Origin of the sequence: Nocardioides sp. InS609-2 (assembly GCF_023208195.1) — a bacterium.
Taxonomy (GTDB): Bacteria; Actinomycetota; Actinomycetes; order Propionibacteriales; family Nocardioidaceae; genus Nocardioides.
In genome coordinates this window covers 2,180,367-2,237,551 of record NZ_CP060034.1, presented here as the reverse complement: position 1 = coordinate 2,237,551, position 57,185 = coordinate 2,180,367, and the positions used below count along the sequence as shown (strand labels likewise).

The window sequence follows — 57,185 nt, the reverse complement described above, 5'->3', positions numbered from 1 at the left end:
AGCGCCCATGAGAAACCGACGGACACGCTGCCCGACCGGGGCGTCGACGACTCACCGGTGGTGCGGCTCGCGCTGGCCGAGGCGCTGGCCGGTCTCGACGAGCTCGACCGGGTCGTGCTCGTGCGCCGCTACCTCGACGACGCGCCCGTGGCCGTCGTCGCCAACGAGCTCGGGATCAGCGAGGGCGCGGTGCGCAACCGCAGCCTGCGAGCCCTCGATCGACTGCGAGCGCGGTTCGGAGCCGACCTCTCCGACCTGCGTGCGCCATGACCACTTCCCCGAAGGACCTGCCAAGACACAACGCCAAGCGCTCGACCTGCTGGAGCGAGCAACGTCCGACCTGCCGCTCGACCTCCACAGCATTGTGGCCGGGAGCGTACGCCGCGGGCGCATCCGCCGCCGCCACCGCCGCATCCGTACGACGGTCGCCGCGGCCGCCGTCGTCGCCTCTTTGGGGGTCGGCGGGAACGTGCTCGCGGGTGGCATCGCGCCCATGGCCATGGACGCTCCCTCGAGTGGTGCGAGCGAGGGTGCCCCCGCGATCTTCGCGGTGTCCGAGGAAGTGTTCCCCCTCATCGTGGCGCGGGCTGCCGGCATCGACGACGTCACCGAACGGTTGCACGGCGAGCGCTACGACAGCTTCGACGGAACCGACGGCACCTGGGTGCGGCCTTCCGTCTGGACGGGACGCTGACGACGGTGATGGTGATGGTGACCGACCTCTATGCCAGCGGCGACTTCGAGGGACTCTGCGGCCTCTGGTACCAGAACTGTCGCAAGGTCGGCGATGCCTGGACCGGGTCGCTGACGTTCGAGGAAGGCGATGTCGTCTACAACTCAGCGGCGGCGTGGCGGGGTCGGTACTCGATCATGGTCCTGTCCTACAACGCCGCCGACGATGACAGCACCACCGTCGTCGCTGGCCAGCCGCTGCTCTCGCCCGCGCAGTTGGAGGAGATCGCGATGAGCGACGCCTGGTTCAGCCCAACACCCTGACCAGGTGCTGCTCCAGCCGTGACAGCTCGGTCGGATCGGTGAACAACCCTTCGACACCGGGCGGCGGCAGGAAGCCGACGACGTCCATCACGTCCCAGTAGGTGTCAGGTTCGCGGCCCGTCTTCGCGACGTACGACGCAGCGAAGCGGTCGGCGACCGCGCTGCCGTGCCGGATCGCCAGGTTGGTGCGGCAGTGCGCGACGTCGAGCCAGGCCGGGCCCCACGAGGTCTCGACCCAGTCGACGACGCCGCTGATCTCACCGTCGACCCACAGCACGTTGCGGAGGTGGAAGTCGCGGTGCAGGAAGGTCGGATCGAAGGCCGGCGGATCCCCGGCCAGGACCGCGAACGCCGCCTGCCACACGTCGGGTTCGGTGGCCCAGGAGGGCACGACCCGCTTCGCCGGCCAGGCCCATGACTGGTAGTCGCGAGGCGACTCGGGCGGCCGGGTCGCGTGGATGTCGACGAGCAGGGCGGCGAGCCGGTTGAGGCCCCCGTCGTCGATGCGGTCCTCCTCGACAGCACCGGGCAGGAGGCTCATCAGGTGGGCCGGGTGTCCGGCCAGATCTCCTGTCGCATCAAGCGCGAGCGACGTCGGCACCGGCACCGGCGAGTCCGTCAGCAGGGTCTGCACCTCGCTCTCGCGGGTGGTGAGTGCGGCGCCGTGCGTGAGCCAGGGCTCGTTGGTCATCAGCCGCAGCACGCTGCTGGCGCCGGACTCGTCGTCGAGTCGCAGCATGGTCGAGGTCCAGCCGCCGGTCAGCGGAATCGCCTGGATCACCCGGCACCCGAGCCGCGACTCGGCCCAGGCAACGCCCCGCCCGGTCACCGCTCCGAGCGTCCGGCCAGCCATTCGACCAGCGGCCGCAGTGCCCGCCAGTCGGCCCGCACCCGGTCGACGAGCCCGGGTCCGATTGCGTCGTCGCCGAAGCCGTAGGGGCGCCCGACGAACAGTTGCTTGCGCCGCAGCAGGTCGATGCGGGGGTGCGTGACGTCGTACCCGCGCGGGGCGGTCTTGAGCTGGTCGCCGCCGATCTCCCACCCGTCCGTGTCGTAGGACTTCAGCAGGCGGGCGAGCTTGCGGCCCTCCTTCTCGTCGGCCATCGCATCGCGGATCGCCGCCAGCCGCGGACCACTCGCTTCGTAGAAGCCACCACCCACCCGCACCCCGCGTGGCGACAGCTCGAGGTAGTAGCCGGTCGACGGGGCGACACCGACGAACGCGCCCTGGTGGGTCTTGTACGGCGTCTTGTCCTTGGCGAAGCGGACGTCGCGGAAGGGCCGGAAGATCTTCGGCGCGCCGAACTCGGCGGTCAGCTCGGCGCACAGTGCCTTCATCGGCGCGGCCACCGCCTCGGCGTACACGGCCTTGTGTGCCTCCCAGAACGACTTGGTGTTGTCGACCTCGAGGTCGTCGTAGAAGTCGAGGGCAGCAGTCGGGAAGCCGGTGAACGTCACGCGTTCGAGCCTACGGCGCGACCGCCGAGACCTGCTCGTCCCCGCCGGCGCCGAACGCGCTGACGGTGAGGACGTTGCCAGCGCAGGCAGGCTTGCCGAGGAAGCCCGGCCCGTTGCCGGGAGCGGCATAGGCGATCTCGAGCGTGGCATCGGGAGTCCAGTGCAACAGCTGGGCGGGCTCGTCGCCGGCCCCGTTGCGTGCGAAGTAGACCGAGTCGCCGCAGGGAGTCAGCGTGCCTGTCGCGCCCATGCCGAGGTGGTACGTCGCCCCGTCGGCGCTCGCGGAGAAGTCGCCGGCCTCGACCTGCTTCTCGTCGGGCAGCACCGACCAGACGGCGCCGGTGTCGGTGGCGGCGATGTCCCAGCCGGTGCACTCGGGCACGTCCGCGACGGGCTCGGCGACGCCGTCGGTGAGGGTGGCGAGGGTGCGGCACGAGACCGGGCGGGTGTCGTCGAAGGTCATCAGCGCGGTCGTCGTACTGCTCGCGACGACATTGGAGAAGCCGTGCTTCGGTGGGGCGCAGTAATCGACTTCGCCCTCGCCCGATGCGAGGTCGAAAGCCGCAAGACAGTAGGTGTTCTGGGGTCCGGTCGTCGGGTAGTGCAGGGTGCCGCCGTACATCGCCCACTGCCCACCGGGCGCGGGCTCGGGTGTCACGTCGCGCGAGTCGCCGGTCGCCAGCTCGAGCACGGTGGCCTGTGCGGGACGGGTCTCCTGCTTGTCCTGGGCGACGACGACCAGCCACTCGTCGTCGAGGAGTACGTCGTCGATGCGGCGTCCCTTGCCGGCCTCGATCGTGCGGCTCTCGCCGGGACCGGTGAGCTCGGCGCCAGCACCGTTGCCGGTCACCTCTGCGCTCCACTCGGCCCCCTGGACCACCTCGTCCTCGGGGTTGCTGCCAGTGCTCGTCCAGTCGAGCAGCGCGGTGGTGGGGATGACGTCGCCGGCCGGTGACACGATCGTCGACGGGCTCTCGGTCGGGCTGGCGTTCGAGCTGAGGGAGGGCTCGACCGGCGGCACTGCGTCCGGCTCGTCGTCAGCGCAGCCGGCGAGCAGCCCCGCCAGCAGGGCCACCGCCGCGCCGTACGCCGCGAGGGCCCGCATCAGACGCCGATGTTGTGCTGGAAGTGGGCCTGGTTGGCGCGGAACTGCTGGTAGGCCGACTGCCACTGGACCCGCTCGATGTACGGCTCGCTCGGGTCGAACGCCTGCTGGTTCCATGGCTCGAAGTAGCTCAGGAGCGGCTCGCCGGTGGGGTTCTGGTCGTAGCCGCGACCGACCTGGAAGTGCCCGGAGGCGTTGTCGTCGAGGTAGGGGTAGTACTTCTTCTCCAGCACCGGGTGCAGCAGCACGGGGGCGGTGTAGTCGGTGACGTGGCGCATCATCACCAGGTACCACTCGTCGAAGGTGAAGTCGCCGATGTCGAGCGTGACGAAGGTGCCGGCGTGCTCGGCGCGGTCCCAGCCGGTGTTGTTGTTGATGACGCGGACGACGTCGGTGATCGACGAGCCGGCGGTCGAGGTGCCGATCTTGCGCGCCCACTTCTTCTGTGGCTGCCGCTTCTGGCGCCAGCCCCACGCCACCATCTGCATCGCGGTCGGGCCGCACCAGTAGCTGCGGCTCTGCTGCGCAACCTGGGTCTCGTCGAGCACGGTCGCGAGCTGTGGGTACTCGGCGGCGGTCTTGCTCGCCGTCGTGGCCTCGTTGACGGCGACGGTCGGGGGAGCCGAGGGGGTCGTGGTCGTGGTTGCGGTCGAGTCGCCCCGGCGGGCAGCGATGGCTTCAGGGTGTGCAGTGGCGAAGCCCTCTGGCAGCGGAGCGCCCTGGATCTCGTGACGCAGCAACCACACCTTCGCGACGGAGCGGGCGGCGTCGGTGAGCTCGGCCCGCTCGCGACGGGTGCGGCCGGTGGGGCTCAGCTTCGCGGTGCGCGTGAGAGCGGCCGCGGCGTCGAGGTCTCCGGTGGTCTCGACCGCGGTGGGACGGCGCGCGGCGATCGCCTGGGCGGCGTACGACACCCGGGCCTGCACCTGGGCCTGCGACTGCGTCGTCCAGCCAACGCCGAGGCAGTAGCGCTGGCCGTCGAAGGTCGCGCAGCGCGCGGATCCGGCTGGGGTCGGTCGCGCGCCCGGGCGTACGGCGCCGGCAGCGACCACGCGATCGATCTCGGCCTGCATGGCCGGCGTGACCTGGCCGCGTCCGGCTGTGGTGCTCGTGCGGAAGGCGGCGTCGCGGCCGGACGGGGCGATGCCCGGCCCGGAGTCGGCGTCGGGGAGGAACGGCGCGACCGCGACGACGAGCGCAAGGGCTCCGAGCGCGATGGCCGCGGGCCTCGACAGGGTGGGCCGGGACAGGGTGCGGCGGAGCATCTGGGGAAGACCTCGATCGGGATGGCGGCGGTGGCTGACGCCTCACTGTCCCCGACAGTCCCAAAAGGCGCAAGTGTCCCATCAGTCACATCTGTACCAGGGCAGCGACACGCCGCTGAATGACAGTGTTGTAATTCGAGGAGGTTTCGAGCCGGGGACTTGTGGCGCGGGTGACGAGATTCGAACTCGCGACATCGACGGGTGGGCAGAGTGTCGCGCTCGGCGCGACATCGGGTCTTGGAGCGGGTGACGAGATTCGAACTCGCGACATCGACGGGTGGGCAGAGTGTCGCGCTCGGCGCGACATCGGGTCTTGGAGCGGATGACGAGATTCGAACTCGCGACATCGACGGGTGGGCAGAGTGTCGCGCTCGGCGCGACATCGGGTCTTGGAGCGGATGACGAGATTCGAACTCGCGACATCGACCTTGGGAAGGTCGCGCTCTACCAACTGAGCTACATCCGCAGGATGCGCGCCGATCGTATCAACGAGCCGGCGCGATGGGCTCCAGGGTCGGTCGCTTGGGCAGGACGCCGTCTCCCGACGAGCGGCCAGTCACCCGGCGGTGCACCCACGGTCCGAGGAACTCGCGGGTCCACTTCACGTTTGCGGCGACCTGCGCGCGGCGCGCCAGGGTCGGGATCAGCCGGGTCGGATGCGGCTCCAGCGGGTGCTCGACGCCGAGGGCGTCGAGGACCGCCATCGCCATGTGCTGGTGGCCTGCGGCGTTGAGGTGCATGCGGTCGGTGTCCATGATCTGCGCCAGGTCGGCGCTGCGCATCCGCCACATGTCGACCAGGGTGGCGCCGTGGGTGTCGGCGATCTCGCGGACCCACTCGTTGAAGATCGCCATCCGTCCGCGCACTGGTGCGTAGATGCCCGAGCCGCCCGGGTCGAAGATGGTGAAGATGACCACGCGCGCCCCTGACGCGGTCAGCCGACTCACGGCATCGTCGTACGCCGCGGAGAGTGCGTCGAGGTCGACCTTCGGGCGGAGCACGTCGTTGCCGCCGGCGTGGATCGTGACGAGATCGGGGCCGAGTGCGAGCGCTGGCTCGAGCTGCTCGGCGACGATCGGGCGCAACTTGCGGCCGCGGATCGCGAGGTTGGCGTAACCGAAGTCGTCGGTCTCGGTCGCGAGCACCTCGGCGACGCGGTCGGCCCAGCCGCGTAGGCCGTTGGGGCGGTCGGGATCGGGGTCGCCGACGCCTTCGGTGAAGGAGTCCCCGATGGCGACGTAGCGATGGATTGCCATGGCCCCATTCTGTCCGTCGCCGCGCGACGAGCACCGAGTAGGGTGCCGTCGTGCTCCTCAGTGACCGCGACATCCTCGCCCAGATCGACGCCGGCCGAGTCGCCATGGAGCCGTGGGATCCGGAGATGCTGCAGCCGTCGAGCATCGACGTACGGCTCGACCGCTTCTTCCGCGTCTTCGAGAACCACAAGTACCCGCACATCGACCCGGCCGCCGACCAGGAGGACCTCACGCGTGAGGTCGAGCCGGAGGGCGACGACCCGTTCATCCTGCACCCGGGGGAGTTCGTGCTGGGCTCGACGTACGAGGTGGTGTCGCTGCCCGACGACATCGCAGCCCGCGTCGAGGGCAAGTCGTCGCTGGGCCGGTTGGGCCTGCTGACCCACGCCACCGCCGGCTTCGTCGACCCTGGCTTCTCGGGCCACGTGACGCTCGAGCTGGCCAACGTCGCGACCCTACCGATCAAGCTCTACCCGGGCATGAAGATCGGCCAGTTCTGCTTCTTCCGGCTGACCTCGCCGAGCGAGCACCCGTACGGCTCGGAGAAGTACGGCTCGCGTTACCAGGGCCAGCGCGGCCCGACGCCGTCACGTTCGTTCAAGAACTTCCACCGGACCAGCATCTGATCCCAGCTCAATCCGGCCTGCGACGCGAAGTTAGGGTACCCTAAGTAACGACAGCCTACTTCGAAGGATCCGCCATGTCGAGTACGACGACCCAGCTGCCCATGATCCTCGACGCCGTCGAGGTGACCGCTGTCGAACGGCTCTCGCCGAGCTTCGTCCGCGTCGAGCTCGGTGGCGCCTGCCTGGCGGACTTCGGTGTCGACGGGCCGCTGCTGGACCAGCGCTTCAAGCTGGTGTTCCCGGGGTCGAGCGGCAAGCTGCCGGACTACACCGGCGCGGACGAGTCGTGGTTCGACACCTGGCTCGACCGGCCCGAGGGCGAGCGCGGCCACATGCGCACCTACACGATTCGTGACGTGAACGGCACCGGCGCGGAGACCCGGATCCTGGTCGACATCGTGCTGCACGTCGAGCCCGGCCCGACCGGTCCCGGCGCCGCCTGGGCCGACGCTGTGCAGGTCGGCGACCGTCTGGTGACGTTGGCGCCGCGAGCGGGCGCGGCCTACGGCGGCATCGAGTTCGACTCGAGCTCCGCGGGGCACGACCCGCGGCTGCTGATCGTGGGCGACGAGACCGCGGTGCCGGCGATCAGCGGGATCCTGCGCGACCTGCCGGCTGACGCTCGTGGGGCCGCGTTTCTCGAGGTGCCGGTCGCCGGCGACGTACTGGATCTCGGGTCCCCCGAGGGCGTGCAGGTCGTCTGGGTGCCCCGCGACGGGGCTCCGCTCGGCGAGAAGCTGCACGCCGCCGTACTCGCTCATCTCGGTGCCGGGGACGCCGTCATCTCGACGAACCCGGACGAGGTGGACGTCGACCTGTGGGAGACGCCGACCTACTCCAGCTCGGGTGAGGAGCTGCCGGAGTCGGGGGCGAGCCCCGACGCCGATCTCTATGCCTGGATCGCCGGCGAGTCCGGCGTGGTCACCGGGCTGCGCCGCCACCTGGTGCGGGACCGTGGCATCGATCGCCGCCAGGTGGCCTTCATGGGCTACTGGCGACGTGGTGTCGCCATGCGTTCGTGATGAGGCGTTCCTGACCCTGTTCAGTTGTCGAGCAGGTCGGCCGCGCGGCGCAGGCTGCGCGCGATCGACGTACGACGCTTGGGCCGGGCGGTCCGGGTGCGGACCGGGGCGCCGGCGATCCGCTCGTTGATCTGGCTGCGGGCGATGAGCTCGACTTCGGATGCGCTCTCGTGCATGAGGTTTTCCCTGTCTGTGAATGGGTCTGTGAATTGTGTGGGGGTCAGACCTGGCGCAGCACGATGTTGCCGCTGGCGGTCTTGGCGCGGACCTCGACGTGGTCCTGGCCGTCGGCGGGTTCGCCGGTGCCCTCGAGGTTGGAGTCGATCCGGCCGCTGAGGGTGTTGATGTCGGTCCAGACGGGCGTGCCGGCGGGGATGCCGAGGCGTACGTCGCCGGACGCGCCCTTGATCGTGAACTTGCCGCGCCGGGCGGTGCTGACGACCAGGTCGCCGCTGCCCGTCGAAAGGGCGACGTCGGCGTCGGCCTCTGTGACGGTCACGTCGCCCGAGCCGCTCTTGACGGCGACCGGGGCGCCGGTCGTGCCGATCGAGACGTCGCCCGAGCCGGTAGAGATGGCTGCGGTGGCTTCAGCGTGGTCGACCTGGATGTCGCCCGAGCCGCTCTTGATGCGGAGCTCGGCCGACGCGGTGGCGATGCGTACGTCGCCCGAGCCGGTCTCGATGACGCCCGGTCCGGCGAGGTCCTCGACCTGGATGTCGCCGGATCCGGTCCGGAACTGGCAGGCGGCCAGCTCGCCGTGGCAGGTGATGTCAGCGCTACCGGTCTTGACGTTCGCGCGGCTCTGGTGGGGGACGGTGATCTCGACGTCCAGCGAGTGGTCGGTGCCGCCCAGGAAGCCCGTCCGGGACTTCGGGCCGATCACGCGGACGGCCCTGCCCTCGTGGGAGACGACGACGTCGTCGGCGTACTGGCCGTCGATGATGACGGTGGTCTCGGTGGTGTCGGCGGTGCGGATCGCGACGTTGCCCTTGCTGATCTCGACGTACAGGTCGACGGGGGTCTCGGTGGTGAACGTGTGGTCGGTCATCGGGTCTCCTTCGGGCGTGCTCGGCAGACGTGACCAGCCTGGGTGCTGGCCCGCGGTGGGGGCTTGACGTGGGTTGCGCTGGTGTCGTTACACCCAGCCGGACATCCGACGGCTGTTCTTGCCGCGGGTGCTGAAGGGGTCGTTGCCCCCGAAGAACGGGATGCTCGAGAGGTCGACGTCGACCCGGATCGCCGAGTCGCTGGTGGCTGCCCGCACCACGCCGACCAGCCAGGTGTTGAGGCTGTGGCCCGACTGTGCGGCCTTCTCCTCGGCCCGGGTCTTGACCGACTCGGGAATGCGGAGCGTGACCCGGGCCAGCCCGCCCTCGTCGGACTCCTCGGGAGCCGGTGGCGCGGGGGGCGGCGGCGGGACCGGGGCCGACGACGACGGTGCGGTCTGGACGACGAAGTCGAGCTCGCGGCCGTTGAGCCGGACGTCGACGCTGCCCGAGGGCAGCTCGGTGGTGATCTCGGCGGCGGCCTGGCTGATGGCTTCCATCAGGGCGAGCCGGGTGGCCGGGTCCAGCGCGAACGCCAGACGCTCGGCGGCGTTGCGGAGCTCCTCGCCCCCCGAGTCGGCCGCGGCCATGAGGTCCCGGCGGAGGCTGTCGACGTACGGCGTGATGTCCATGTGCATCACTCTGACATCAACATGACGTCAATGTCAAGCAGTTGTGACGCCAAGTGATGTCAACGTGGCGTCAGAGCCGTCCACTGCGACGTGCGGACAGGGCGGCCTCGACCTTGTTGCGTGTCCCGGTCTTGCCGATCGCGGCCGAGAGGTAGTTGCGCACGGTCGACTCCGAGAGGTGCAGGCGAGCGGCGATGTCACCAATCGTGACGCCGTCCTCCGCTGCCGCGAGTACGTCGCGCTCGCGAGCGGTCAGCGGGGAGTGCGCGGCGCGCAGGGCCGCCCCGGCGAGCTCCGGGTCGATCACGGTCTCGCCGGCAACCACTCGCCGGATCGCGTCGGCGAGGCCGTCGGCCGGACCGTCCTTGACGAGGAATCCTCGTGCTCCAGCGGCCATCGCCCGCTGCAGGTAGCCGGTGCGGCTGAACGTCGTCACGATCACCACCTTGCACTCGGGCAGCCGGGTCGCCAGCTCGGCTGCGGCGTCGAGCCCGCTGACGTGCGGCATCTCGATGTCGAGCAGCGCGACGTCGGGGTGAGTGGCCAGCGCGCGCGGCACGACGTCGGCCCCGTCGGACACCTCGGCCACGATCTCGAGGTCCTCCTCCAGACCGAGGAGTACGGCGAGCGCGCCGCGCATCATGGCCTGGTCCTCGGCCAGCAGTACCCGGATCATCGGGCCGCCTTCGGGATCCGGGCGGTGAGCCGGAAGCCATCTGTCGTCGGCTCGACGTCGAGGCGACCGCCGGCAGCGACGAGGCGCCGGCTCAGCCCGTCGAGACCGCCCTCGCGTCCCGAGCCGGAAGCCGGACCCCCGACGCCGTCATCGGCGACGGTCAGCACCAGCTGGCCATCCGTGCCGCTGAGCTCGAAGCGGCAGTGGCCGGCGCCCGAGTGCCGCAACACGTTGGTCGCCCCTTCGCGCACCACCCAGGCGAACGCGTCCTCCGCCTGCGCGGGCAGCGGTCCGTCGTACGTCGAGACCTCGGTGCGGATGCCGGCGGCATCGAGCGCCATCCGGGCGCCGTCGAGCTCGTCGCCCAGGCTCAGTGCGCGTGTCGCATCGACGGCCTCGCGCACCTGGACGAGCGCCTCGCGGCCGACCCGTTCGATGTCTGCGGCGTGCAGGGCTGCGGCTTCCGGGTCCGCGATCGGCCAGGCGGCGTACTGCTTCTGCCTTCACGACCATCACCGACAGCGTGTGACCGAGGAGGTCGTGCAGGTCGCGCGAGAAGCGCTCCCGCTCCTCGGCGACGGCGCGCCGGGTCAGCTCCTGGCGGGTACGACGCAGCTCCTCGATCGTGTCGATGAGCCGCAGCACCGCGGTGTTGGCCAGCCCTGCGAGCAGGACGACGAAGCCCTCGCTCCACATCCGATCGGTGGAGTGTGGCTCGACCAGCCAGGCGGCCCACATCGAGGCCGCGGCCACCACGGGGAGAGCGCCGGCCAGCCACCGGCCGCGCAGCACCGACGGCACGGTGAGCGCGAGCAGGATCCAGGTGGGCAGCCACTCGCTGCCGTGCTGGGCGCCGGCGAAGGTCGCCGCTGCCAGGGTCGAGAGTGCGACGTACGGAGTCGGGTCGCGGCGGCTTCTTCCGCTCGTGAGTACGGCGGTCACCGCACTGGCGGCCATCACCGCAACGAGGCCGAGCTGGAACGCCACCATCGTGGCGCCACCGCCCGCGTCGAGGACGGGACCGAGCAGAAGCACGGGCGTCCAGAGCAGCACGGACGCGTTGCGCTGCCAGCCACAACCGAACGAGATCCGCACGGCCGTCACGCTACGCGCTGGCGTTCGGCGCCGTGGGCCCATCGCAGGCCGAACAGCACGATCGCGCCGACCACCAGGTGCAGCGACGTGAGGGCCAGCCACGCCGATGTGTCGCGGGCGCCGAGTGGCCCGAGCAGGGAAAGCAGCCAGACGGCGGCTGCGACCACGGTCCACCAGGTGCGCCCGCGCTTGCTCATGGCCTCGAATGCTCGCAGTGCAAGGGCGCCCGCGACGGCCACGACCAGGGCGGTCGTGACGGCTGCTCCCACGCCGACGTGGCGCACGTCAGCGCCGCTCCCGGCGGTCAGCTCCACGTCACCGACCGACGACCACAGGGACCATGCGACGAGCGCCGCCAGCATCGCCTCGAGCACTATGGCCCCTTCCTTGAGCCAGGTCTGCGTTCTCATCGTTCCTCCTCTTGGCCGCCCTCCCTGGGCGACGTACCCACGTTAGGAAGCGCGCGTCGCGTCGGGCAGGGGACCATGTCGTGGATCCGGGAGGACAAATGTCCTGCCGCGAAACCCGGTTGCTGACGGCTGCCGGGTGAGGGAACGTGCCCGTATGGATGGATTCGATCCGGCCACCAGCTTCGTGGGCGAGACGGCCGAGCGGTACGACGACGAGCTACGCGGTGACGAGGACGAGACGGTCGACTTCCTGGCCGGCCTCGCCGGGTCACGTCCGGCACTCGAGCTCGCCATCGGCACCGGCCGGGTCGCCGTACCCCTGTCGGAGCGGGGCGTCGAGGTGCACGGCATCGAGCTCTCGGTCGAAATGTTGGCGCAGCTGCGCGCGAAGCCTTCGGGCGCTGGCCTTCCGGTGACGGTCGGTGACATGTCCGCGGCTGATGCGCCGGGCAGCGACTACGGGCTCGTCTACCTGGTCTTCAACACGATCCACAACCTGCTGACGCAGGACGACCAGGTGCGGTGCTACGAGAACGCCGCGCGCCACCTCGCCCCGGACGGTGTCTTCGTCGTCGAGACCGGCGTGCCGGAGGCGTGGCTGAAAGGGCGACGGCAGTTCGTCGACGCGGAGTACGTCGCGGCAGGCGAGGTCGTCCTCGACGTCGTCAGCTACGACCCGGTGAGCCAGGTGGCAGACGAGAACCACGTGCACCTCAGCGCCTCGGGTGTGCGGATGGGCCCGATCTCGCAGCGGCTGTCGTACCCGAGTGAGCACGACCTGATGGCCCGGATCGCGGGCCTTCGACTCGTCGACCGGTGGGGTGGGTGGAAGGGTGAGGACTTCGCGGCCGACAGTCCGCGCCACATCAGCGTCTACTCGCGCTGCCCGTCGGCCTAACTCAGTCGTTGATTGCCTCGATGCCAAGGCTTGGCCTCCTCGAGGTGGTCTCGCATGTGCTGGAGCACCTCGGGAGGGTGTGGCTCCCGGTCCAGGACTTCGCCGACCGTATCCGCGCCACCGAAGTCGACGGTCCCGTTCGTCTCATGTCGGAGTTCGCGGAGCCGATCGTAGACATGTTCGTTCATCTACTCGCACAGCCGGGCCGGACGGTTCAGGCAAGAGAAGAGGCACAATGTTGTCGACTGTGAACCGTATGCGGATCGGAGTCCGTCTCGGTGCGGCCTTCGGTCTCATCGTGCTGCTGATTTTCGGTCTGGCCGCTGCGGCGACCACGTCGATGGGGCGGCTGGAGAACGCGTCCGCGCGAATGGCGGCCAGCCAACGGTTTACCGAGGCGGTGATGCAGGTGAAGTACCGTGCCGCAGACTTCAACGGTTGGCAGACCGCCTACGCCTTGGACGTCTCGTTGGGGACCAGTGACGCGACCGAGGACGACGGCGCCTCGCGCAAGGCCTTCCTCGCCTCCGCCGACAGCTTCCGGGCCGAGCTCGCGACCGCGCGCAACCGAAGCACCGTCGAAGCTGCGACGACGGCACTGAACGAAGCCGGCGACCAGTTCGAGGAATTCATGGCGCTCGACGCGACGATCATCGCCGACTACCGCGACGGTGGCGCGAACGCCAAAGCGGAGGCCGACTCGCTGATCCTCAACGAGGAGATCGAGCTGTTCAATGCGGTCGCGGCCGGCGCCGACCGCGCGGTGGCCGTGGCGAAGGCCGACTTCGCCGACGCCCGCGCCGGCGCCGTATCGGCCAAGCACACCGCTACCCTGCTGATGTGGGCCGGTGGCGCGCTGGCCGCAGTCCTGGCGGCCGTGCTCGGGACCGTCGTCACCCTGTCGCTGACCCGTCCGACCAGGGCGCTGCGCGACCGGCTGCAACTGCTCGCCGACGGTGACCTGGCCTCACCCGTGCCCAGCACCGGTCGCGACGAGGTCGCACAGATGGCCGAGGCCCTCGAGACCGCCGTCGCGGCGATGCGCGAGTCGATGAAGTCCATGGGCGCGAACGCCCAGACGCTGGCCTCGGCTGCCGAAGAGCTCTCTGCGTCCTCCCAGCAGATCGCCGCCGGTGCCGAGGAGACCTCCGTGCAGTCAGGCGTGGTCGCCTCCTCCGCCGACGAGGTGTCGCGCAACGTGCAGACGGTCGCAGCCGGTGCCGAACAGATGGGGGCCTCGATCCGCGAGATCGCCCACTCTGCCAACGAGGCGGCCCGGGTGGCCTCGCAGGCCGTCTCCATGGTCGACAGCACCAACGAGACGGTGGCCAAGCTCGGAGTCTCCAGCCAGGAGATCGGCAACGTCGTCAAGGTGATCACCTCGATCGCCGAGCAGACCAACCTGCTCGCGCTGAACGCCACCATCGAGGCCGCCCGCGCCGGCGAGTCCGGCAAGGGCTTCGCAGTGGTCGCCAACGAGGTCAAGGAACTCGCCCGCGAGACCGCCAACGCCACTGATGACATCGCACGCCGCGTCGAGGCGATTCAGGGTGACACCAGCGGCGCGGTCGACGCTATCGGGCAGATCGCCACGATCATCACCTCGATCAACGACTACCAACTCACCATCGCCTCGGCCGTCGAGGAGCAGACCGCGACCACCAATGAGATGAGCCGCAACGTCACCCACGCCTCGAGCGGCTCTGGCCAGATCGCCACCAACATCAACGGCGTCGCCACCGCCGCGGCCACCACCACACAAGCTGTCAACCAAACCCTCGCGGCCGTCCACGAGCTCGCGAGGATGGCCGCGGACATGGAACGTCGCGTGGCAGCCTTCCGCTACTGAATCGGCGGGCACCTGATCGGGGTGTCAGTCGTCGGGCGCGACATGAATCGCTCTTTGGCCACGCCGATAGCCTCTCACCGGCACACATGCCGGCACACATGCCGGTCAGTCTGGAGAGAGCTGTCACCGACAACGCAAATATCAGTGGCCGTTCTACTTATCGGTGATCACGGTGCGACTCGTGATGGCGCACATGGTTGCCGCGGCTATCGGAAAGGATCAAGAGAGTGAAAAAGTACATACTCTTCGATCATGATGGTGTTCTGGTGGATACCGAATTCTGGTATTACAAAGCTGGAGAGCGCGCCCTGGCGGACATTGGTTTGACTTTGCACAAGGATCAATACCTCCGGGACATGAACCAGGGATTGGGCACTTGGGCCCAAGCCAGGGCGGCAGGTATTGATGAACAGATCATCAGCAGGCAGCGTGAGGTTCGTAATGATTATTATCAGGAATCTCTTAGAACGGAAGCCATTGAGATTGAAGGCGTCGTTGAAACTCTTGCTGAACTGTCAAAATACGTCCGCATGGCCATCGTGACGACTGCAAAACGTGTGGATTTTGAAATTATCCATGAAATGCGCCAAGTTGAACAATTCATGGATTTCGTCCTTGTTCGCGAAGACTACAAGTTCACCAAGCCGCACCCGGAACCATACCTGACCGGCTTAAGGCGCCTCGGAGTCACCAAAGAAGAGACACTGGTTGTAGAGGATTCATCCAGAGGGTTGAACTCAGCCGTGGCGGCCGGTATTGACTGTGTCGTTGTCTATAACGACTTTACAAAAGCACAAGACTTTTCACAGGCTAGCTATCGAATCGAAGCTCTGATTGAATTGAAGGACATCATCCTTGATGTAACCTGAAAGAGCATTTACCAGTGTGTTCCATTTTCCTTTGAAGAGCGAAAGAGCATGGCTATGTCGGCCGCGAAGCGTTCGTATAGGTAGATCCATATGCATTGTGGCGGTAGATTGTCATAGTATTGCGGTACCCTGGTCGCGAATGGCATCAATAGATACCTGATCTGATTCCAGATGCGCGGTTCTTCAGCACGAATTCCAGGGATCAACAGCCCGACCGTGATCTGGGGCTCCAGCCTGCGTTCTTTGGGGAACCCCGGCTCCGGAACCCGTCACCCTCGTGGGTCTCGATGTACAGGGTCGTGACGTCGTAGAGGACCAGGCTGGCTGGCCCCAGCGAGCGCGTGCCGCGCACGCCGCGGCCAGCCCCTGGCGCCATGACTGCTCACCGTAGGAAGCTAGTGGTGCGCGTCGTTAATTGCTAGATGGTTTGGGATCTGAAATCATCTGGGTGTGGCGAATCGACCTGCACCGGCGTTGACCCTTCGTGCTGGTGACCGTGACGAACTTGAGCGATGGACGCGATCCGACAGGTTCGGTGCCTCGGCGGCGAAGCGAGCACGGATCGTGTTGCTGGCCGCGGACGGTGTGGCGAACACGCGGATCGCTGAGCTGACTGACGCGACGGTGACGACGGTGCTGAACTGGCGTGGCCGGTATCAGGACCGCGGCATCGCGGGACTGCGTGATGCTCCTCGTCCGGGTCGTCCGCGGTCGTTGGATCACCGCCAGATCGTGGCCGAGACGTTGAAGTCGCCGCCGAAGAAGTTGGGGGTGACACACTGGTCGTCTCGGCTGTTGGCGGCCCGACTCAGGGTGAGCCCATCGGCGATCCAGCGGGCTTGGCGGGCCTACGGGATCAAGCCCTGGAAGGCCGAGTCGTTCCGGTTCTCCACCGACCCCGAGCTGGTCGGCAAGGTCACCGACATCTGCGGCCTGTATCTCGCGCCGCCGGAGAACGCGATCGTGCTGTGTGTGGATGAGAAGTCCCAGATCCAGGCGCTGGACCGGACGGTGCCGATCTTGCCGATGCAGGAAGGAAGGATCGAACGCCGCTCGCACGACTACTACCGACACGGCACCACGACCCTGTTCGCTGCTCTCGATATCGCGACCGGGCAGGTCACCGCGGCACTCAAGCCGCGGCACCGACACCAAGAGTTCTTGGCATTCCTCAAGCAGATCGAACGGGCCTACCGCGAAGTCGTCGACGAGGCCGGCGACCTGGTCGAGCTGCACCTGGTGATGGACAACTACGCCGCCCACAAGCACAAGAACGTCCGCGAGTGGCTGGCAGCCAACCCGAGGTTCGTCGTGCACTTCACCCCGACCCACGCCTCCTGGATGAACCTCGTGGAGGTCTGGTTCGGCATCGTCGAGCGCCAGGCCATCCGCCGAGGCGTGTTCAAGTCCGTCAAGGACCTCAACACCAAGATCCGCACCTTCATCGATGGCTGGAACGAACGCTCCCACCCCTTCGTCTGGACCAAGACCGCCGAGGAGATCCTCAAGAAGGCCAACCGTCCAACAACTTCAAATCCGCGCCACTAGCCGGCGCTTGATCGTGGGGTAAGACACCGCCGCCAGGCCGGTCTCTTGCACGACCCGGACGCTGTCTTATTTACTGGTGGGCTCCGTAATCCTGGCCAGCACGAGCTGGCGGAACACCTCATCACCGCCAGTGGCCTCGTCGAACCCGAGCGCGTCGTAGGCACCACAGAGCGCATCGATCAGATGGGCCATCCCCAACGAGACGATCTCCAACGGCCCGCCCGAGCCAGTCGCCGCAGCGATCTCCAGACCCAGGTCGAGCTCTGCCTGGCCCTGGGCCAACCGTTGCGCAGCAACGATCGAGGGCCTCTACTTCCTCGGGGGTGGCCGAGCCGAGGTGCTCGATCTTGCGTGAGCCTTTCCGCGAGGCGTGCACGATCTGCACCGCGGTGCCCCCGAGGAGGTCCTCACGGTCCGCACATAGGCCACGGCAGCACCCTATGGACCCCCAACTAGTGCGCAAATCGGTCATCGCCCAGAGACAAGCCCACAGGTTAGCCGAGCGTGTGCCCACTCAACCCGAAATATTGAGCCGAGTCAGGTCGGTGCCGGTGGCTCCGACCTCACGGCCTATGAGACGCACAAATTCCGCTCGCTGGCGGGGTGCGTCGCGGGATTGATCTCTTGACGGACGCATCCATCTGCGCCTACAATCGAACACAAGTTCGAGCCAACATGTCGACGCTGATGGGCTCGGCCCGGACCACCGGTGGGTGGTTCGCCCCTCACAGGCGCGCTGTGTCGAGACACGTGAAATGCCGGTGGCAGTCGCTGCCGGTCACGTTCTCTGACGCGCGATGGGGGTGGCTTCGATGACGCTGTGGCAGACGCCGACGCGACCACTGGTGTCCGGGCTGGCGGGTGTGCACGCGGCCCTCGATGAGCTAGCCGCGGTGCCGTTGTCGACGTTGGGTGATGTCGAGGTCGCGGCGGCACTTGCTGACCTGTCCCGGCTGAATTCCCGGGTCCGGGAGCTCGAGCTCCGGGTGGCGGCCGAGGCCGACCGCCGGCGGCTGGGCGACGCCACCGGTGCCGCATCGACCGCGGTGTGATTTCGAGACGGTCGCTGCGCGACCTCCTCAATCCGGCGGGTGGGCGGTGACGACCCGGCAGACCAGCGCAGGTGCCCGCCGCGCCATGGTCTTGGCCCACGCCCTGGAGACCGACCGGCACGCCCCGGTCCGCAAGGCCCTGGCCGCCGGTGACGTGTTGGCCGACCAGGCGCAGGTGCTCGTCGACGCTATCGAGGCGCTGCCCGACACCGCCGACCCTGTGGTAGTCGACCGGGCTCAGACCCGGTTGCTGGCCCTGGCCGCCGATCACGACGCGGCCGCGTTGCGGGTCCTGGGCCGGCGCATCCTCGACGTCGTCGCGCCCGAGGTCGCCGATGCCGAGGAGGCCCGCCAGCTTGAGGCCGAAGAGGCCCACGCCGACGCGACCACCCGGTTCACGATGACCGATGACGGCCAAGGGCGTTGCCACGGCCGGTTCACCCTGCCGTCGGCTGTGGGGCAGATGCTCCGCAAACAACTCCTCGCCCTGGCCGCACCCAAACACCGCGCCAACCGCCCCGCCGAGCCGATCCCGGTCCCGACGGCCCTGCGGCTGGGGCATGCGTTCGGCGAATGGGTCGAGACCTACCCCGCGCAGCACCTACCGACCAGCGGCGGGGTCTCGGCCACCGTGGTCGTCACGATGACCCTCGAGACCCTGCTCGGTGGGCTGACCGCGGCGACCCTGGACACCGGCGGCCGGCTCTCCGCCGGCGAAGCCCGACGCCTCGCCTGCGAGGCCGGAATAGTCCCGGCGGTGCTGGATGGCGAGTCCCGGGTACTCGACCTCGGCCGCACCCGCCGCCTGCACGACCGACCCCAGAGATTGGCGATGGCCTTGCGCGATGGTGGTTGCACCGCCGACGGCTGCGACATGCCACCGGGCCTCTGCCACGCCCACCACGACGTCCCGTGGTCACACGGTGGTCCCACCACCCTCGACAACGGCCGCCTGCTCTGCTACCGACATCACCGGCTGGCCCACGACCAGCGCTACACCACCACCCACACCCCCACCGGCAAGATCACCTTCCACCGACGAGAGTGAGCTGGGCGGTCAGAGGTCGAACAGTGACCCGGACTCGTTGATGTCCACGTCCGTACGTGGTGCGTGGGCGTTGCCCGACGACTTCGGCTGCTCGGCCGCTGCGGGCTCTGCTTCCTCGGCGTCGTCCTCCGGAACCGATGTCGACTCGGCTTCTTCTTCCGTGTCGTCGGGCTCCTGCTCCGCGTCGGACTCGGGCTCGACCTTGTCCTCAGCCTGGGGCTCGCTCGTGTCGGCAAAACCGAACGTCGCGGCTTGGCTCAACGCCGCGCCCGCTGACAGCGAGTCATCAGACGCGGTCGTCGCTGGCTCAGCTTCGGGCTCGTCGTCATTGGCCGCGGGCTCAGGTTCGGGCTCAACGGCCGGCGCAGCAGAAGGTGGCGTCGGCTCCGGGGCGGTGATGTCGAACAGGGAACCACCTTCGGGGATGCTCGTCTGCGGTGCTGCCGCCGGCGCGGAAGCAGGCTTCTGGAGGGCCTCGACGCGCGGCTCTGGCTCGGGCTTCTCGTCCTTTGCCTCGGGCGTGGGCTCCGGTTCCGGTTCGGGGTCCGCGCTCGCGACCGGCTCGTTCTCAGGCTCGTCCGTGGCCTCGGCCTCGGGGGCGGCGTCCTTGGTCTCGGCCCCGTGTTCCGGCTCGGCCTTGGCTGCTGGTGCGGCCGGCTCGGGGGCGGTGATGTCGAAGAGTGAGCCCCCCTCCGGGATGGAGGTCTGGGGCTCGGCGGCGGGGGTCGCCTCGGCCTTCGGCTCCTCCTTCGCAGGCTCGGGCCCGGGCTCAACTTCCGCCTTCGCCTGTTCCTCGGGCTCGTCCTTGATCTCAGCCGCGGACTCCTTGGCTGCAGCTGCAGCGGCACCGACCGGCTCGGGCGCCGCGATGTCGAACAGCGAGCCAGAGGCCGCTGCGGGCGTGGGCTCGGGCTCCGGAGCGGTCGTGGCTTCGGGCTCGGACTTGGCCTCAGGCTCCGTGGCCTTCGGTGCAGCCGGGGCATCGGTCGCGGCGGCGTCGAACAGCGAGCCACCAGCAGCGGGCGCTGCGGGCTCGGGCTCCTTAGCGGGCTCGGCTTCGGCCTTGGCCGTCGGCTGCGCGGCCTTCTCCTCAGCGGCAGGAGACTCGTCGCCGACATCGAAGAGGGAGCCACCAGCAGCGGGCGCTGCGGGCTCGGGCTCCTTCGCGGGCTCGGCTTCGGCCTTGGCCGTCGGCTGCGCGGCCTTCGACGCCGTCTTCTCCCCAGCAGCCGGAGACTCATCTCCGACGTCGAAGAGCGACGAACCACCACTCGCCTTGGCAGCGGGGCCGACATCGGCAGGCTCGGTGACGGTCTCCTCCGTCTGGGTGACGTCGCCGGCCTCGGGCTCGGCCTGCGTGGCCTCGTCCGGTTTCGAGACAGGCGCTTGCGCGCCTTCCTCGACCTGCGGCTCAGTGGCGCCGGCGGCAGCTGGTGCCTTGGCGGGACGGTCGGACTTCTTCGTACGCGTCGCCGACTCGCCCTTGACCGACGCCAGCAGCATCTGCGCGACGTCGAGGACCTCGACCTCTTCGCGGGCGTTGCCGCTGGCCTGCTCGGAGGTGAGCCCGTCGGAGAGCATCACCCGGCAGAAGGGGCAACCGACGGCGATCTGGTCGGCACCGGTGCCGACTGCCTCCTTGGTGCGGTTGAGGTTGATCCGCTCGCCGATCTTCTCCTCCATCCACATGCGGGCGCCGCCGGCGCCGCAGCAGAAGGACTTCTCGGAGTTTCGCTCCATCTCGGCGTACTCCGCACCGGGCAGCACCTGCAGGAGGTCGCGCGGCGGGCTGTAGACCTGGTTGTGCCGGCCCAGGAAGCACGGGTCGTGGTAGGTGATCTTGCGAGGCGATGCGCCCGCGCCGTCCTTGACGGGAGTGAGCTTGCCCTCGCGGACGAGCCGGTTCAGCAGCTGCGTGTGGTGCACGACCTCGAGCTCGACGCCAAAGTCCTTGTACTCGTTCTTCAACGTGTTGAAGCAGTGGGCGCAGGTCGAGACGACCTTCTTGACCTTGTACTCCTTGAAGGTCTCGGCGTTCTGCGCAGCGAGACCCTGGAACACGAACTCGTTGCCGGCCCGGCGTGCGGGGTCACCGGTGCAGGTCTCGCCGTTGCCGAGTACGCCGAAGCTCACGCCCGCCATGTCGAGGAGCTCCGCGACGGCGCGGGTCGTCTTCTTGGCGCGGTCCTCATAGGCGCCGGCGCAGCCGACCCAGAACAGCCAGTCGACCTCGTCGAGCGACTCTGGGTCACCGGGAGCGTCACCGCCGACGACCTTCACCTCGAACGGCAGGTCCTTGGCCCAGTCCATCCGGGCGGTGGTCGACATGTTCCAGGGGTTGCCCTTGTTCTCCAGGCCCTTGAAGAGCTGGTTGAGCTCGGCCGGGAAGTTCGACTCGACCAGCACCTGGTGCCGGCGCATGTCCATGATGTGGTCTACGTGCTCGATGTCGACCGGGCACTGCTGCACGCACGCGCCGCAGGACGTGCAGTTCCACAGCACCTCGGAGTCGATGACGGCCGAGCCGTCGTCGGGGTTGTAGAACCAGCCGTCGCCGGTGTCGCCGACCAGCGGGCGCTGTGCCTCGCGAGCGAGCACCTCGTCGTTCTCGAGCAGTGCGGTGGCGGCCGCGCTGCCCTCACCGCCGGCCTGCACGTACGGCGCCTTGGCGTACGCGTGATCGCGCAGCGCGGTGATCAGGAGCTTGGGCGAGAGCGGCTTCTCGGTGTTCCAGGCGGGGCACTGCGACTGGCAGCGCCCGCACTCGGTGCAGGTCGTGAAGTCGAGGATGCCCTTCCACGAGAACTCCTCGACCTGGCCGACGCCGAGCGTGGAGTCCTCGTCCAGCTCCTCGATGTCATCGAGGGTGATCGGCACGCCCGCGGAGGTGAGCGGCTTCATGGCGCCCAACGCCGTACTTCCGTCAGACTCGCGCTTGTAGAAGATGTTGAACCACGCGGTGAACCGGTGCCAGGCGATACCCATCGTGAGGTTGCGGGCGATCACCATCAGCCAGACCATCGCCAGCGCGATCTTGAACATCGCGATGAAGTAGATGAGGTTCTCGAGCGAGCCGGGCGAGACGGGGTAGACCGCGTCGCCGAGCCACGACGCGATCGGGTAGTGCGACCGGCCGCCCTCCTCGTCGAGCTTCCACTCCGCGGCGCGTACGAACAGGATCGCCGACCCTTCCAGAAGCGCCAGCGCCTCGACGAAGTACGCCTGCCACATCGTCGAGCCGAAGAACCGGCTCTTGCGCCCCTCGGTCCGCGGGTGGTGACGCTGCCGGTAGACGATGAGGAAGACGATGCCGACCGTGCTGAGGAGGCCGATGAGCTCGCTGAACCACTCGAACGGGTACCAGTGGCCGACGATCGGCCAGGCGAAGTCGGGCTTGAAGAGCTGGAAGTACGCCGCGAGCACCGCGGTGCTGAGGAAGATGAACGCCGCGAAGACGAACCAGTGCATGACGCCGACGACGGTCCACTGCAGCATCCGCGTGTGGAGCACCGTCTCCTTGAGCATCGTGACGGTGCGGCCCACCGGGTTGCCGCTGCGACCCGGCGCCGGCTGGCCGGTGCGGATGACACCGAGCATCGTGCGCACGGCCGGCACCAGCAACGCGAGCGCGGCAACCGTGAGCGCCAGCGAGACGACGATGGCAAAGATCTGCATGAAGGCAGTGCTCCTCGTTCAGGCGGTCTGACGCCCGGTCGCCGGACGTCAGGCGGAGCCTATTGCGACGTACGTCGCCATGGCAGGCCCCGCGCAGGTGAGAAGAATCCTACGCGTGGGTAACTTCAGCCTCGCGACGCCACAGCTCGTCCCGCCGGCAGTGCCGCCTGTCGAGGCGGGCGTCGATCAGGTCGCGTGCCTCGTCGTACCGCCCCGCACGCAGGAGTGCGGCGATCCGGGCCTCCTCGATCACCTCGCGCTGCGCGTCGGAGCCGCCCAGCCGCCACGTCTGGGGCCCGAGATCGCGCAGACCATCGGCCGCCTGGTCGCAGGCGCCGTCCAGCATCAGCCGCAGCGATCGGGCCAGCGGCGCGATCACGCCTGCCTGGGTCGGGTGCTCGTGCGCGGCCGCCCAGCGTTCGAGCGACACGAGCCCGCCCCGGTCCTCGGTCGCGAGCAGTGCGATGGCGGCGTGCATCGCGAGGAACGGGCTGGCCGGCCGGTGCAGCTTCTGCTGCTCGAGCTGCGCGATCACCTCTGTCATGGCGGGTACGTCGTCGGCGCCGGGCGTCAGTGCCCAGCGAAAGAGCAGCGAGGCGCTGTCGACCAGCGAACGACAGCCGATCGTCGTGTCGGGTCGCAGCTGGGTCTCGTAGCGGCGGCGTACGGCGTCGAGGTCGCCCATCGAGAGCTCGTGCAGGGCGGCGTGCCACGAGAAGTGGCTGAGGCTGTCGGTGCTGGCGCCGTCACCCGTCACCCAATCGGACATCCACGCCAGCCCTGCCTCGTGGTCGCCGGTCTCGTAGTGCGCGTGCGCCCGCGCGTGGGCCGAGTGCCCGGCCCGCGGCTCCTCCGCCAATGAGGTGCGGGAGAGATCCATGGCTTCGTCGAAGCGGCCCTGCTCCTGCCGCACGAACGCCAGCAGGCCGGCGTACCACCAGTCGTTGCCGTACCCCGGGGCTGCGCGCTCGACGATCCACCATGCCTGCTCGGGCACCTCGGTGACGCCAGCGAACGCGATTGTCGGCATCGCCGTCGACAGGAGCAGCGCGTCGACCGGCCACGTCTCGAGGTGCCGCACGAGGGGACCGGGGTCGCCGTGGAGGTGGCTGTCGATGGCGTGCACGTGGCTGCGCTCGCGCTCGGTCGCCGTTTCGGCCAGGTGCCGGGCATCTCGCAGCCGGGCTGCGATGTCGACCGGCGCGCACATCTCGTGACCCATCAGCGCCAGCGCCGCGTGGCCCAGCGCGAAGCCGGGTTCGAGCACTACCGAGCGCGCGAACGCCGCGGTCGCGCCCTGCCCCAGCCGGAGCACGACATGCAGCCCTTCGTCGTACGCCGCAGCCGCGTCCTGACCGCAGGACATGGCAAGGCCGTAGGTGTCACGCTGAGACATGTAATCAGAGTAACTAACTCCAGTTAAACGACAAGAATGCCCGGCGCCCGGGAGTGTCCGAGCTGAGTCAGAACTCGTCGCGCTTACGCAGCGGCCCCGGCCTGCCGTCCGGATCGTGCAGCACCAGGTACGCCGGAAGCGCGAGCGTGCGGGCTACTGGCCCGAGGTCCGGCGGATCGACCTTCCGCAGCCGCCCGGCCGGCTTCGGTCCGACCTGGCCACCGGCGTGCCACGCATCGAGGCGGGCGGCGGTGTCGCGGAACGCGGCGTACATGCCTTCGGGGTCGATGCAGTCATCCATGGCGTCGGCATCGCGGTCGAGGTGCTCGGCGGCGAGCGTGAGGCGCAGCCTTCGGGCGTACTCGCCCTCGGAGTCGACCACCACGGCCGAGAGCTCGGAGTCGTGGGTCCAGGAGCGCCGGTTGAAGTTGTCGGAGCCGATCGAGGCCCAGGTGTCGTCGATGAGACAGGCCTTCGCGTGCACGTAGATCGGCGTCCCGGCGGCGTTCTCGATGCCGTAGACCGCGACCCGGTCGGGTGCCGCCTCCATCATCTCCAGCATGGCTCGGCGGCGCCCGAGCTGCTCGGGAACCCGGCCCAGCTTGCCCGGAAGATCGGGGTAGATCGGGACCACGGCGATCACGTGCAGGTCTGGGTTGTCCTTCAGTGCCTGGGTGAACACGTCCCCCACATGGTGGCCCCAGAGGTACTGGTCCTCCACGTAGATCAGTCGTCGTGCCTTCGTCACCGCCTTCGTGTAGCCGCGGGCCACGCTGCGCTCGCCGCCGCGAGCGAAGGGGTAGTCCCGGCCGTGACGCAGGTTGGGGTAGGTCCGCAGCAGCTGCACGGCGTGCGTGCCGCCCTCGACCGGCGGGGGAGGTGGAGCCTGTGCAGGCAGCGGGTCGGGGCTCACGTCCATGCCGAACAACCGGTCCTTGGTGAACAGGATCGGGTTTCGGCTCAGCCGGGTGGGATCCTCCCAGCGCTCGCGGAAGACGGTCTCGACGTCGTGCACGGCCGGTCCGCTGATCGCGGCCATCACGTCGTGCCACGGAGGTGTGTCGCCGTACTCGTCGGCCATCGACGTCAGCGCCTGCGAGTCGCCGTCGTGGTCGATGTCGTCGCGGCGCGAGTGGCAGAGGTCGATGCCGCCGACGTACGCGACGTCACGAGACGGGTCGTCGCGATAGCGGATGACCACCAGCTTCTGGTGGTGCGAGCCGCCCAGCCGGATCCGCATGTCCAGCAGCGCCTCGGCGCCACGCTTCTGCAGCGACTTGCCCAGCAGGCGGTTCTCACCAGCGGTGAAGCCCAGGTGCGACCGCCAGACCAGGCCGCGTACGTCGACTCCCCTTTCGTCGGCCCGCCCGAGCACCTCGACGACCTCACTGCCCGGATCGCCGGTCAGCCTCTCGTCGGCGTCACCCTGCCAGTCGGTGAAGAGGAGCAGGTCTCCGTCGCGTGTCTCCTCGATGCGTTCGAAGAGCTCGGCGAAGTACGTCGTCCCGTGGATGAGCGGTCGCACGTGGTTGCCGTCCGACCAGGCCCGGTCGCCCGGGTGCTGGTCGTCGAGCGTCGTCTGGGCGTTTCCGCGCTCGTGTTTGCCGAGCAACCAGTCGTGCGGGTCGGGCGTCTCGTCGGTCACGACGCCCACCTTGCCTCAATGCGGCCGGGCGTGGGGAGCCGGACCTCAGCCGACGATGGCGACGTTCTCGATCTCGATCTCCTGCGCGTCCTCCCGATAGGTGGCGACGGCCGCCTTGATGCTGTCGAGCGCATCCGTGAGCCGGGTGATGCCGTCACGCAGTCTCTGCTCCTGCTCCTGCTGGGCGATCCTCGACGGAGTCTCATACGTCCAGGTGGGTGTCTGCGCGTTGACCGTGTCGAGGAGGCTGATGAGGTGGTTGGTGACCGCCTGCGTCGCTGTCGCCATGGCAGTCTCGATGTCGCTCAGCGACCCCTGGTGCACGACGAGCCCGCGCTCGCTCATCACTCGCCCCCGAGCCGGGCGGCCAGGTGGGAGTGCCGGTCGACCTGGTTGCCGTCGTTGGTGATGTGCTCGTTGGCGACGCCGACCAGGGCGCCGGCGTAGCCCTCGAGGATGGGCCCGAGCGTGCCGGCCACCTGGAACCACGACATGACCGCCTCGCCCATGCCGGCGGCGGCCTGGCCCTTGAACCCGGCCGACGCGGTCTCGATCGAGTCGCTGAGGTCGGTCAACAGGTCCCGGAGGGGGGCGACTCCCTCGGCCACGGTCTTGGCGGCGTCGCTGATCTCGCCGTACTCGAGCGAAATGGTCAACGGTCTCTCCTTGCGTCCCGCACATCGTCCCCCATGTTTGAAGCGCCAAAACATCCGAGTTTGGAATGCCTGTAGATGGGAAGCCTCCGGCCATGCCGTCGTACGACTTCGAGGTCGACCTCCAGAGCATGGGCAAGGCCGCCCAGGGCCTCAACGACACCCTCAAGCTTTTCAAGGACAAGGACGTCGAGGATCTGGTGCCGTCCGAGGACGACCTCGGCAGTGACGTCGTCTGGGACGCCGTCGACGAGTTCAAGAACCGGTGGGAGGAGGGCGTCAACAACCTCTGCCAGGACATCGAGGAGATGGCCGGCCGGCTCGGCAAGATCGCGATGAACTACTTCGAGACCGACAAGGCCGGGTACGACGCCCTCAAGGGCGTCGCGAGCACGGTCGCCGCGGTGAAGGTGCTCGACTGAGATGCCCGACTTCACCATCCGGGGCAACCCGGGCGCGATCCGGTCCCGGGCGCAGACCACCTCTGACAAGGGTCAGGTCTTCTACGACACCGGCGACGCGCTCTCGAAGATCGACACCGCGGGCTGGACCGGGCGGGCGGCCGACCACTTCCGCGACGCGCATGACCTGGAGCCGGAACGCTGGGTCAAGGCCGGCAACGGGTTCAAGAAGGCCGGTGCTGCCCTGCTGACCTATGCGGACGCCGTGCAGGACGCCCAGGTCACGGCCGACTGGGCCGAGGGTGAGTACGACCGCGGCGACCAGGTCACCGACAGTGCCAAGGCGGCGTACGACGCGGACGTGGCCGATGCCCAGCAGAAGCTGGCGGCGGGGGTCTATTCGTCGCTCACGATCATCCCGTTCGACGATCCGGGCCAGGCGATCCGTGACAACGCGGTCGCGGAGTTCAACGACGCGAAGTCGACGCTCGACAACGCAGCCCACACGTGTGCGGGTCAGGTCCGGGCCGGCTGCGCGGACGCACCCGAGGAGCCCAACTGGCTGGAGTCGGGCCTGAAGTTCGTCGGCGGCATCATCGAGGGTGCCGGCGAGGCGGTTTGGGACCTGCTGACGATGTTCCCGTTCAGCCCGGTCAACATGATCAGCGATGCCTGGAAGGTCGGCACCGGCGACCTCACGCCCCAGGAGCTGATGAAGAAGTACGAGCTGTCCTTCGAGACGGTGGAGGGCATGTGGAACGCCCTGCAGGAGGACCCGGTCGGGTTCGGCAAGAACGTCGGCAAGGCCCTGCTCGACTGGGACACCTGGGCCGACGACCCCGCCCGTGCCCTGGGCCACCTGGTGCCCGACGCGGTCGTCGCCGTGCTGACGGCAGGCACCGGCGCTGTCGCCACGCGGGGCACCAAGGGCACCCTCGATGCCTTCGACGCGCTGGCCGACATGAACAAGCTCGACAACCTGGGGGACCTGAGCAAGCTCGACAACCTCGGCGACCTGAACAAGCTCGACAACCTCGCTGACGTGGGCAAGTTTGACGACATCCCCCACGCGCCGGGCGACGGCCTGTCGCACGGCCATCCCGACATCGAGTCGTGGGTCGACGAGGTGCACGCCCAGCACCCCGAGCTCTCCACCGAGGGCATCCGCGGCCTGCACGACTACACCACCAACGACGGCTACACGCGGATGAACTCCGAGCTGCGCTTCCCCACGGGAGACCCGGCCGTGGAGGCCCGGATTAACGCCACCAACCAGGGCATCTCCGAGCTGCCGGCCCAGCCCGGCACGACCTACCGTGGCACCAACCTGCCCGACTCCGTCGTCGACGACATCGGCCGCACCGGTCAGTACAACGACCCGGCCTTCTCGAGCAGCTCGCACAGCCCGAGCGTCGCCGAAGGCTTCATCGACCCCTCGAAGGACAACCCGACCCGCATCACCGTGGAGGGGCAGAGCGGCGTGGACGTCAGCCCGTTCTCGGCCTACCGCGGCGAGGGTGAGATCCTGTTCCCGAGCAACACCGCGTTCGATGTGGTCGAGAACACCGTGGGAGCTGATGGCGTGCGACACCTCGTACTGAGGGAGCGTCCGTGACCCGTCGCTGGGACGGTCTCACTCCGGCAGAGATCGGCGCCCGCGAGAGCGAGGCGTGGCAGCAGGACGTCGCGGGCACCGGCGTCCAGCAGGGCCGGGTCCGAGGGCCGGTCAACCCGGCCCGACTGGTCGACGTCCCGCACACGCGCTTCGAGGGGCCGGTCTTCCAGGTGCGCCGCCGGACGCCCGCGCAGATGACTGCACCCGACGGCGCGCGTCACGACGTGATGGTCGAGGGGCTGCGGCCGGTCGCCGGCGGCGGCCGGGTGCTGGTGCTCAGCGGCCCGGGCGACCAGACCTGGGCTTGCGTGCGCGCCGACGGGCGGCCGTGGCCAGCCGAGGGCGACCACGCCGTCGAGGTGCGCGAGCCCGATCTCCGGCTCGCGGGCTGGCCGGTGCCGACCGACCTCGTCGACCGCGTCGACAACGACGTCCCCTTCGGCACCCCGACCGACGAGTGGGCGGTGCGCACCTCGGCCATCGGCGTGGACGACGCGGAAGAGGCCCGGCTGCGCGAGCAGGGGTACGCCGACCGGGCGCGCGAGCGGGAGGCCAGCCTCCGGCACAACGGCGACATCGCCGAGTACCACGGTAGGCTCTTCCCGGTCCTCTCTTCCGACGAGCGTGACGTGAGGGTGCCCCGGGGGCATGCCGACCACGAGGAGTTCCCCGACGCCGTCGAGTTCGGTCGCGGACCTCAGGGCCCGTGGGTGGACCTGCCTCGGCAGGCCCTCGGTCGGCTGTTCCACCGGACCGTCGCCGCGCGGTGGCGCGGAGAGCCGGTTTCGGTGCGTGGGCCGGTCCGGGACGGACACGTCTTCGTCGACTTCCACGGAACGCCCGAGCGGGCTCGGGAGCGGGAAGCCCAGGGCGACGCCGAACGCGGGTGGTACCTCCGCGTGCCGGCCTCCGAGCTCAGCGACCTGCATGACGAGGACACCCCGTGAGCGACGAACAGGCCCCTGCGCCGTCCCAGGCGGAGCAGTTCATCCGGACGCTCGAGCAGCTGCCGCCGTACGACGGCGTCGCATTCCGCGGCTGGGTGACCACCGACGTGTGGGAGAGCGGCGCTGCGTCGCTCGTCACGCACCAGTTCACCCCGGCTTCGCGGGACCCCCGGGTGGCCACCGAGAACTTCACCACCAGCGGTGTCTACGCCATCTTGAGCAGGAGCGGTCGCTCCATCGAGATGTTCTCCGCGCGACGCGAGGAGCGCGAGGTGGTCTTCATGCCTGCGACGCCTCTGGTCTGGGGTACGCGGATCGAGGTGGAGGGCGTCGCGGTGACCGTGATCGAGGAGATCGACGTCGCGGGCCACGACCCGTCGGCCGTCCGTGGACGCGAGGAGTGGGATGCGCTCATCGGCCAGGCCATCCGGGCGGCCCTCAGCCAACCGGAGCTCGTCCCGGCCAGCCCCGGCAAGTTCGTCGGTGCCATCGAATGACCACCCGATGACGTCCGCGGACCAGGAACCCGACGCTGAGCGGTGGTCGGTCGTCGACGTCTCGCGCCGGGCGGCGGAACTGGGTGCCGACCTCGGGCAGGTGGTCGTCGGTGTGCAGGTGGACCAGGTGCCTGCCGCCCCCAGCCACGTGTGGCTGCTTTTCCCGACGTCGTCGGGGGGTTTCGTCGTCGGTGGCATGGACCGTGGCGAGTTCGCACCCTTCGCTGCCTTCTCCGAGCCCGAAGACGCCGCTCGGGTGCTGGGACTCTGGGCGCGGCAGCGCGATGTCGCTGACATCCGCCGCACCCGCGCCGAGCTGACCGCGGCTGCCCTAGGTGCTCGCAACGCTGTCGCCGAAGCATCGGCGAACGGGCCGGTCACCGGCGCAGAGGTGCCGGTCGGTGCGCCGTTCGACCACATCGGCACCAGCAGCGGTCACTGCCTGTACCTCTACGACACCCCGATGTCCCAGCGGTCGTTGCCGCCCACCGATCTCAACGAGGTGCGCAGCGGCTACGTCGTCTCGCGGGCGCTGCCGGCAACATGCCGGGTGGGCGTCGTGCCCGAAGGCTTCGGACAGCCCGGGGGAGGACTGCTCGTGAAGCTCGACCGGGTGCTGGCCTATTACGTCGACATCGGGATGCTCACGCCGTTCGCTGTGCCCCGTGACTGACGGGCTGCAGTACGTAGTACGACCTCGGGCACAACCTCCAATTGCGTGGACAAATTGCGTGGACAACGGGTACGTCTCGGAAAGGCGGATGAGGAGTGAACGCTCACACCGAAGGGGCGGCTCAGCTGGCGCGTGCGCTCAGTGAGGCAGGCGCCGACCCCGCGACCGTGGTGTGGGGGTCGGCGCCTGAGCCGGGCGCACCGCCTCCTCCGGAGGGCCCTTGGGTCCTGTTGCCGTACGGCGCGCAGCTCATGGTGGGTGCGCTCGGTCGCGGGAAGCTCGTCCAGTACGAGTCGATGTGGACGGCGAAGGACGCGATCGACCTGGCAGTGCGGCTCGCGGTGACCCCGATCCCGCTTCGCACCGCGCCCCTGACGGAGTCCGAGCGGGAAGAAGGACCGGTGAGGCGATCGTGCGACGCACGAGGAGCCGTGGCGGTGCGCCCGGAACCAATGGGCTGGAGCCGGGGGACCTGCTGGACTCGATCGGATCGGAGACCGGTCATCACCTGTACGCACTGGGCACGTCGTTCCCGATGAGGTCTCAGCCTCCGAGCGATGTGGGGGCGCCGTACCTCACGCTTCGCGTCGCGTCGAACCTGCCGGAAAGCGTGCGCGAAGGCGTCGCTGCCCCCTGGTTCGAGCAGCCGGGTGGTGGCGCGATGATCGTTCTTGACCGTCCGACGCGTTGGTACGTCGATCGGGGCTTCCTCGAGCCCGTGGACATCAATTCGCCGGGCACGTTCGCGGGCGACTCTGCATGAGGTGGACCGGAAGGTGACGGTGCTGAGGAAGCCCTGCAGGCGATCGCCTGGAACTTCACCGCGTGGCGCTGACCTTGCCATTGTCGGTGAGCCGCACGGTCAGCTTCACGTCCTTGGCCCCGGTGCCGGCACAGTAGACGAAACGTGAGCCCAGCCGCTGCCACGGCTGGCCGACCCGGTGCATGAGCGTGCGGATCGTCGTACCGGGGCGGGCGGCCCTCTTGAACTTCTTCACGCCGACCTGGAGGTCGGGGTTGCGGCACGAGTCGGGGGCGATGCCCTGGGCGCGTTCCCACGTCTGCAGGTAGGCCTCGGCGCCGCGCATCATGTCGTCCTCCAGCGCCGGGCCGTCGGCGCCGGCGACGTGCGTGATGTCCTCGATCCAGTCGGCGTACTGGCCGTACTGCGCGACACCGTCGACGTTGATGTCGTAGACCCGCTGGCCCGCGCGCTGCTTGTCGACCGTGACGCCGTTGAAACCCTTGAAGGGGTAGGTCACCGGGTTGGCGGCCGCAGGGCCCCGCGGGTTGCCCTGGGCACCGAGGCCGTTCATGTCGGCGCCGTAGCCGAAGCCGAAGTAGTAGCGCGGGTCGGCCCAGCCCAGGTGCCGGCGCCACTTCTCGACGAAGCCGGTCGAGTCACCGGCGTACGGCGCGACGTAGCCGCCGAGCTCATAGATCCGGGGGTAGGCGTCGGGTGTCGACCACGAGTGGCTCGACAGCACGCCGGCGTAGCTGTTGGCCTCGAGTTGGGAGAGCAGGGAGTCGCGGGCCTTGACGCTCATGTGGTCGGGGTCGATCAGCATGTTCTTGGCCATCAGCCGGTCGACCAGGTGGGCGCCGAGGTTGGTGAGCCCGCGGGAGTTGCAGTGCGCCGGCGGGCCGTAGAGCGGCAGCGTCCCTAGGTTGGCCAACCCGAACAGCTGGCCGACCGCGCCGAACAGCGCATCCTGTTGGCCGGCACTGATGTCGGGTGCGGCGAACTGCGCATGGTCCGAGCTTTCGCCGTCAGCCGGCGCGCAGTGCTGCATGTCCCAGTAGGACCCGGTCTCGAGGAAGTTGGCCGCGTTGACCACGGCACCCGTCGTGCCGTTGTCGCCGGCGATGCCCGAGAGCGCGTTGTCGAACTTGTTGACCAGCTCCATCTGGCGCACGCCGAGCGCGCGCATCTCGTCGAGGCCGGCGTCGATCTGGGCCGTCGTGCATGCGGGCTGGTCGCCGAGCAGCGGCACCTTCTTGTACGTGCACCCGAACGGCAGGCTTGTCTCGATGCCCATCACCACCGCGAGCTTGCCGGCGTTGATGACCTTCCGCGCCTGCCAGGGCGACGTGACGATGCGGTACCAGCCCTTGCCGGGGCCGCCGTACTGCGCGTCGATGTAGTCCTGGAACTCGTACATGTCGTGCGCCTGCAACCGCAGGGAGTCCATGTCGTCGCAGGAGTTGCGCTTGAGCGGGTAGATCTCGCAGAGCTTGTTGTTCTCGACGAGCAGGTTGACGAAGACGCGCTGGCCGGCCCGCCAGGACCGCTCCATCCACTTGTAGTAGGTGCCCTCGTGGGTGAGCGAGTTGGGTGCCGGCCAGTCCTTGAACGTCGGCCAGCCGACGGGGTCGTGGGTCGGCTCGCCGGACAGGAGCGCCTCGAGGGCCGCCCCGTTGCCACCCGTGACGCTGTGGTCGACGCAGTCCTTGAGTGCGTACGCCGGGCCGTACTCGTCCCACGGCTTGCCACAGTGCACCTGGCCGCCGAGGAACTCCCAGGCCTGGCCGTGCGTGTGCGCGTCGACGTAGCCGCGGACCTCCTGGTACGACGTCACGCCGGCGTGCGGACGACCGCTCACGTCGACCTGGCTCTCGGGGTAGGCGGTGCAGCCGGTCGTGCGGGCGAGCCGGAACGGCACGGCCTTCGGCGAGACGGTGACGGTGTGGCCGGTGAGGGAGAGGTGCCTGCCCTCGCCGACGGAGAAGAGGAACCCGCGACGGGTCTTGCGAGCGGTCCACTCGGTCGCGGGGCTCGGCGCGGCGGCCATGGCGGCGGCGCCGGTGGTGGCGGGGGAGCCGACGAAGTCGGACGCCGTGCCGAAGAGCAGGTAGACGCCGAGGTCGGTGGCGCGGAACGTGAACGGCTCGGCGTCGCTCCGACGGGTGGTCGTGGTGGTGAGACCAGCGCCACCGTCACGGCTGATGTAGGTGCCGTTCGGCGCCTGCACGGTGTAGCAGCCGCCGGCCATCGCGTAGCGGTCCTGCGGCACGGCGCGGCGCTTCTGCATCACCGGGACCGTGGTCAGCCGCGGGTCGGGCAGCGCGCGCTCGCGGGCGACGTACGCCGCGTTCGAAGCGGCGTCCTGGCGGGACGTGGGGTCGACCGTCTCGGCCGAGACCTCGCCGCCGCGGCCCAGCGCGTTCTTGGTGGCCGGGTCGTTGTGGCTGTGCGCGACCCCGGCCAGGTCGGGCCCGATCGCGACGACCCTCGACGCGTCGTACGCCGTGAGGAGGCTGCCGTCGCGGGCGCCGGTGTGCGCAGGCAGCAAGGTGGCTCCGACGACCAGCGCCACGGCTGCGAGAACTGCGGCTGCGACGCGGCGCAGCTGCTGGGCTCTGGTCACGGTGCCTCCCTTGTCGAGGGATGAACGAGCCACGTCAGAAGAGGGTACGGGGATCTGTGGCCGTGGCTCGCAGGACTGTTACCGGTTTGTGGAACAGGCGTGGACGGTCGGTGGGGGACCGAGTGTGACGATCAGTCCGTCGGCCATCAGCCAGCCGATGTCGTGTGCTCGGACCGGGGGGTCCGCGGCCTCGCCAAGACGGCGAAGTCGACTGGGAGCATCGTCCGAGTGGGGGGAAACCCATGTCATCGTCATTGTCCGTTCGTGCGCGCAAGCTTCTGCTGCGCCTCGTCGCCGTTTTAGTGGTCGCGGTCGGGGTCCCGGTGCTTATCGCCGGGCCGGCGAGTGCCCACCACCCCGAGATCACCGCCACCGTCGACTGCAACGGCATCGTGAGCTACACGGCCAAGTCGTGGGCCGGCTCCACTCCTGAGCAGATGACGAACCCGAACATCGGCGTCTACCTGAAGAAGGGCAACTCCTTCGACAAGGTCGCCCAGGGTGCCTTCGCTGCGCCCGGCTACTCCTTCTCCGGCACACTCGACATCGGCCAGGCCAAGACCGCCACCATCCGCGTCAAGGCTGACGCGCAGTGGGGGAGCGGTGTCGCTGCTGGCGACTTCCGCGACGTCACGGTGACCGTGGACGCCACCTGCGGCCAGACGAAGGTCGGCATCTGCCACCGCACTGCCTCCGAGACGAACCCGTACGTCTACATCGAGGTGCCGAAGGACGAGGCCGACGGCCACATCACCGGCATCGCCAAGAATCACGACCAGGTGACGTGGCGCGAGGACGGCATCTGGCGCGGCGTCTCCCACAAGGCTGGTGACCCGAAGCTCGACTACTACGCGTCCGGACCCGAGGTGTGCGACGACACGACCCCGCCGTCCCCGGTCGAGCTGCCTACCGCCCAGATCGCCAACACCTGCACCGGGTACTCGATCTACCTCAACAACACCGCCTCCACCGGCGACGTCACGTTCGTCGTCACCGTGAACGGCACCTCCACCGGCTACCTGGTCGAGAAGGGGAAGACCCGCGAGATCACCGAGACCCATGCGGCCGAGGGCGACGTCTTCAACATCACGGTCAAGCAGGGCACCAAGGAACTGGCCGCGAAGTCCTTCACGATCGACTGCGAGAAGGTGGCGCCGGTCGCCACGATCACGCCGACCTGCACCGGTTACACCGGCGTGCTCGACAACAGTGGTTCCAACGTCAAGGTCACCTTCACGGTGGTCGTCAACGGTGTCTCCACCGACATCGAGGTCGCCGCCGGTGAGAAGCAGCCGATCTCGAAGACCGACGCGGTCGAGGGTGACACGCTGACCGTCACGGTCAAGCACGGTACCGAGGAGCTGGCGACCAAGTCGTTCACGATCGACTGCGAGAAGGTGGCGCCGGTCGCCACGATCACGCCGACCTGCACCGGTTACACCGGCGTGCTCGACAACAGTGGTTCCAACGTCAAGGTCACCTTCACGGTGGTCCTCAACGGTGTCTCCACCGACATCGAGGTCGCCGCCGGTGAGAAGCAGCCGATCTCGAAGACCGACGCGGTCGAGGGTGACACGCTGACCGTCACGGTCAAGCACGGCACCGAGGAGCTGGCGACCAAGTCGTTCACGATCGACTGCGAGAAGCCGGTCGCCACGATCGAGCCGACCTGCACCGGTTACACCGGCGTGCTCGACAACAGCGCTTCCGACGTCAAGGTCACCTTCACGGTGGTCCTCAACGGTGTCTCCACCGACATCGAGGTCGCCGCCGGTGAGAAGCAGCCGATCTCGAAGACCGACGCGGTCGAGGGTGACACGCTGACCGTCACGGTCAAGCACGGCACCGAGGAGCTGGCGACCAAGTCGTTCACGATCGACTGCGAGAAGCCCGTCGCCACGGTGGCCAACAGCTGCACCGGCTACACGGTGACGCTGAACAACACGGCGTCGACCGTCCCGGTCGACTTCACCGTGACGATCGACGGCACCGTCTCGACGGAGACCGTGCCGGCTGGCCAGACCAAGACGCTGACCGGTCCGGTGGCGGAGAACTCCTCACACATCATCACGGTCGCCAACGGCAACGAGACGCTCGCCCAGTCGGCGTTCACGGTCGACTGCGTCAAGCCGACCGCCATGGTCGCCCAGTCGTGTGCCGGCTACGACGTCACGCTCGACAACTCGGGCTCGACCCTCCCGGTCGAGTTCACGGTGAACGTCAACGGTGTCGACCAGCTGGTCACGGTGCCGGCCGGCCAGGTCCGCCACGTGACGGGCACCCTCGTCGAGGACTCCACCAACACGATCACGGTGCGCGGTGGCGGCGCGGAGCTGGTGAGCAGCATGTTCACCCAGAACTGTGAGACCGCCGCCCCTGCAGCCGCCGTGACGCATGACTGCACGTCGTACACCGCGACCCTGACCAACACCGGCTCCAACATCCCGGTCGAGTTCACCGTCAACGTCAACGGGGTCAGCCAGGTCGTTACGGTCGCCGCGGGCCAGTCGCAGCAGGTCACCGGCCCGGTGGTCGAGGACGGCACCTACACCGTCACGGTCTCCGCGGGTGGCGCCCAGCTCGTCACCGGCAGCTTCGTGGTCGACTGTGTCACCGGTGGCGGCGACAACGCTGGTGGCGGCGACAACGCTGGTGGCGGCGACAACAACGGCGGCGACAACAACGCCGGCGACAACAACGCCGGCGGTGGCGGCGCGGGTGGCACCGGCTCCGACACCCCGTCCAACGACGGCTTCCTGCCCGCCACCGGTAGCCCGGCGCTCCTCGGCCTGGCCCTGCTCCTCGGTCTCGGCCTGGTGGCCGGCGGTGGCCTCGTGGTCACCGGCGACCGTCGCCGCATCCGCGCTAACTGACAAATCCCCTGATCCGCCGGCCCGACTCGAATCCACGAGTCGGGCCGGCGGCTTTTCAGCGTCAGCGGCCGGACAGCCGGCGGCTCAGGAGCCGTGCCGTTTGCCGAACCGCCCCGGCGGTGACGTCGGGTCTCCGGTCATCAGCCGCGGGCCAGGTGACCGCGACGGAGGCGACCGGATGCGCATTGTGATCGAGTACGGCGGCCGCCACGCTGGCGAAGCCGGGCGTGACCTCGCCGTCCTCGACGGCGTACCCACGTTGCCGGGTGTCGCTCAGCATTGTCCGCAGCGCGGTGAGTGAGCGCGGCCCGTGGCCGTGTCGCTCGACGAACGACTCCTTGTCGGGATACAGCGCGCGGACCTGCGCGGCCGGCAGCGCAGCCAGGATCGCGCGGCCACTGGCGGTGAGGTGGGCGGGCAGCCGCACTCCGACGTCGGTCACCAGTGGTGGCCGGCCCGGGACCCGCTCCTCGAGCACGTAGAGCACGTCCCGGCCGTGTGGCACCGCGAGGTGGGCGGCACAGCCGGTGGTGTCGACCAGGGCCATCAGATGCCGGCGGGCGAGGCGCTGCAGGGGAGCCTGTCGGGCATAGCCGCTGCCGACCTCGAACGCGGCGACGCCCAGCCCGTAGCGGTGCTCGTCGGGCAGGTGCACGACGAAGCCCTCGTCGATCATCGCGTTGAGCAGGTGGTACGCCGTGGAGCGAGGCAGGTCGCAGGCGCGCACGATCCGGTCCAGGGGCACCGGGTCGGGCTGGCTGGCCAGGAACCGCAGCACGCGCAACGTCTTCGTTGCGGCCGGCACCTGGCTCATGGCCGCATCCTGCCCCAGCCCCGCCTCACCGCGCGGTCATCACGCGCGGTGGCTGCCGCCCTCGCCCGACTCGATCGGGCGGCCGTCACTGTCGAACCGGGGACCGACGTGGTGCGGGTCGACGATCGGCCGGCCGTCGGCGTCGTACTCGGTGCCGCCGGCCTGGGCGGTTGCCGGCGCCGCCGTGGTGGAGTCGTCCCGAATCGTCTGGGGCGAGTAGTCCTCGGCCCGGGTGTCGACGTCGGGGTCGAGGCGGTCGGCGGCCCGGATCTGGTCCTCGTGGGCCGCCTGCTGCTGCGTGGCGGCCTGGCTGGCCTCCGTCGCCCGCTCCTCGGCGCGCTGTGACTCCAGCCGGGCCTTCTCGGCCTGGGCCTGGGCCACCTTGGCCTCTGCCTGCGTCTCGGGGATCGCGGCAGCCCGGGTGTCCGCCTCTTCGCGGAGCTGGCCGGCACGGGCAGCGTTGTCCTGACGGTTCTTCTTGCGCATGGACGCGGCGACGAGCCCGATCAGGGCAATGACGACGACGACGATGACGACGATCACGATGACTGTGGTGGTGTTCATCTCGGGTTCCTCCTCCTGCACGGCATCCGGAGCGGCGCGCCGTGCCAGTCCGCCACCGTGTCACACTCGGGTCGGCGCTCACTACCTCCCGCGGGGTGAAGTCTGGCATCCGAGACAGCGCGGGCAGCACGGGTCTGGCACGTGGCCAGCCCGGGGGGCTTGTATGGAGCCATGGCTACAACGACTCTCACCCCGGTGCCGGTGAGCACAGGCCCCGTCTCCTTCGCCGAGCTGGTGGCTGTCGCACGCGACGGTGCGCCGGTCGAGCTGACCGAAGAGGCCTGCGCGGCTATCGACCGGGCCCGGGCGGTCGTCGAGGAGCTAGCGGCAGCCGCCACGCCGTCGTACGGCATCTCGACCGGCTTCGGCGCGCTGGCGACCCGGCACATCCCGACCGAGATGCGCGCCCAGCTTCAGCGCTCGCTCGTGCGCTCGCACGCGGCCGGCTCCGGGCCCGAGGTCGAGCGCGAGGTGGTGCGCGGGCTGATGCTGCTGCGCCTCTCGACGCTCGCGACCGGGCACACCGGCGTACGCCGCGAGACGGCCCAGCTGCTCGCCGGACTGCTCACGCACGGCATCACCCCGCTGGTCTACGAGTACGGCTCGCTGGGCTGCTCCGGCGACCTCGCGCCGTTGTCGCACTGTGCGCTGGCGCTGATGGGTGAGGGCGATGTCCGCGACGCATCGGGCGAGCGGATGCCCGCCGCCGACGCACTTGCTGCGGCCGGGCTCACACCGGTCGAGCTGGTCGCCAAGGAAGGGCTAGCGCTGATCAACGGCACCGACGGCATGCTCGGCATGCTGGTGATGGCGATCAGTGACATGGAGATGCTCGTCCGCACCGCCGACATCTCCGCCGCGATGTCGGTCGAGGGCCAGCTCGGCACCGACCGGGTCTTCGCCGCCGAACTACAGGCGATCCGGCCGCACCCAGGCCAGGCGGCGTCCGCGGCCAACCTCGTGGCGCTGATGGCCGACTCCGGCATCGTCGCGTCCCACCGCGGCCCCGACTGCAACCGCGTCCAGGATGCCTATTCCTTGCGGTGCTCGCCGCAGGTGCACGGCGGCGTCCGCGACACCATCACGCACGCTGCCTCGGTCGCCGAGCGCGAGCTCGCGTCGGCCGTCGACAACCCGGTGGTGCTGGCCGCCGCAGATGGGCAGAGCGGTCGCGTCGAGTCCAACGGCAACTTCCACGGTGCCCCGGTCGCCTACGTGCTCGACTTCCTGGCGATCGTCGCGGCCGACCTGGCCTCGATCAGCGAGCGTCGTACGGACCGGTTCCTCGACAAGGCGCGCAACCACGGTCTGCCGCCGTTCCTCGCGGACGACCCGGGCGTCGACAGCGGGCACATGATCGCGCAGTACACCCAGGCCGCGATCGTGTCGGAGCTGAAGCGCCTCGCCAACCCCGCGAGCGTCGACTCGATCCCGTCGAGCGCCATGCAGGAGGACCACGTCTCGATGGGCTGGTCGGCCGCCCGCAAGCTGCGCCGCGCCGTCGACGGGCTGTCGCGCGTGGTCGCCATCGAGGTGCTCACCGCCGCCCGTGCGCTCGACCTGCGCGCGCCGCTCGTGCCGTCGCCCGCCACGGCCGCCGTCGTGTCGCTGCTGCGTGAGTCGGGCATCGAGGGCCCCGGCCCCGACCGTCACCTGTCCCCGGAGATCGAGATCGCGGTCTCCCTCGTCCAGTCCGGCGCCGTGCTGGCCGCCGCCGAAGCAGTGATCGGAGAACTGAAGTGAACGACAATCACAGGCTCCCCATCCACGCCGCCACCGGCACCGAGCTGAGTTGCCGTTCGTGGCAGACCGAGGCGCCGCTGCGGATGCTGATGAACAACCTCGACCCGGCCAACGCCGAGCGCCCCGAGGACCTCGTCGTGTACGGCGGCACCGGCAAGGCCGCGCGCAACTGGGAGTCGTACGACGCGCTCGTCCGCACGTTGCGCACCCTGGGCGACGACGAGACGATGCTGGTGCAGTCGGGCAAGCCCGTCGGCGTCATGAAGACCAACGAGTGGGCGCCGCGCGTGCTCATCGCCAACTCCAACCTGGTCGGCGACTGGGCCAACTGGGAGGAGTTCCGGCGGCTCGAGGACCTCGGGTTGACGATGTACGGCCAGATGACCGCCGGCTCGTGGATCTACATCGGCACGCAGGGCATCCTGCAGGGCACCTTCGAGACGTTTGCCGCCGTCGCGGACAAGAAGTACGGCGGCACGCTGGCCGGCACGATCACCCTGACCGCCGGCCTCGGTGGCATGGGTGGGGCCCAGCCGCTGGCCGTGACGATGAACGACGGCGTCGCGATCTGCGTCGACGTCGACCAGACGCGCATCGAGCGGCGCATCGAGCACCGCTACCTCGACGTACAGGCTTCTTCTCTCGAGGACGCCGTGGCCCGGGCGATCGCTGCTCGTGATGCCCGCGAGCCGCTCTCGATCGGCGTGCTGGGCAACGCTGCCGAGATGTTCCCGGCGCTGTTGGCGAGTGGTGCGCCCATCGACATCGTCACCGACCAGACATCGGCGCACGACCCGCTGTCCTACCTCCCCGTAGGTGTGGCGTTCGAGGACTGGCACGACGCCGCGGCCCGCGACCCCGAGGGTTTCACCAAGGAGGCCCAGGCGTCGATGGCCGCGCACGTGCGGGCGATGGTGGAGTTCCAGGATGCCGGTGCCGAGGTGTTCGACTACGGCAACTCGATCCGCGACGAGGCCCGCAAGGGCGGCTACGACCGGGCGTTCGAGTTCCCCGGCTTCGTGCCCGCCTACATCCGGCCGCTGTTCTGCGAGGGCAAGGGCCCGTTCCGCTGGGCCGCCCTGTCGGGTGACCCGGCCGACATCGCCGCCACGGACAAGGCGATCCTCGAGCTGTTCCCCGACAACGAGCGCCTGCACAAGTGGATCAAGATGGCCGGCGAGAAGGTGTCCTTCCAGGGGCTGCCGGCGCGGATCTGCTGGTTGGGCTACGGCGAGCGCCACCTGGCCGGCCTGAAGTTCAACGAGATGGTCGCGTCCGGCGAGCTCAAGGCGCCGATCGTCATCGGCCGCGACCACCTCGACTGCGGCTCCGTCGCGTCGCCGTACCGGGAGACCGAGTCGATGCTCGATGGCTCCGACGCCATCGCCGACTGGGCGATCCTCAACGCGCTGGTCAACACCGCGTCTGGTGCGTCGTGGGTGTCGTTCCACCACGGCGGCGGTGTCGGCATGGGCCGCTCGCTGCACGCCGGGCAGGTATGCGTCGCCGACGGCACGTCGCTCGCGGCCCAGAAGATCGAGCGGGTGCTGACCAACGACCCGGGCATGGGCGTCATCCGGCACGTCGACGCCGGCTACGACCGGGCCGTCGAGGTGGCTGCCGAGCGCGACGTACGGATCCCGATGACGGAGTCCTGACCTGGTTGTCGTACGTGTCTGGCCGGGGTAGTCCGGGGCAAAATGCACCTCTGGCGGGCGATCCGGGTATGGATTGCCCCGGACTACCCCGACCGCAAACCATCCACAGGCAAGCGGAAGACGACTTCATCCACAGGCCGGTTGGCGCGGAGCCGAAACCGTCGGAGCGCGGGCCGAGGGTGGCCGGATGGACCCTCTTGCCAGCACTCGTTGCACCCGACCGCAGGTCGTCTGGCCCGTGGCGCCCGGTGGCGGCGACCTCACCTGGCGCCGGGCGGGAGGACCCAAGTTCCGGCAGACCTCGCCGGGTCGCTGCGTTCCGGTGGCAGTTACCGACGACGTCGTCGAGCAGCGGGTCGTCGAGCAAGGCACGCGCCGATTCCAGGGCGCCGTCACCGGATGGGCGGCGCTGCGGTGGCAGGGCGCGGCGTACTTCGACGGTACGGCGCACGACGGGTCGCGCCTGCCGATCCCGCTCATCTCGCACTCCGAGCTGCGACCCGACGATCGGATCGTCGTCACGCGGGAGCAGCTCGCCCTCGCCGAGCGCATCCAGGTGGCGGGGCTCTGGTGCGCAAGCCCGGAGCGCGCTGTCTTCGACGAGGTGCGTCGCCGGGGCTTCCTCCGTGCCGGCGTCGAGGCAATCGACATGGCCGCGGCGGCGGGGCTGACGACGGTGGCAGCGGTGAGTCACCACATCTACATGGCCGGCCCCAAGACCGGCATCGAGCTGGCCCGCCGGGCGGTCGCGCTGGCCGTCGACTCGTCCGGCTCGCCACCGGAGACCTCGATGCGCCTCGTGTGGGAGCTCGACGCCGAGCTGCCCCGACCGCTGTGCAACGTGCCGCTCTTCGGCCGGGGAGGCACCCTGCTCGGCTTCCCTGATCTGTTCGATCCCGAGGCCGGCATCGTGGGCGAGTACGACGGCGCAGCCCACCTGGCTGCCGCGAACCGGCGCAAGGACGTCGCCCGTGAGGAGCGGTTCCGCGATCACGGACTCGAGTACTTCACGCTAGTCGCGGGTGACCTCGGCGACCGGGCCGGCGTCGTACGACGGATGCTGCGGGCTCGAGATCGGGCGCTGTTCCTCCCGGAGTCCAACCGCGCATGGACCCTGGAGACGCCCGCCTGGTGGTCGGTGGCCTGAGCCATCATTTCGGGATAGTCCGGGGCAAAATGCACGTCCGCCGGGCGATTCGGGTGCGAAATGCCCCGGACTATCCGGCGACCCCACGACGAAACCTCTGGGCGAAACACGCCGCGTGAGCGCCGAGTCATGTCAGAGTTCAGCGGGTGAGCGACTCGACTGACCAGCCCTCCGCGACTCCGGCGCGGGCCCGCGTGACCCTGACCGGGATCAGCTCGCGTGCCTGGGAGCACCCAGCAGACCGGGGCGCGCTGGTGGCGCTGCGCCGGCTCAAGGGCTTCGACACCGTGCTCAGGACGATGTCGGGCCTGGTCAACGAGCGCGCCGTACGGCTGGTGTTCATGGGCTCGGCGGTGCGGGTCGACGAGCGCCAGTTCCCGTCGCTGCACTTCGCGCTCAACGACGTCGCCCGGGTGCTCGACGCCACCGAGGTGCCCGAGATGTACGTCGCGGCGAACCCGGTGCTCAACGCGATGACCATCGGCATGAACAAGCCGATCATCGTGCTCAACAGCGGGCTCGTCGACCTCCTCGACGAGGAGGAGCTGCGGTTCGTGATCGCCCACGAGCTCGGCCACGCGCTGAGCGGGCACGCGGTCTACCAGACCCTGCTGCAGCGGCTGCTCCAGATGACCGGGATCCTCAGCTCGCTGCCGTTGGGCGGCCTGGGCGTCCGGGCGATCGTCGCGGCCCTCTTCGAGTGGTCGCGCAAGGCCGAGCTGTCGGCCGACCGCGCCGGCCTGCTCGCGACGCAGGACCCGGCGGTCGCCATCCGGGTGCAGATGCAGATGGCCAGCGGCGGCCACCTCGCGGATCTCGACACGACGTCGTTCCTCGCGCAGGGGCAGGAGTACCTCGACGCCATCGACCTACGTGACTCCGTCCTCAAGCTGCTCCTCATCGAGAACCGCTCGCACCCCTTCGCCGTCGTCCGTGCCGCCGAGCTGCGCCGCTGGGTCGACTCCGGGGCCTATACGCGCTGCGTGAGTGGCGACTACCCGCGCCGCGAGGACGACAACGACGCCAAGGTCAGCGATGCCGCTAAGGCCGCAGCGGCCAGCTACGCGGAGAGCTTCCGGTCGTCCCAGGACACCGTCGGCAAGCTGGTCCACGATCTCGCGGGCGTTGCCGGCAGCGTGAAGGTCTGGCTCGACGAGAAGCTCCGGCGCGCGGAAGACTGATGACGGTACGCCGCGACGCGTGGGGGATCCCGCACGTCACCGGGTCGAGCGTGCTCGACCTGGCGCGTGAACAGGGTCGCGCCTGCGTCGAGGACCGGGCCGGACAGCTGCTCGTCGACCGGCTCCGTGGCGAGGGCCGCTCCGCTGAGCTGCTCGGCGTGGCCGGACTCGAGTGGGACCGTTTCGCTCGACGTGCCCTGCTCGACGCGATCGGGCACCGGGCCTTCGACGGCGCCGAGCCCGAGACGCAGGCCTTCCTCGCGGCGTACGTCGAGGGCGTCAACGCCGCACTGCCCGCCGACCACGAGCCGTGGCAGCCGTGGACTCCGGCAACGATCTTCCTGGTGCAGCACGTCCTCTTCGGCACGTTCCCGGCCAAGCTCTGGCGACACGGTGCCGTCGAGGCGCTGGGCCCGGAGGCCGCCAGTCTCTTCCGTGCCGAGGGTCCACCGCAGGGCAGCAACGCGTACGCCGTCGCCGGAGGCCGCACTGCGACTGGTCTTCCGCTCATTGCCGGTGACCCGCACCGCGCCTTCGAGGACCCCAACGTCTATGCGCAGGTGCGGCTGACGTGCGACGAGTTCGACGTGGCCGGTTTCGCGTTCCCGGGCGTGCCCGGCATCCAGCACTTCGGGCACGCGGGTGGCGTGGCGTGGGCGATCACGAACGCGATGGCCGACTACCAGGACGTCTACCGCGAGACGACCGAGTCGCTTGCCGGCGCCCGACGGCACACCGAGACGATGCAGGTGCGCGACGGCGACCCGGTCGACGTGGAGGTCGTCGTGTCCGACCGTGGGCCCGTCGTGCTCGACCTGCCCGACGGTGGCTGGTCGCTGCGCACGCCGTCGCTGGTGCTGGGGGATCTCGGCCTCGACGCGCTGCTGCCGCTGCTGCGGGCGCGCACGGTCGACGACGTCGAGCAGGCGTTCGCCCACTGGGTCGAGCCCGTCAACAACGTCGTCATCGCCGACACGACCGGCACAGTCCGGCACCGGGTCGCCGGTCGGGTGCCGCGCCGGCCCGAGGCGCTGCGCCGACTGCCGGGGCACGCCGCTGACGGTCACCGCTGGGACGGCTGGGTCGACCAGCTGCCCCGCACCGAGGTCGCACCCGACGGCTACGTCGTCACGGCGAACGACCGTGCTGCCGCGTCGTACGACGTGATCGGGGTGGACTTCGCGCCACCGCACCGAGCCCGTCGGATCGCCGAGCTGCTGGACGCACAGCAGGACCTCGACGTGGAGGCTGCCGGGCGGGTGCTCAGCGACGTACGCCAGACCGCCGGTGCGTCCCTGGTCGCCCGCAGCGAGGCGATCGACGGGGACGTGGCCGACCGGTTGGCCGCCTGGGACCGCGAGATGTCGGCCGACAGCGTCGACGCGGCTCTCTTCGCGCGGGTGCGTGGCCACCTGGTCGACGCGATCAGCAGCTCGGAGGTGCTGGCGGCGCTCCGCGTCCCTTCCCCGTACGGCGAGCTGCTGGCGCCCTGGTTCGCGCTGCCCACGAAGGTGGCGAACTCCCTCGAGACGCTGCTGGCGCACGACCTCCCGTTCGGCCTTGATCTCGACCTGCTGCTGCGCAAGGCCATGGAGCAGGCGGGCCGGGACGACGAGACGACGTGGGGCGAGCGGCACCGGTTCACGTCGTTCTCCCAGCAGGGGCAGACCCCGCCGCCCGCCCTGCCGCTGTCCGGCGACACCAACTGCGTGATGGCCACGGGCTGGCTGCCCGGCCGCGACGAGAGCATTCGCGGGCCGGTGGCGCGTTACGTGTGGTGCCTCGGCGACCGGGAGGCAAGCCGTTGGGTGGTGCCCCTCGGCGCTGCCGGAGACACGGACTCGTCGCACCACCATGACCAGCTCGAGACCTGGGCGCGAGGCGGCGTTCTGCCCGTGGCCGAGAGCAAGGAAATGGGCGGCGGCTCTTGACAGAGAGTTTGTTAGTGCGCTGAACTAACAAATGTGACCATCACCACTGCTCCCGTCGGAAAGCGGCTGCGCGCCCAGGGCAAGGTGCGCCAGGAGGACGCCCGCCGGCACCACCGCACGGTCCTGCTCCAGCACCTGTTCCGCAGTGGATCGGCCAGCCGCGCCGACCTGGCCCGCACCACGGGGCTGACCCGGGTCACCGTCTCCGACCTGGTCGCCGAAATGCTCGCCGACGGGCTCGTAGAGGAGCTCGGGGCGCCCGTCGAGGCCCGCGTCGGCAAGCCGCCGACGATGGTCGGGATGGCGGTCGACAGCTCCCACATCGTGGCGATCGACCTCTCCGCCGACGACAAGATGTCCGGCGCCGTGATGAACCTCGCCGGCACCGTCGTGCACCGGGCCGAGCTCTCCTCGGTCGGCGCGCAGGGCGCAGCCGCGGTGGCCCTAACGACGGAGCTGGCCAAATCGCTGGTCGCGATGGCCGACCGGCCGGTGCTCGGCATCGGCATCGGCTCTCCCGGCATCGTCGACGACCGCGGCACCGTGCTCGACGCGCCCAACCTCGGCTGGCACGGCACCGACCTCGGCGGCGAGGTCGCCCGAGCCACCGGCGTACCCGTGCATGTCGCCAACGACGCCAACGTGGCCGCCCTGGCCGAGCACACCTACGGCGGCGCCGCGGACGGCGGGCTGATGGTGCTGCGCATCGGCTTCGGCGTCGGTGCCGGACTCATCCTCGAAGGCGTCCTGCTCCACGGCCACCGCGCCGCGGCCGGGGAGATCGGCCACGTCACCGTCGACGACGACGGAGACGCCTGCGCGTGCGGCCGGGTCGGCTGCCTGGAGACGCTGCTCGCCGTACCCCGTCTCCGCGCGCGGCTGGCCGCAGCGGACGACAAGGCCGGTTTGCTCGCCGCCACCGGAGCCCGCCTTGGCGAGGTGCTGGCTCCGGTCATCGGGGCGCTCAACGTGCACGAGCTCGTGCTCACCGGGCCTCTCGATCTGCTGGACGGCCCGCTGCGCGACGCCGTCACAGCCACTTTGCGTCGCCGGGTCATGGCCGTCACTTCTGACGGCCTCACGGTGCGTACGTCGAACCTCGGGGACGACGTGGTCCTGGTCGGCGCCGCCGGCCTTGTCCTGGCCGGCGAGCTGGGCGTCTCATGACGAGACGTCCGTCGCCGGAATCCGCTCATGAAAGGAAAAGACTGGTGCGTACGACGACAAGGCAAGCGCTTGCCCTCGCGACTGCGGTGACGATGGCGCTGGCGCTCGGCGCCTGTGGCTCAGGAGACGACGGCGACAAGAAGTCCGGCTCGAGCTCCACGGAGATCCGGGTCTGGCTCAACGGAACCGACACCCCGCAGGAGGCTCGCGACTACCTGAAGAAGACGTTCGAGGACGAGAACCCCGGCACCACGCTCACCGTCGAGGAGCAGCAGTGGGAGGGCCTCGTGGAGCGCCTGACCACGGCGCTGTCGAGTGAGGCCGAGACCCCCGACGTCGTCGAGGTCGGCAACACACAGGCCGCGACGTTCACGACCGCCGGTGCGTTCACCGACCTCACCGACCAGCTCGGCGACCTCGGTGGTGACGACCTGCTGCCCGGGTTCGTCGCCGCCGGCACCGCTGACGGTGCGACGTACGCCGTGCCCTACTACGCGGGCTCGAAGTACGTCTTCTACCGCAGGGACCTCTTCGAGAAGTCCGGTCTCGAGGTGCCCACGACGACCGAGGAGTTCGTCGACGCCGCGATCAAGCTGAAGAAGGACAACCCGAAGCCGGCCAACTTCTCCGGCTTCTGGCTGCCCGGTCAGGACTGGCGCAACGGCGTCTCCTTCGTCTGGAACGACGGCGGAGACCTGGCGGTCGAAGACGGTGACACCTGGGCGGGTGCGCTGTCGTCGCCCGAGTCGCTGGAGGGGCTGGCCACGGTGCAGACCCTGTTCGAGCAGGCCTCCGGCGCCGCCAAGGACGGCAACGAGACCGACCCGCAGGTGCCTTTCTGCAACAACGAGATGGCGATGATGTCGGCGCCCGGCTGGATGGGCGGTGTGCTCGGTGACGCGGAGGCCGGCTGTCCCGACCTGATGGAGAAGGTCGGCGTCTTCGCCCTGCCGGGCAACGACGGCAGCCCGGCTCCGGTGCTGCTCGGCGGGTCCAACATCGCGATCGCGGCGCAGTCGCCCGACCAGGACCTTGCCGAGAAGGCCGTCGCCATCATGCTGAGTGACGACTACCAGGCCATCCTCGCGGCCAACGGGCTCACCCCGGCCAAGGTGTCGCTGGCGAGCCAGCTGGGTGACGACGAGTTCGCCCAGGCAACCATCGCGGCCGCCAGCAACGCCAAGCTCACGCCGGCCGCGGCCGGCTGGGCCAGCGTCGAAGGCGCCCGCATCATGGAGGACCTCTTCGTCGGGATCGCCAACGGCGGCGATGTCGCGGAGCTCGCGGCGGCGGCCGACAAGGCCATGGAGGAACAGCTCAACTAGCGGCGTACGTCGCACCCCAGCGCGGCCGGGACCATCCCGTCCCGGCCGCGCCGGCGTACTCCCGCCCACCTCCCGACCACCTCCCGTCCCCGCCCCAGGAGGCATCGATGTCCACGGCCGTGGTCAGGACCCCACGTCTGCGGGCCCGCAAGGCGCTGCCCTACGCGCTGCTGCTGCCCGCGCTGCTCGCACTGTGCGCCGGGCTCGGCTATCCGCTGGTGCGCCAGGTGGTGCTCTCGTTGCAGGAGTACGGCCTGGCGCAACAGTTCGGCCGACCGGCCGAGTGGACGGGCTTCGACAACTACGTCGAGGTGCTCACCGACCGCTACCTGTGGCTGCTCGTGCTGCGCTCCATCGTCTTCTGTCTTGTGTGCGCCGGCATCACGATGCTGATCGGGAGCGCCCTCGCGCTGGCCATGCGACTCATGTCGAAGCCGGTCCGGCTCATCGTGCAGACCGGGCTGCTGCTGGCCTGGGCGATGCCGGTGCTGGCGGCGCTGACGGTCTGGCAGTGGCTCTTCGACTCCCAGTACGGCGTCATCAACTGGCTGCTCGACAAGGGCGGCCTCGACTACGCCGGCCACTCCTGGCTGATCGAACCCCTGTCCTTCTTCTTCGTCGCCGCGGTGGTGGTGGTGTGGATGAGCATCCCCTTCGTGGCCTTCACCATCTATGCCGGCCTCACCCAGATGCCGGAGGAGCTGATCGAGGCCGCCGAGGTGGACGGCGCGAGCTCCTGGCAGCGGCTGAGGCATGTGATCATCCCGTTGACGCGCCCGGTGCTGCTGATCGTGGGCCTGCTCCAGGTCATCTGGGACCTCCGCGTCTTCACGCAGATCTACGTCCTGCAGAACGCCGGCGGCGTGACCCGGGAGACCAACCTGCTCGGCACCTACATCTACCGCTCGGGCATCGGTGAGGGGAACTTCGGCGTTGCCTCCGCGGTCGCCGTCTTCATGCTCGCGCTCACCGTCGTACTGACCTGGCCCTACGTCGCCAAGATGCTGAAGGAGGTCGAGGCATGAGCCGCGCCGTACGCCGCCGTACCCGACTGCTCGTCGACGCCCTCGGGCTGGTCACCTTCCTGGCCTGCATCTTCCCGGTCTACTGGATGGTCAACACCTCGTTCCTCGAACGGCGGGAGATCCGCGCGCCCGAGCCGACGTGGGTGCCGTTCGGCGGCGGCCTCGACAACTACCGCCGGCTCTTCGACGACAGCGGGTTCGTCAGCGCCCTCGGGGTGAGCCTGATGGTCACGGTGGGCACTGTGGTGGTGGCGCTCCTCTTCGCGTTCCTGGCGGCGCTGGCGGTGTCACGGTTCAGGTTCCGCGGTCGGCGTGCGTTCGTGGTGGTGCTGCTCGTCGTACAGATGATCCCGGCAGAAGGCCTCTTCATCTCCCAGTACAAGATGCTCGACGCGTTGCAGCTGACCAACACCGTGCTGGGCCTGACCGCGCTCTACATCGCGGCCGTGCTGCCCTTCACGATCTGGACGCTGCGCGGCTTCGTCGCAGGCCTGCCGATCGACCTCGAGGAGGCCGCGATGGTCGACGGCTGCACCCGCGTCGGAGCGTTCTTCCGGATCACGTTCCCGCTGCTGGCGCCCGGCCTCGTCGCGACCGGCGTCTTCGGGTTCATCCAGGCCTGGAACGAGTTCACGCTCGCTCTCGTGGTGATGACCAACGCCGAGAAGCGCACGCTGCCGGTGTGGCTGAGCACCTTCACCGACGTCAACCGCGGCACCGACTGGGGTGCGGTGATGGCGGGGTCGACACTGATCGCGATCCCGGTCATCATCTTCTTCCTCCTGGTCCAGAGCCGGATGGTGGCCGGCATGACAGCTGGAGCCGTGAAGGGATGAGCGAGGCGTACGTCGAGCGGCTGGCGCTCGCGGTCCAGCTGCCCGCCTTCCCAGGCACCGACCTGCCTGCCGCGGCGGCCCGGCTGCTCGAGGAAGGTCTCGGTGGCGTCTGCCTCTTCGGCAGCAACACCGCTGCCGGGACGGACCGGGTCGCTGCGCTGACCGGGGCCATCCGGGCGGTCGCGCCAAGAGCCGTCGTGGCCACCGACGAGGAGGGCGGCGACGTCACCCGGCTCCACTACGACGGGGGCAGCCCGGTGCTCGGCGCACTCGCCCTCGGCACGGTCGACGACCTCGCCCTGACGCGAGCCACCGGGGCGGCGGTCGGAGCGGAGCTGGCGGCCTGCGGCATCGACCTCGACCTGGGCCCGGTGGCCGACGTCAACAGCAACCCCGACAACCCGGTGATCGGCACCCGCAGCTTCGGTGCAGACCCGAGCCACGTGGCGCGGCACGTCGTGGCGTGGGTCGAGGGCCTCCAGTCGGCGGGTGTGTCGGCCTGCCTCAAGCACTTTCCCGGCCACGGCGACACCTCGGCCGACAGCCACCTCGACCTGCCGCGGCTCGACGCCCCGCTCGAGACGCTGGCCGCTCGTGAGCTGGTGCCCTTCGCGGCTGCCGTCGCCGCGGGTGCTGCGGCCGTGATGACCTCGCACATCGTGGTGAGTGCCCTGGACGACCGGCTGCCGGCGACGATGAGCCCGGCCGTGCTCGGTCGCCTCCGCTCGACGCTCGGTTTCGAGGGCGTCATCGTGTCCGACGCCCTCGACATGGCGGGCGCCAGTGCCGGTCGCGGCATCCCCGAGGCGGCAGTCCTGTCGCTGGTGGCGGGCGCCGACCTGCTCTGTATCGGGCCCGACAAGGACGAGGCGCTCGTCCGGGCCATCCAAGCCGCGATCGTCGAGGCCGTACGCCGCGGCCGGCTGCCCGAGTCGCGGCTGGTTGATGCGGCCGCGCGGATCGCTGCGATGCCGCGTGGTGGTGGAGTGCTTGCCTCCTTTGAAGATGCCGCCCAGCTCGCCGGGGCCCGGTCGGCGCTCCGTGTCGAGGGCGAGCTGCCTGACTTGTCCGGAGCGCTCCTCGTGACTGTCGAGACCGAGCCCAACATCGCCGTCGGCGTGGTGCCCTGGGGACTGCCCGCCGAGCCGGCCGGTGGCGTCGCGGCCTTGCTGGCACGGTCAGCCGGGCGGCCGCTTGTCGTCCAGGCCCGTGACGCACACCGGCACCCCGCCACGCTGGCCCTGCTCAGCGGCCTCGCCGAGACGGTGCCCGTCGTGCTGGTCGAGTGGGGATGGCCGGGACCGGTCGACGTACACATGGTGCGGGTGGTGACTCAGGGCTCCTCGCTGCCGTCGGCACGCGCCGTCGCTGAGCTGCTGCGTGCCCGGGGGTGGCGACCGTGATCGGCCTCGACATCGGTGCGACCAAGACGCTGGGCGTCGCGCTGGACGAGCGCGGCGGCGTCGTCGCCAGGGCGCTCCAGAACACCGAGCCCGGTGCCGACGGGGTGATCCGCACAGCCGCGCGCGTCGTGGCTGCCCTGGCTGGGTCGAGCGATGCCAGGTCGCCGGTCGGCGTGGGTGTGCCCGGCGTCGTCGACACAGTGCGCGGACTCGTCTCCCACGCGGTCAACCTGGGCATCGACGGCGTCCCGGTCGCGCTGGGCGGTCGGCTCGGCGAGGCGGTGGGTCGCCGCGTCGTACTCGAGAACGACGTCAACGCCGCCGCCCTGGGCGTTGCCGCTCTGACAGGCGCGACGGACCTTGCGTACCTCGGCATCGGCACGGGCCTGGCCGCGGGCCTCGTGGTCGACGGTCGGCTGCGACGTGGTGCACGCGGGGCGGCCGGGGAGATCGGTCACGTGTCCGTGGACCCGGCCGGACTCCCGTGCGCCTGCGGACAACTGGGCTGCCTTGAGACCATCGCGTCCGGCTCGGCGCTCGCCACCGCCTGGCCGACCCACGGACCGGCGCCTGCCCAGGCGCTGCACGCGGCCGTGGTCGCTGGCGACGAGCGGGCTCTCGTCGTCTGGCGGGCGTTCGCGGACGGCATCGCCCAGGCGGTGACGGTGCTCGCCCTCGGCGTCGACCCCGACGTCGTCGTGCTGGGCGGAGGGGTCGCCGACCTGGGCGAGCCGTTGCGCGAGGTCGTCGTGGCCGCGCTCCAACGTCGGGCAGCCGACTCGCCGTTCGTGGCGTCCCTCGACCTCCCAGCGCGAGTCACGCTCGCGCAGACCGGAGCGCCCGTTGCCGCCATCGGCGCGGCACTCCTCGGGGGGCGCTGACATGGAGGTCGTCCCGCTGGCCGACGCAGGTGAGGTCGCCCGGGTCGCCGCCGACGCGATCGCGAGCCTGGTGGCCCGTAAGCCCCGGGCTGCGCTGGGTGTGGCCACCGGTGGCACACCGCGCCGGACGTACGAAGAGGTGGCGCGCCGGCACGCCGCGGGAGACATCTCCTTCACCGACGTCCGGCTGTTCCTCCTCGACGAGTACGTCGACCTGCCGCCGGGCCACGACGGCAGCTACCTGTCCACCGTGCTGCGCGAGGTCGCCGAGCCGTGGGACGTGCCCCTGCTCCAGGTGCACGGACCCGATCCCACCCGGCTGCCGGGCAGCGCCGACGACTACGAGCGGCTGATCGCGGAGTTGGGCGGCATCGACCTGCAGGTGCTCGGCATCGGCAGTGACGGCCACCTCGGCTTCAACGAGCCGGGTTCGTCCCTCGCCTCGCGCACCCGGATCAAGACGCTGACCGGCCGCACGCGCGCCGACAACGCGGCGTACTTCGGGGACGAGGAGGTGGCCCACCACGTTGTCACCCAGGGGATCGGCACGATCCTCGATGCGCGGCACCTGCTGCTGCTCGCGACGGGAGTCGCGAAGGCGGAGGCCGTCGCCGCCGCAGTGGAGGGTCCGATCTCGGCGTCGTGCCCGGCGTCGGTCCTCCAGCTGCACCCACACGTCACTGTGCTGCTCGATTCGGAAGCTGCCAGCGGATTGCGTCGACTCGACTATTATCAAGAGGTGTACGCCGGCAAGCCGGAGTGGCAGGGGTTGTGACCCTGAGGCTGTGACAGACGGAGAACCGCAACGAATGATGCGCGGCTCATGCGTCTTAGCGCCCAGAATGACGCGTCGTGCAGAGCTACTGCAAAGGTCCATCAGCCGCACGTCGAACGATCCAGGATCTGTCCTGGCTTGCCATGTGCCTGAGGGTTTGAATGTACGGGTCGTCGCTGTCGGCGAGTGCCGACTCGTGGGCAATGTTGGCCCTGAGTTCGCGGTGGGCCGTCGGGAAGATCTCGGCGGCCCGGGCACGGGCTACTTCAAGCAGCGCATCGCTCTCGAAGTTGCCGCGCCACAGCGCAGGGACTGCTTCGGCTTGGACTCGAGGATGCGGGTCGTAGAGGGCTCCGAGCAGGGTGGCGTCAAAGCTGGGCGAGGTCTGCCCTTCTCGGGAAAGTCGGCAGACAGCCGAAACGGCGAGGAGTCGTACTTGTGTGTCGGGGTCTCGGGATGCGGCGAGCAGTGGCCCTTCGGCGGTCGCCTGCTCATAGCCAAACTGGACCATGAGCGCGAGCCTTGAGACGTCGTCGAGTCTTTGGTCAACTGCAGCGTCGTCGGACATCACTGAGCGGACGGTGACTGGGGTGAACGCTTGCTGGACTTGAGTTCGCTTGACTAGGCCCTCCTCTGCGAGAGCTTGGAGTGCTGACAGGCAAGCGCGACGCTGTTGGGAGTTGGTGCTCGGGGCGATCGCGATGCCGAGGAGGCGTTCGACAGCAGTGTCGCTCACGCTTCCCTGCGCTAGCGCGAGTCGGGCGACGTCGGTTGCTGGGTGAGTGCTCCAACCAGTCCAGCTGCCTCTAGCGGAATCTGTCAGTTCCTGAGCAAGCAGGTTGAGGCTGGTTTGGAGCCTTGCTTCCATGCGACGCCTAGGCACGAGGCCCGGCGCAATGGTGGCGGCTGATGGGATATCACTGTCGGGGATGGCGTCCAGGAGTGAACTCTGGAAGGTGGCCTGCACTTCCTCGTCGAGGAGCGTCCAGCAGGTCACAAGGGATGCCCAGCCGGTGTTGGCCCAGTCGTCATTGGCCAGTACAACATCTGAAAGGCCTGCTTCGAGCAGGCGGGCCCGCAGCCTGGGCGGGAGTCCGTCGAGCAACTGGGGGAAGAGTGTTCGAGCGAGAAGCCCGGCTTCCCAGTCATCGAAGCCATACGCGCGTTCGACTGCGAGTGGAGAACGGGCGAGGAGCTTCCCGAAGAGGCCAAGTTCCTTGGCGCCGCCTCCGCCGTGCAGTCGCATGTCCGGCGCAGGGCCCTGGTAGCCGCGTACGAAGTCTTCGACGAGCTGATCTGGAAGCTCGGCCCAGAGCGCGTGGCAGATGTCGAGCCACGTGTCGCGGTCGCGGACGCTACGACCCTCGTGAAGCTGATTGATGAGGAGGTCGTCGATTGTGGTCTCGGTGAGGGATCCCTCCTTCGCCGAGACCAGCTGGTTGGTGTCTTGACCGCCACCCTTGGCCCACAGAGCGATGGCTCGGGCCACATCATCAGGTTCGTTGCTCTTCGCCATGATGAGGGCTGCATGCTGGCGGTTGATTTGGGGAAGCATCCAAAGCGCGCCGGCCCAGCTTGCCTGCATCCCTGCGGACTGGATGTCGGTGCCTTCGACGGTCGTCGCTCCCATGGACCAGGTACGCGTCCATGGGCTCTTATACGAGTTGCGGAACTCCTTCTCGACCGAGGTCCGCGCAGCCCGGTCGACCCATTCGTCGATCCACGGGAACGTAGTCATGTCGTCGTATACGCGCTTGAAGTAGATGGTTCGGTCGTGGCCGAACCAGTGTCCGATGCCGTCAAGGGCCATGCCGAGGCTCTTGCCGGCGTGACGTCGCGCTTCCTCATAGTGGTGGCGGGATCGGTCGACCCACCCATGGTCGAAGGACCAGGTTGCGAGCTTGCAATGGCTGCGTGCGACTACATCGCGGCTGCCAGGGCCCGTCAGAGAGGCAAGCTTTCGCTCAACACGGGCGAAGTCCTTCTCGGTCGCATCCGACATCCAAGCAATGAGCAGCGTCCCGAGCACACCGGGCAATCCCGTTCTTTTCGCGACGATCTCGTAGTGGTCCCGGGCTGCGCCAGGGGCGCCGGTGAGTTCGGCCTTTAGACCTTCGGCCGCACGTCGCAGCGGTGTCAGCCGCTTGGGGATCGAGTCCGATGTGTCGTTGAACGCAGATGGGAGCAGCTGGATCGTGCGCTTGAAGTGGTCGACATCGTCGCGGTCGGTGCCGCGCAACGCTGGGATGTTCCAAGTGATGCACGCCCGGTAGATGCTGTCTTCAGCGGCCATTTCGTTCTTCACTAAACGTCGCCTCCCCTTGCTCGGTGCGGGTCAGATGGGCGAGCGCAGCTGTGATGACGTCAACCATCGCGCATATCGACTCTTGACTTCCCGGTGGGCCCGTTTTCACGTACGCCAACTGGTTGGCCCGATCGTTCAGGTACTTCCGAAGCTTGCGGTACTTCCGGCTGTCCTCCGGTTTGTCCATCCAGATCACCGACACCTGGACGGTGCTCTCATGAAGTACCGCCTCGATCTCCTCCTCGGTGCCTGGACGAAGCTGATTGGCGAGCAGCACCACAACCGCATGCGCCTTGCGCACTCTTCGGACGAACTCCTCGTTCATATCGGTGGTCCGACGCCCGGCATCGAATTCCCACCGGTCGGGGACCAGGGTGAAGGGCCGGGTCTCGTCTCGACGCGACCGGAACTGATTGTCGACTGTCCGAACCAATGCTTCGAATAGGTCGCGCTGGTCCGTGACGTCTGACGCAGACGAAATGAAGAACACGAACTCTCGTACGAGGTTCCCGTCCTTCAAGAAGTAGTCCTTCGGCCCGACCGAGGCTGTCACGAAGCCAGACGCCGATCCGCACCGAGGCTGGGGACCGGTTGAGGAGTGGACATGGCGTCAGCGTATCTGCGCCCTCGCCCACATCGGCGCCAATCCCGCGACTGTCGGCTTCACCTCGAGCGATGGGTATGTCTAGCAACAGGGGTCACCTGTCGTGCATCATGCTCGCTCCGCCCACGCTATACGGGCCACGATGTCATCCCCGTTGACGGTAGTTCTGCTCGCGACCTAGCCCCGGTCTTTCATGAGGTCGTGCGGACTGGGCGCGCCGCTGCGTGATGGCGGTCGTGGTCCGAGGGTCTGATCTTGGATACGACGCTGGGCCGGCTGGCGCTGCCGGGCTGCGGTTCTCCAGTGCTTCGGGTCGTGGGCGGACGGGCTCGTCAGGACAGGGGTGGGATCGCGGCGATGTTCGCGAAGACCGCGACCACGGCGGCTGCCCAGGGCCAGGATTCGGGTATCCGGAGTCGTCGTCGACGAGAGCTGTGGGTGAGGCGGGCGGGGACGTGGAGGAACCGGTAGCGCAGCGCTTTTGGTTCGCAGGCAGCCAGTGCGGCGGCGTCGCCGACACAGCCGAGGAGCCGGGTCCAGGCGGTCAGGTCGGCGGCGACCTGGGTCAGTGTCAGCCAGGCCTGGTTGATCGCGAACTCCCGCGACGGGAACCGGCCCATACCGGTGTCCTTGGCGTGCCGGATCCGGTCCTCGACCCGGGCATGGGCCCGGTGCCGGGCTTCGAGGAACGCCAACTGCCCGGTGCTCGTGTTGGTGACGAACGCCTGATAGCGCCACCCGTCACGCTCCTCGAACAACGATAACTGTGCACCGGGATGGGGACGTTCGCGGCGCACGATGACCCGCATTCCGGCCGGCCACTTCGTCAGGTCCAGCAGTCCGGTCAGTTCGGCGACGTCGCCACCTTCACGGATCCCGCCGTCTGCATCGGACGCCGGGGTCCAGACCTTCTTCGGGACGAGCTTGATCGCGTCGCGGATCTTCTCGGTGACCGCGAACCCGACGCTGTACTCCACGCTGCGGCCGCGGACCTGGTTCTGCTCGGTGAGCCAGTCCAGCAGGTCGTGAGATGCGCCGGCGCCGTCGGATCGGATCAGCAGCTTCTTGCGATGCTTGGCGGGCACCTGGGCGATCGCCTGGGTCAGGACCTCGATGTGGTCGGCAGCAGTGTTCGATCCGGCGTTCCCGGCACGCAGTGTCGCGGCGAGGAACTCGGTGGTGTTGTCACACCACACCCCGAGTGGGTGGAAGCCGAAGGTCCGTTTGAACGT

52 protein-coding genes, 1 tRNA gene and 2 pseudogenes (2 of these 55 cut by a window edge) are annotated in these 57,185 nt (G+C 69.2%); 30 read left to right on the top strand and 25 right to left on the bottom strand.

The genetic code is table 11. The features are described 5' to 3' along the window. The 3 genes in view from H4Q84_RS11665 to H4Q84_RS11655 are tightly spaced (at most 14 nt apart) and all read left to right on the top strand, a layout consistent with a single transcriptional unit that may run on beyond the window. Positions 1–270, top strand: partial view of a sigma factor-like helix-turn-helix DNA-binding protein gene (locus tag H4Q84_RS11665; protein ID WP_248583551.1) — the 3' portion only. It extends 27 nt beyond the left edge of the window; the window shows 270 of its 297 coding nt (coding positions 28–297); its start codon lies beyond the left edge, outside the window; it ends in the stop codon at positions 268–270. Further along, positions 260–694: a hypothetical protein gene (locus H4Q84_RS11660; protein WP_248583550.1), complete on the top strand. Its 435-nt coding sequence runs from the start codon at positions 260–262 to the stop codon at positions 692–694. Before H4Q84_RS11665 ends, H4Q84_RS11660 begins: the two co-directional genes overlap by 11 nt. Positions 695–708: 14 nt before the next feature. After that, positions 709–996 carry a hypothetical protein gene (locus H4Q84_RS11655; RefSeq protein WP_248583549.1) on the top strand — a complete coding sequence of 96 codons (288 nt, stop codon included), beginning with the start codon at positions 709–711 and terminating at the stop codon, positions 994–996. Here the strand turns inward: H4Q84_RS11655 and H4Q84_RS11650 are convergent. The 6 genes from H4Q84_RS11650 to H4Q84_RS11625 form a co-directional block, all read right to left on the bottom strand. Then, positions 980–1,825, bottom strand: a complete 846-nt coding sequence (locus H4Q84_RS11650; RefSeq protein WP_248583548.1) for an aminoglycoside phosphotransferase family protein — start codon at positions 1,823–1,825, stop codon at positions 980–982. The two genes, H4Q84_RS11655 and H4Q84_RS11650, sit on opposite strands and share 17 nt — an antisense overlap. Further along, positions 1,822–2,454: a DUF2461 domain-containing protein gene (locus tag H4Q84_RS11645; RefSeq protein WP_248583547.1), complete on the bottom strand. Its 633-nt coding sequence runs from the start codon at positions 2,452–2,454 to the stop codon at positions 1,822–1,824. The genes H4Q84_RS11650 and H4Q84_RS11645 overlap by 4 nt, the downstream gene beginning before the upstream one ends. A gap of 10 nt (positions 2,455–2,464) precedes the next feature. After that, a complete protein-coding gene (locus H4Q84_RS11640) occupies positions 2,465–3,559 on the bottom strand; it encodes a hypothetical protein (RefSeq protein ID WP_248583546.1) in 1,095 nt (364 codons plus the stop codon). Then, the gene (locus tag H4Q84_RS11635) at positions 3,559–4,824 is read right to left on the bottom strand and encodes a C39 family peptidase (RefSeq protein WP_248583545.1); all 1,266 of its coding nucleotides are present in this window, start codon (positions 4,822–4,824) and stop codon (positions 3,559–3,561) included. The genes H4Q84_RS11640 and H4Q84_RS11635 overlap by 1 nt, the downstream gene beginning before the upstream one ends. A 390-nt stretch (positions 4,825–5,214) precedes the next feature. Further along, positions 5,215–5,290 (bottom strand) — tRNA-Gly (locus H4Q84_RS11630). Positions 5,291–5,309: 19 nt separating this feature from the next. Further along, positions 5,310–6,080, bottom strand: coding sequence for an SGNH/GDSL hydrolase family protein (locus tag H4Q84_RS11625; protein WP_248583544.1), 771 nt, complete (start codon positions 6,078–6,080; stop codon positions 5,310–5,312). A gap of 50 nt (positions 6,081–6,130) precedes the next feature. Between H4Q84_RS11625 and dcd the strand changes: the two genes are divergently transcribed. Further along, the gene (dcd, locus tag H4Q84_RS11620; protein ID WP_248583543.1) at positions 6,131–6,706 is read left to right on the top strand and encodes a dCTP deaminase; all 576 of its coding nucleotides are present in this window, start codon (positions 6,131–6,133) and stop codon (positions 6,704–6,706) included. A 74-nt stretch (positions 6,707–6,780) separates the two neighbouring features. Continuing rightward, positions 6,781–7,728, top strand: coding sequence for a siderophore-interacting protein (locus tag H4Q84_RS11615; RefSeq protein WP_248583542.1), 948 nt, complete (start codon positions 6,781–6,783; stop codon positions 7,726–7,728). Between the two features lie 20 nt (positions 7,729–7,748). Here H4Q84_RS11615 and H4Q84_RS11610 read toward each other — a convergent pair whose 3' ends face one another. The 6 genes from H4Q84_RS11610 to H4Q84_RS11585 form a co-directional block, all read right to left on the bottom strand. Continuing rightward, positions 7,749–7,904, bottom strand: coding sequence for a hypothetical protein (locus H4Q84_RS11610; RefSeq protein ID WP_248583541.1), 156 nt, complete (start codon positions 7,902–7,904; stop codon positions 7,749–7,751). Positions 7,905–7,948: 44 nt separating this feature from the next. Further along, positions 7,949–8,776: a DUF4097 family beta strand repeat-containing protein gene (locus H4Q84_RS11605; protein ID WP_248583540.1), complete on the bottom strand. Its 828-nt coding sequence runs from the start codon at positions 8,774–8,776 to the stop codon at positions 7,949–7,951. Positions 8,777–8,863: 87 nt separating this feature from the next. Then, positions 8,864–9,406, bottom strand: a complete 543-nt coding sequence (locus H4Q84_RS11600) for a pilus assembly protein HicB (protein ID WP_248583539.1) — start codon at positions 9,404–9,406, stop codon at positions 8,864–8,866. Between the two features lie 70 nt (positions 9,407–9,476). Next, a complete protein-coding gene (locus H4Q84_RS11595; RefSeq protein WP_248583538.1) occupies positions 9,477–10,082 on the bottom strand; it encodes a response regulator transcription factor in 606 nt (201 codons plus the stop codon). Then, the gene (locus tag H4Q84_RS11590; RefSeq protein ID WP_248583537.1) at positions 10,079–10,486 is read right to left on the bottom strand and encodes an ATP-binding protein; all 408 of its coding nucleotides are present in this window, start codon (positions 10,484–10,486) and stop codon (positions 10,079–10,081) included. Before H4Q84_RS11590 ends, H4Q84_RS11595 begins: the two co-directional genes overlap by 4 nt. 696 nt (positions 10,487–11,182) lie before the next feature. Next, on the bottom strand, positions 11,183–11,587 hold the full coding sequence (locus tag H4Q84_RS11585; RefSeq protein ID WP_248583536.1) for a DUF6069 family protein: 405 nt from the start codon (positions 11,585–11,587) through the stop codon (positions 11,183–11,185). A 154-nt stretch (positions 11,588–11,741) separates the two neighbouring features. Here H4Q84_RS11585 and H4Q84_RS11580 point away from each other — a divergent pair, with 154 nt between their 5' ends. From H4Q84_RS11580 to H4Q84_RS11570, 3 genes are all read left to right on the top strand, one after another. Further along, positions 11,742–12,485: a class I SAM-dependent methyltransferase gene (locus H4Q84_RS11580; RefSeq protein ID WP_248583535.1), complete on the top strand. Its 744-nt coding sequence runs from the start codon at positions 11,742–11,744 to the stop codon at positions 12,483–12,485. 256 nt (positions 12,486–12,741) lie between these two features. Continuing rightward, complete coding sequence (locus H4Q84_RS11575; protein ID WP_248583534.1) at positions 12,742–14,334, top strand: methyl-accepting chemotaxis protein; 1,593 nt, start codon at positions 12,742–12,744, stop codon at positions 14,332–14,334. Positions 14,335–14,561: 227 nt separating this feature from the next. Beyond that, positions 14,562–15,203 carry an HAD-IA family hydrolase gene (locus tag H4Q84_RS11570; RefSeq protein ID WP_248583533.1) on the top strand — a complete coding sequence of 214 codons (642 nt, stop codon included), beginning with the start codon at positions 14,562–14,564 and terminating at the stop codon, positions 15,201–15,203. 203 nt (positions 15,204–15,406) lie between these two features. On the opposite strand, the pseudogene H4Q84_RS11565 reads toward H4Q84_RS11570, so the two are convergent. Further along, a pseudogene (locus H4Q84_RS11565) lies at positions 15,407–15,626 on the bottom strand (IS1634 family transposase); the annotation flags it as partial. A 27-nt stretch (positions 15,627–15,653) separates the two neighbouring features. On the opposite strand from H4Q84_RS11565, the gene H4Q84_RS11560 reads away from it, so the two are divergent. Then, positions 15,654–16,751 (top strand): IS630 family transposase, encoded by a 1,098-nt coding sequence (locus tag H4Q84_RS11560; RefSeq protein WP_248579990.1) that lies wholly within the window; start codon positions 15,654–15,656, stop codon positions 16,749–16,751. 3 nt (positions 16,752–16,754) lie between these two features. Here H4Q84_RS11560 and H4Q84_RS11555 read toward each other — a convergent pair. Next, a pseudogene (locus H4Q84_RS11555) lies at positions 16,755–16,910 on the bottom strand (IS1634 family transposase); the annotation flags it as partial. Between the two features lie 653 nt (positions 16,911–17,563). Here H4Q84_RS11555 and H4Q84_RS11550 point away from each other — a divergent pair. After that, positions 17,564–17,803: a hypothetical protein gene (locus H4Q84_RS11550; protein WP_248583532.1), complete on the top strand. Its 240-nt coding sequence runs from the start codon at positions 17,564–17,566 to the stop codon at positions 17,801–17,803. Positions 17,804–17,849: 46 nt separating this feature from the next. Beyond that, entirely contained in the window at positions 17,850–18,851 is a 1,002-nt protein-coding gene (locus H4Q84_RS11545; protein ID WP_248583531.1) for an HNH endonuclease signature motif containing protein, read from the top strand. A 9-nt stretch (positions 18,852–18,860) separates the two neighbouring features. On the opposite strand, the gene H4Q84_RS11540 is transcribed toward H4Q84_RS11545, so the two are convergent. The 5 genes from H4Q84_RS11540 to H4Q84_RS11520 form a co-directional block, all read right to left on the bottom strand. Continuing rightward, complete coding sequence (locus tag H4Q84_RS11540; RefSeq protein ID WP_248583530.1) at positions 18,861–22,526, bottom strand: (Fe-S)-binding protein; 3,666 nt, start codon at positions 22,524–22,526, stop codon at positions 18,861–18,863. 109 nt (positions 22,527–22,635) lie between these two features. Continuing rightward, the gene (locus tag H4Q84_RS11535) at positions 22,636–23,922 is read right to left on the bottom strand and encodes a pyridine nucleotide-disulfide oxidoreductase (RefSeq protein ID WP_248583529.1); all 1,287 of its coding nucleotides are present in this window, start codon (positions 23,920–23,922) and stop codon (positions 22,636–22,638) included. A 67-nt stretch (positions 23,923–23,989) separates the two neighbouring features. Continuing rightward, positions 23,990–25,567, bottom strand: a complete 1,578-nt coding sequence (locus H4Q84_RS11530) for a phospholipase D family protein (protein WP_248583528.1) — start codon at positions 25,565–25,567, stop codon at positions 23,990–23,992. A gap of 45 nt (positions 25,568–25,612) precedes the next feature. After that, a complete protein-coding gene (locus tag H4Q84_RS11525; RefSeq protein ID WP_248583527.1) occupies positions 25,613–25,912 on the bottom strand; it encodes a hypothetical protein in 300 nt (99 codons plus the stop codon). Continuing rightward, positions 25,912–26,223 carry a WXG100 family type VII secretion target gene (locus H4Q84_RS11520; protein ID WP_248583526.1) on the bottom strand — a complete coding sequence of 104 codons (312 nt, stop codon included), beginning with the start codon at positions 26,221–26,223 and terminating at the stop codon, positions 25,912–25,914. The genes H4Q84_RS11525 and H4Q84_RS11520 overlap by 1 nt, the downstream gene beginning before the upstream one ends. A 92-nt stretch (positions 26,224–26,315) precedes the next feature. Between H4Q84_RS11520 and H4Q84_RS11515 the strand changes: the two genes are divergently transcribed. The 6 genes from H4Q84_RS11515 to H4Q84_RS11490 all read left to right on the top strand — a co-directional run bounded on the left by H4Q84_RS11515 (position 26,316) and on the right by H4Q84_RS11490 (position 31,116). Continuing rightward, positions 26,316–26,642 (top strand): hypothetical protein, encoded by a 327-nt coding sequence (locus H4Q84_RS11515; RefSeq protein ID WP_248583525.1) that lies wholly within the window; start codon positions 26,316–26,318, stop codon positions 26,640–26,642. Between the two features lies 1 nt (position 26,643). Next, positions 26,644–28,236: a putative T7SS-secreted protein gene (locus H4Q84_RS11510; protein WP_248583524.1), complete on the top strand. Its 1,593-nt coding sequence runs from the start codon at positions 26,644–26,646 to the stop codon at positions 28,234–28,236. Beyond that, on the top strand, positions 28,233–29,183 hold the full coding sequence (locus H4Q84_RS11505; protein WP_248583523.1) for a hypothetical protein: 951 nt from the start codon (positions 28,233–28,235) through the stop codon (positions 29,181–29,183). The genes H4Q84_RS11510 and H4Q84_RS11505 overlap by 4 nt, the downstream gene beginning before the upstream one ends. Continuing rightward, the gene (locus H4Q84_RS11500; RefSeq protein WP_248583522.1) at positions 29,180–29,680 is read left to right on the top strand and encodes a hypothetical protein; all 501 of its coding nucleotides are present in this window, start codon (positions 29,180–29,182) and stop codon (positions 29,678–29,680) included. The genes H4Q84_RS11505 and H4Q84_RS11500 overlap by 4 nt, the downstream gene beginning before the upstream one ends. 7 nt (positions 29,681–29,687) lie before the next feature. After that, complete coding sequence (locus H4Q84_RS11495) at positions 29,688–30,353, top strand: glycohydrolase toxin TNT-related protein (protein ID WP_248583521.1); 666 nt, start codon at positions 29,688–29,690, stop codon at positions 30,351–30,353. A gap of 412 nt (positions 30,354–30,765) precedes the next feature. Beyond that, positions 30,766–31,116, top strand: a complete 351-nt coding sequence (locus H4Q84_RS11490; protein ID WP_248583520.1) for a TNT domain-containing protein — start codon at positions 30,766–30,768, stop codon at positions 31,114–31,116. 55 nt (positions 31,117–31,171) lie between these two features. On the opposite strand, the gene H4Q84_RS23165 is transcribed toward H4Q84_RS11490, so the two are convergent. Continuing rightward, a complete protein-coding gene (locus H4Q84_RS23165) occupies positions 31,172–33,754 on the bottom strand; it encodes a hypothetical protein (RefSeq protein ID WP_282580335.1) in 2,583 nt (860 codons plus the stop codon). 209 nt (positions 33,755–33,963) lie between these two features. Here H4Q84_RS23165 and H4Q84_RS11480 point away from each other — a divergent pair, with 209 nt between their 5' ends. Continuing rightward, positions 33,964–36,594 carry a hypothetical protein gene (locus H4Q84_RS11480; protein WP_248583519.1) on the top strand — a complete coding sequence of 877 codons (2,631 nt, stop codon included), beginning with the start codon at positions 33,964–33,966 and terminating at the stop codon, positions 36,592–36,594. Positions 36,595–36,655: 61 nt separating this feature from the next. On the opposite strand, the gene H4Q84_RS11475 is transcribed toward H4Q84_RS11480, so the two are convergent. Together H4Q84_RS11475 and H4Q84_RS11470 are read right to left on the bottom strand one after the other, a co-directional pair. Beyond that, complete coding sequence (locus H4Q84_RS11475) at positions 36,656–37,408, bottom strand: IclR family transcriptional regulator (RefSeq protein ID WP_248583518.1); 753 nt, start codon at positions 37,406–37,408, stop codon at positions 36,656–36,658. Positions 37,409–37,447: 39 nt separating this feature from the next. After that, positions 37,448–37,972, bottom strand: a complete 525-nt coding sequence (locus tag H4Q84_RS11470) for a hypothetical protein (protein ID WP_248583517.1) — start codon at positions 37,970–37,972, stop codon at positions 37,448–37,450. A gap of 171 nt (positions 37,973–38,143) precedes the next feature. Here H4Q84_RS11470 and hutH point away from each other — a divergent pair, with 171 nt between their 5' ends. The 12 genes from hutH to H4Q84_RS11410 all read left to right on the top strand — a co-directional run bounded on the left by hutH (position 38,144) and on the right by H4Q84_RS11410 (position 53,044). Further along, on the top strand, positions 38,144–39,715 hold the full coding sequence (gene hutH / locus H4Q84_RS11465) for a histidine ammonia-lyase (protein ID WP_248583516.1): 1,572 nt from the start codon (positions 38,144–38,146) through the stop codon (positions 39,713–39,715). Beyond that, positions 39,712–41,373 (top strand): urocanate hydratase, encoded by a 1,662-nt coding sequence (gene hutU, locus H4Q84_RS11460; protein ID WP_248583515.1) that lies wholly within the window; start codon positions 39,712–39,714, stop codon positions 41,371–41,373. The genes hutH and hutU overlap by 4 nt, the downstream gene beginning before the upstream one ends. Before the next feature lie 187 nt (positions 41,374–41,560). Beyond that, positions 41,561–42,520: a hypothetical protein gene (locus tag H4Q84_RS11455; protein ID WP_248583514.1), complete on the top strand. Its 960-nt coding sequence runs from the start codon at positions 41,561–41,563 to the stop codon at positions 42,518–42,520. Between the two features lie 146 nt (positions 42,521–42,666). Then, on the top strand, positions 42,667–43,701 hold the full coding sequence (locus tag H4Q84_RS11450) for a M48 family metallopeptidase (protein WP_248583513.1): 1,035 nt from the start codon (positions 42,667–42,669) through the stop codon (positions 43,699–43,701). Continuing rightward, positions 43,701–45,632 (top strand): penicillin acylase family protein, encoded by a 1,932-nt coding sequence (locus tag H4Q84_RS11445; RefSeq protein WP_248583512.1) that lies wholly within the window; start codon positions 43,701–43,703, stop codon positions 45,630–45,632. Before H4Q84_RS11450 ends, H4Q84_RS11445 begins: the two co-directional genes overlap by 1 nt. 33 nt (positions 45,633–45,665) lie before the next feature. Further along, entirely contained in the window at positions 45,666–46,799 is a 1,134-nt protein-coding gene (locus H4Q84_RS11440; protein WP_248583511.1) for an ROK family transcriptional regulator, read from the top strand. A gap of 44 nt (positions 46,800–46,843) precedes the next feature. Beyond that, entirely contained in the window at positions 46,844–48,124 is a 1,281-nt protein-coding gene (locus H4Q84_RS11435; RefSeq protein WP_248583510.1) for an extracellular solute-binding protein, read from the top strand. A gap of 107 nt (positions 48,125–48,231) precedes the next feature. Beyond that, positions 48,232–49,149: a sugar ABC transporter permease gene (locus H4Q84_RS11430; RefSeq protein WP_248583509.1), complete on the top strand. Its 918-nt coding sequence runs from the start codon at positions 48,232–48,234 to the stop codon at positions 49,147–49,149. Next, positions 49,146–49,985 carry a carbohydrate ABC transporter permease gene (locus H4Q84_RS11425; RefSeq protein WP_248583508.1) on the top strand — a complete coding sequence of 280 codons (840 nt, stop codon included), beginning with the start codon at positions 49,146–49,148 and terminating at the stop codon, positions 49,983–49,985. Before H4Q84_RS11430 ends, H4Q84_RS11425 begins: the two co-directional genes overlap by 4 nt. Continuing rightward, entirely contained in the window at positions 49,982–51,388 is a 1,407-nt protein-coding gene (locus H4Q84_RS11420) for a glycoside hydrolase family 3 N-terminal domain-containing protein (RefSeq protein WP_248583507.1), read from the top strand. Before H4Q84_RS11425 ends, H4Q84_RS11420 begins: the two co-directional genes overlap by 4 nt. Further along, positions 51,385–52,269 (top strand): ROK family protein, encoded by an 885-nt coding sequence (locus H4Q84_RS11415; protein WP_248583506.1) that lies wholly within the window; start codon positions 51,385–51,387, stop codon positions 52,267–52,269. Before H4Q84_RS11420 ends, H4Q84_RS11415 begins: the two co-directional genes overlap by 4 nt. A 1-nt stretch (position 52,270) precedes the next feature. Then, entirely contained in the window at positions 52,271–53,044 is a 774-nt protein-coding gene (locus H4Q84_RS11410; RefSeq protein WP_248583505.1) for a glucosamine-6-phosphate deaminase, read from the top strand. A gap of 85 nt (positions 53,045–53,129) precedes the next feature. Here H4Q84_RS11410 and H4Q84_RS11405 read toward each other — a convergent pair whose 3' ends face one another. The 3 genes from H4Q84_RS11405 to H4Q84_RS11395 form a co-directional block, all read right to left on the bottom strand. Then, positions 53,130–55,349 carry a hypothetical protein gene (locus H4Q84_RS11405; protein ID WP_248583504.1) on the bottom strand — a complete coding sequence of 740 codons (2,220 nt, stop codon included), beginning with the start codon at positions 55,347–55,349 and terminating at the stop codon, positions 53,130–53,132. Then, entirely contained in the window at positions 55,327–55,869 is a 543-nt protein-coding gene (locus H4Q84_RS11400) for a hypothetical protein (RefSeq protein ID WP_248583503.1), read from the bottom strand. Before H4Q84_RS11400 ends, H4Q84_RS11405 begins: the two co-directional genes overlap by 23 nt. Positions 55,870–56,285: 416 nt before the next feature. Next, positions 56,286–57,185: the 3' portion of an IS1380 family transposase gene (locus tag H4Q84_RS11395; protein ID WP_248583502.1), read on the bottom strand. Its footprint extends 324 nt past the window's final position; only the last 900 of its 1,224 coding nucleotides appear in the window; its start codon lies off the right edge, out of view; its stop codon occupies positions 56,286–56,288.

Bases quoted from the DNA above. Each gene is read 5' to 3' on its own strand.
- H4Q84_RS11655 (WP_248583549.1), top strand. From the start codon at position 709: ATGGTGACCGACCTCTATGCCAGCGGCGACTTCGAGGGACTCTGCGGC.
- H4Q84_RS11640 (WP_248583546.1), bottom strand. From the start codon at position 3,559: ATGCGGGCCCTCGCGGCGTACGGCGCGGCGGTGGCCCTGCTGGCGGGG.
- H4Q84_RS11635 (WP_248583545.1), bottom strand. From the start codon at position 4,824: ATGCTCCGCCGCACCCTGTCCCGGCCCACCCTGTCGAGGCCCGCGGCC.
- H4Q84_RS11625 (WP_248583544.1), bottom strand. From the start codon at position 6,080: ATGGCAATCCATCGCTACGTCGCCATCGGGGACTCCTTCACCGAAGGC.
- H4Q84_RS11615 (WP_248583542.1), top strand. From the start codon at position 6,781: ATGTCGAGTACGACGACCCAGCTGCCCATGATCCTCGACGCCGTCGAG.
- H4Q84_RS11610 (WP_248583541.1), bottom strand. From the start codon at position 7,904: ATGCACGAGAGCGCATCCGAAGTCGAGCTCATCGCCCGCAGCCAGATC.
- H4Q84_RS11605 (WP_248583540.1), bottom strand. From the start codon at position 8,776: ATGACCGACCACACGTTCACCACCGAGACCCCCGTCGACCTGTACGTC.
- H4Q84_RS11600 (WP_248583539.1), bottom strand. From the start codon at position 9,406: ATGGACATCACGCCGTACGTCGACAGCCTCCGCCGGGACCTCATGGCC.
- H4Q84_RS11595 (WP_248583538.1), bottom strand. From the start codon at position 10,082: ATGATCCGGGTACTGCTGGCCGAGGACCAGGCCATGATGCGCGGCGCG.
- H4Q84_RS11585 (WP_248583536.1), bottom strand. From the start codon at position 11,587: ATGAGAACGCAGACCTGGCTCAAGGAAGGGGCCATAGTGCTCGAGGCG.
- H4Q84_RS11580 (WP_248583535.1), top strand. From the start codon at position 11,742: ATGGATGGATTCGATCCGGCCACCAGCTTCGTGGGCGAGACGGCCGAG.
- H4Q84_RS11575 (WP_248583534.1), top strand. From the start codon at position 12,742: ATGCGGATCGGAGTCCGTCTCGGTGCGGCCTTCGGTCTCATCGTGCTG.
- H4Q84_RS11550 (WP_248583532.1), top strand. From the start codon at position 17,564: ATGACGCTGTGGCAGACGCCGACGCGACCACTGGTGTCCGGGCTGGCG.
- H4Q84_RS11540 (WP_248583530.1), bottom strand. From the start codon at position 22,526: ATGCAGATCTTTGCCATCGTCGTCTCGCTGGCGCTCACGGTTGCCGCG.
- H4Q84_RS11535 (WP_248583529.1), bottom strand. From the start codon at position 23,922: ATGTCTCAGCGTGACACCTACGGCCTTGCCATGTCCTGCGGTCAGGAC.
- H4Q84_RS11525 (WP_248583527.1), bottom strand. From the start codon at position 25,912: ATGAGCGAGCGCGGGCTCGTCGTGCACCAGGGGTCGCTGAGCGACATC.
- H4Q84_RS11515 (WP_248583525.1), top strand. From the start codon at position 26,316: ATGCCGTCGTACGACTTCGAGGTCGACCTCCAGAGCATGGGCAAGGCC.
- H4Q84_RS11510 (WP_248583524.1), top strand. From the start codon at position 26,644: ATGCCCGACTTCACCATCCGGGGCAACCCGGGCGCGATCCGGTCCCGG.
- H4Q84_RS11495 (WP_248583521.1), top strand. From the start codon at position 29,688: ATGACGTCCGCGGACCAGGAACCCGACGCTGAGCGGTGGTCGGTCGTC.
- H4Q84_RS11480 (WP_248583519.1), top strand. From the start codon at position 33,964: ATGTCATCGTCATTGTCCGTTCGTGCGCGCAAGCTTCTGCTGCGCCTC.
- H4Q84_RS11475 (WP_248583518.1), bottom strand. From the start codon at position 37,408: ATGAGCCAGGTGCCGGCCGCAACGAAGACGTTGCGCGTGCTGCGGTTC.
- H4Q84_RS11470 (WP_248583517.1), bottom strand. From the start codon at position 37,972: ATGAACACCACCACAGTCATCGTGATCGTCGTCATCGTCGTCGTCGTC.
- hutH (WP_248583516.1), top strand. From the start codon at position 38,144: ATGGCTACAACGACTCTCACCCCGGTGCCGGTGAGCACAGGCCCCGTC.
- H4Q84_RS11455 (WP_248583514.1), top strand. From the start codon at position 41,561: ATGGACCCTCTTGCCAGCACTCGTTGCACCCGACCGCAGGTCGTCTGG.
- H4Q84_RS11445 (WP_248583512.1), top strand. From the start codon at position 43,701: ATGACGGTACGCCGCGACGCGTGGGGGATCCCGCACGTCACCGGGTCG.
- H4Q84_RS11430 (WP_248583509.1), top strand. From the start codon at position 48,232: ATGTCCACGGCCGTGGTCAGGACCCCACGTCTGCGGGCCCGCAAGGCG.
- H4Q84_RS11425 (WP_248583508.1), top strand. From the start codon at position 49,146: ATGAGCCGCGCCGTACGCCGCCGTACCCGACTGCTCGTCGACGCCCTC.
- H4Q84_RS11420 (WP_248583507.1), top strand. From the start codon at position 49,982: ATGAGCGAGGCGTACGTCGAGCGGCTGGCGCTCGCGGTCCAGCTGCCC.
- H4Q84_RS11410 (WP_248583505.1), top strand. From the start codon at position 52,271: ATGGAGGTCGTCCCGCTGGCCGACGCAGGTGAGGTCGCCCGGGTCGCC.